Source organism: Stenotrophomonas sp. SKA14 (genome assembly GCF_000158575.1).
Lineage (GTDB): Bacteria > Pseudomonadota > Gammaproteobacteria > Xanthomonadales > Xanthomonadaceae > Stenotrophomonas > Stenotrophomonas forensis.
The window spans coordinates 3,634,324-3,682,828 of sequence record NZ_DS999412.1; the positions used below are offsets into that span (position 1 = coordinate 3,634,324).

Consider the following 48,505-nt stretch of genomic DNA (forward strand, 5'->3'; position numbering starts at 1 on the left):
GTGGCTGAAACAAGGTATCGCTACCCGCCGGCTGGTCATCAACGACGCGAAGGCGCTCGTGCATACGGTGGGCGACACGGCCTACCTGGTCAGCCCCGGGGTATTCCAACGCTACGCACAAGAACACCCCCAGGTCGGGACTCTCGCCAAGCAGGAGAACCAGCAGGATTGGCAATGGGTACAAAAGCGCTTCGAGCGCCTGCAACTGCATCGCAAAAAGCCCAGGGGCCTGAACATCTGGACGTGCGATGTCACAGGCCCCAGGAAGTCCCGCCGCCTGTATGGCTATCTATTGCACGATGTTCGGCTCCTGTTCGCAGAGCCACCACCGAACAATCCTTACTTGTCACTTCTCGCGTAACCGGCGGCTCAAGAGCCGTCCAAAAATGCGACGCGGCGGACCAATCCGCAACGGCGCGAATCAGAACGTCGATATCGCTTGACCTCAAGTTTTGAGGCTTTGTAATGCCGCCGAGGTCGGTTTGCGCGCGCGTTCTGCGACGAGACGAGAAGCCGACAACCAACGGGATTCGATCTCTGCCGCATCTGTCGCTCATGGTCTTGCGCTGCCAAGAAAGCAGCGTCAGGGGACAGCGTGCAGCGCGATCGCGCTCGCTTCATTCGCTTTACGACCTGACCACGGAACCTGTTCAGATGACGACTTCCAGCTCCGACCCTCGCGGCGTGCGCCTGCTTTGGATACTGATCTCCCTCAGCGCGATGGCGCTCGCAGGTTGTAAAGAGAACGCCGGAGCTGGCGCCGGAGGCCATCCACCGCCGCCGCAAGTCAGCGTCGCGCAGGTCGAGATCAAGCCCATCACGTAATGGGACGAATACAACGGACGCATCGAAGCCATCGAGAGCGTCGAGCTGCGCCCACGGGTGTCTGGCTACGTCGAGCGGGTCGCCTATCGCGAAGGAGACGAGGTCAAGAAGGGCGATGTGCTCTTCATGATCGATGCCCGAAGCTACCGCGCGGAACTGGCCCGGGCCCAGGCGCAATTGACCCGGGCGCGCAGCGAAGCCGGCCGCAGCAGAAGCGAGGCGCAACGTGCCAAGGTGCTGGTCGAGCAGCAGGCTGTCTCCACCGAGGCCTGGGAGCAGCGCCGCGCCGCTGACGAGTCCGCGCAGGCTGAGGTGCAGGCCGCGCAGGCTGCGGTGGAGACGGCGCAGTTGAACCTGGAGAGGACCCAAGTGCGCTCGCCCATCAACGGGCGCGCCAGCCGTGCCCGCTTTACCGCAGGCAACCTGGTGGCCGCCAGCGATGCAGCCAGTGTGCTAACCACCATCGTGTTCCAGGACAGGGTCTATACCTACTTTGAGGCCGATGAGAAGGCGTTCCTGCGCTACTCGCGCATGGCGCGCAAGGGAGAGCGCCCCAGCGAGCGAGGCGGCCAGCTGCCGGTCCAGATCGCCCTGGCGGACAAGGCGGACTTCTCTCACACCGGCACGGTGGACTTCCTCGACAACCAGGTGGACCGGGGCAGCGGCACGATCGCCGTGCGCGCGGTGCTGGACAACAAGGATCGCGTTTTCACGCCGGGCCTCTATACCCGCGTGCGACTGGTCGGCAGCGGCGAATTCTCGGCCGTGTTGATCGACGACAAGGCGGTGCTGACCGACCACGACCGTAACTACGTCTACATCGTAGACAAGGATGGACTGGCGCAGCGACGTGATGTGAAACTGGGTGGCAGTTCCCATTGGCTGCGCATCGTGCGAGGGGGGCTGGCGGCGGGCGACCGCGTGATCGTCAACGGCGCGCAGAAGGTGTTCTTGCCGGGCATGCCTGTGCAGGCCACGGCGGTGCCCATGGTGGCTGCTGCGGCGCCCGCGTCCGCCACCAAATGAAGCACCACGCCGGAGCGCGCCACCGATCGGACGTATCACACAACGAGCGGCGCGGCGCGCTTCCCCCTGGACTCCTTTCAAGGTATTAGCCCATGGACCTCTCCAAGTTCTTCATGGACAGGCCGATCTTCGCGGCTGTGCTGTCGATCGTCATCTTCGTCTCGGGCCTGCTCGCGATCCCGGCGCTGCCGATCAGCGAATATCCCAAGGTCGTGGTGCGCGCCGTGTATCCGGGCGCCAACCCCAAGGTGATTGCCGAGACCGTGGCGACACCCCTGGAGGAGCAGATCAACGGCGTCGAAGGCATGATGTACATCAAGTCTGTCGCCGGCTCCGACGGCGTGCTGGTGACCACGGTCACCTTCCGTTCTGGCATCAACGCCGATGACGCGACGGTGCGGGTACAAAACCGCGTCGCCCAGGCTCAGGCCCGGCTGCCCGCGATGTGGTGCGCCAGGGCATCACCGTCCAAAAGCAGTCCCCCGCCTTCCTGATGGTGGTGCACCTGACATCGCCCGATAAGCAGTACGACACGCTGTACCTTCGCAACTACGCCCGGCTGCACGTCAAGGACAGTTGCACATCGAGCCGCGCAAGACCGACAACGAGTAGTCCTGTCCCAAGCAGTCGGGCGTCCCGGCGTGCCGCCGTCGCGCTGTCGTGCTGCGCATTGAGCCTCGCTGCGCGAGTCTCGCCCCTGTCGGGCTTCCATCGCTGGCGCCTCCGGCCCGGCTCGCTGATCCGTGCCTGCGCGCTCCGCTTGCCGAAAACCGGCGTGCGTGGGTGGCGTGAGGGGGCGGTCTTGCTGTGTCCCTTCGCCGACGACCACGCCGCGCAGGAAGCCACATTCTATGGTGCGCCGGAATGGCAGCGCAGCCCGTCCAAGCTGCGCGAGCGCCTGACCGAGCGCGAAATCGACGCCGCGCACGCGCTGGTGCGCTTCGTCGGGCTGGACGCCTACCGGCAGGCAGGCGGCGGCATCCGCCGCGACCTGTTCGCGGAAGGCGATGCCGGAACCTACCTCACCGATACCGCAGTGCTGGAAACGCTCGTGCGCGACAAGCTGGCAACGCTGGCCGAGGACGTGCGCGCCGAGGGCTGGGCATGGGTGGAGGCCGTGCCGCATCTGGCCTACGAGGAACGGCAGGCGTTCCAGAACGCCCCGCGCCACCGCCGCGAGCCGACCACCCGCGAGGCCCGCCGCATCGCCTCGCTGGAAACCCGCCTCGAAAAGATCGACGCCGAACTGGAAGAAGCCTGCGACGCCGAGGACGAGGCCAAGGCCGAGAAGCTGGAACAGCGGCGCGATCAGGTGGTCGGAGAACTGCAAGACGCGGAGAATGCCTTGCAAGGCTACGCCCCCGAAGTGCGCGAGGTGGCCGGTGCCATCGTCACCATCGACCGCAACGGCGAGGCTGTTATTCATCGCGGCCTGCTGCGCGAAGCCGAGGCCAAGGCGCTGCGCACGCTGGAAAAGCTGCGGCGCGGCTTCGGCAGCACCGAAGGCGAAGCCGCCAACGAGGAGCACGAGGACGCCGACGACCCGCCCAAGGCCGCGAGCCTGTCCGACCAGCTGGCGCAGCGGTTGAGCGCCCACCGCACGGCGGCGCTGCAAATCGAAGTGGCCCGGCATCCGCACGTCGCGCTGGCCGCGCTGGTGCATGGCATGGTGCAGAAGGTTTTGCAGGACAGCTACCACGGCCACGACCTGCCGCTGGGCGTGAGCCTGAAAGTGCAAGACCGGCTGGAAGGCATGGCCCCGGACTGGCCGGAGTCGCCCGCCGCTGTGGCGCTGCGCGAACTGCAACAGGTAGCCGGGGAAGCCTTGCCGGAGGACAGCGCCGAACTGTTCGCCGCGCTGCTGGCGAAGTCGCAAGACGAACTGGTGCGGCTGCTGGCCGTGTGCGTGGCTTCCACGGTGGACGTGGTGACGCCCCGTGCCACGCCGCACCAGCCCGGCGCAGAACTGGCGCAGGCCGTGGGCCTCGACATGGCCGCATGGTGGAAGCCGACCGCAGAAGGCTACTTCAAGCACGTTTCCAAGGCCGTGATTCTGGATGCCGTGGGCGCGTTTGCACCGGAATTCGTCACCCGGCTGGCGAAGCTCAAGAAGGCCGACATTGCCAGCGAGGCCGAGCGGCTGGCCGATGGCACCGGCTGGATGCCCGCCATCTTCAAGGCCGAAGGCCCGCAGGAGGCCGCGCAGGAAGAAGGCCCGGAGCAGGACGCCCCGGAGGATACCGAGGCAATGGCGGATGAACCCGCCGAGGCACTGGCCGCTTGACCCGCGCCGAAGGCAAGCGCCCCGGCCTCGACCGGGGCGCTTCGCTTTGTGTGGTGGCGCATCGAGACGAAGGAATAATCGCGATCAGCACCGCGCCCAGGCCGTTCCGCCCTGGGCGCGGTGGACGCGAAATCCGGGTGCGACAGTGGCCGCGCCCGGTGTTCAAGGCCAATAGCCGAATTAAAACGCCGCCGCCTTCGCGCTGGCTCAGGCGGCGGCGTTGAAGGCATCGCTGTAGTGCGCGATGCCTTCCGGCACTGTCCCATGCAGGGCCAGCGCCATGAAATAGCCGGGCGGCACGCCCGGCAGTTGCAAGCCCGCATGGGCCTGGAAGCCAAAGCGCGTGTAGTACGTTGGATCTCCCAGCAGCACGCAGCCTGCGGCCTGCATAGCCCGCAGTTCAGACAGCGCCTGTTCCATCAGGCGCGAACCGATGCCTCGCCCCTGCCTTGGCGGCAGGACGGAGATCGGCCCCAACCCATACCAGCCCTCGGTCTTTCGCCTGTGCTCATGGGTGATCGTTACTGGCGACAGCGCGACGTGACCGACGACGCGCCCATGTTCTTCGGCCACGATGGAAAGCGTCAGTTCGTTGGCGGCACGCAAGGCGCGCACGATGAATTGCTCGGTGTGGCTGGTGTGTGGTGCATCAGCGAAGGCGGCGGTCGTGACCGCTTCGATGGCGGCAATGTCGTCGGCGGTTTCGTGTCGGAGCTGGATGGTCAGGGTGTGCCACATGAGATTCAGACGCCCATCGCCATGACCCAGCCCACCAGCCCGGCTAACAGCACCACGAGCGCCGGCGGCACGCGCCCCACCGTCAGCAGTCCGAACGAGAGCAGCGCCAGCCCAAAATCCGCCTTGCTGTGGATGGCACTCGTCCATACCGGGTCATAGAGGGCGGACACCAGAATACCGACCACGCCGGCGTTGATGCCGGCCATGGCCGTCTGGATGCCCGCGCGGTGGCGCAGCCCTTCCCAGAACGGCAGTGCACCGACCAGCATGAAAAAAGCGGGGAGGAAGATCGTGCCCAGGAGTGCCAGCCCGCCGATCCAGCCATGCAGCGGTCCGTGGGCGACCGCGCCGAGGTAGGCCGAGAAAGTGAACAGCGGCCCCGGCACGGCCTGCGCCGCACCGTAGCCGGCCAGGAAGTCGGCATTGCTCACGACGCCGCTGGGCACCACCGAGGCCTGCAGCAGCGGCAGCACAACGTGTCCACCGCCGAAGACCAGTGCACCGGAGCGGTACACCCCTTCCAGCAGGGCTATCGTGGACGAGTCCGTGGCTGCCGCCCACAGGGGCAGCCCGACGAGCGGTGCGGCAAACAGCAGCAGCGCCACGATGCCCAGCTTGCGCGAGACGGGGTAGCTGTGGGCGTGGCCGCCGCCGGGTTGCGCGATCTTCAATGTCCACCAGCCCAGCAGCCCTGCCACCGCGATGGCGGCAAGCTGTCCCGCGGCCGAGGGCAGGACCATGGTCAGCAGCGCCGCCAGAATGGCCAGCGCGGCGCGCGGCCGGTCCGGGCACAACGACTTGGCCATCCCCCAGACCGCTTGCGCCACGATGGCCACGGCGACGACCTTGAGCCCGTGCACCCAGCCGGACTGGGCCAGCCCCTGGTACTCGGCGATGCCAAAGGCGAACAGAATCAGCGCAATCGCCGATGGCAAGGTGAATCCGGCCCAGGCCGCCAGCAGCCCCAGCCAGCCCGCGCGGCCCAACCCCAGCGCCATACCGACCTGGCTGCTGGCCGGCCCCGGCAGGAACTGGCACAGGGCGACCAGATCGGAGTAGCTGCGGTCATCCAGCCAGCGGCGACGCTCGACGAACTCCGAGCGGAAATAGCCCAGATGCGCGATCGGCCCGCCGAAGGAGGTCAGCCCCAGCTTGAGGAAGGCGCCGAAGACTTCGACGGGTGAGCCGCGCGCGGCAGCGGCCTCATGCTGCAAGGTGTTGGTGGAATCTGTCATTTGTGCATCGCCTCCCCGGTGAACTCCCGGATGCGGTCCTTGGCCAGCGCCAAGCCTTCCTTGCCCTTGGGCGTGATCGTGTAGAGCTTGCGCACGGTGCGCCCTTCACGCTCCTGGCGGGAGACGAGGTAGCCGTCGCGCTCCATCTTGTGCAGCATCGGGTACAGCGTTCCGGGGGAGAGGCGGTAGCCGTGGTGGGCCAGCTCGTCGATCATCCATTGCCCGTAGATCTCCTGCTCGGCTGCGTGGTGCAGCACATGCAGGCGGATCAGCCCCGACAGCAGGTCGTGGTGCTCCATGGCACGTGGAGTAGGTTTCTCTTTCATATCGAATATCGATAACGAAATTCGATAATACCAGCCTCACTTCAGATTGCCTGCCGCTTGTGCGGGAGGTCTCAGACCCTGCGACCCTCCGCATCCACCACGGCTTCGCCGTCTTCCTTGCGGAACGCGCCGCGCTGCGGCTGCGGCAGGATGTCCAGCACGGCCTCTGAGGGCCGGCACAGGCGCGTGCCCAGCGGGGTCACCACGATGGGCCGGTTGATGAGGATGGGGTGCTGGAGCATGAAGCCAATCAACTGCTCGTCACCCCACTTCGGGTCATCGAGGCCCAATTCCGCATAGGGCGTACCCTTCTCACGCAGCACGGCGCGCATTGGCGCGCCCATGTCCGTGATCAGGCGTTGCAGCGTTTCGCGGTCAGGCGGTGTCTTCAGGTATTCGATAACGTTCGGCTCTTCGCCGCTGTTGCGGATCAGAGCCAGCACGTTGCGCGACGTGCCGCAGGTGGGGTTGTGGTAAATGGTGATGTTGCTCATGAGTCGTGTCTTGGTTATCCGCGGGCAGGGTTCGGGCCGCACTCATACCAGCCCTTGCTTTGGTTGACGATCCGAACGACCAGTAGCATGACTGGCACCTCGATCAGCACGCCGACCACGGTGGCCAGCGCGGCGCCGGACTGGAAGCCGAACAGGCTGATGGCGGCGGCTACGGCAAGCTCGAAGAAGTTGCTGGCGCCGATCAGCGCCGAAGGACAAGCGATGCTGTGCTGCTCGCCCGCCTTGCGGTTGAGCCAGTAGGCCAGGCCGGAGTTGAAGAACACCTGGATCAGGATCGGAACGGCCAGCATGGCGATGACCAGTGGCTGGCGGATGATGGCCTCGCCCTGGAAGGCGAACAGCAGCACCAGCGTGAGCAGCAGCGCCGCGATGGACAGCGGCCCGATGCGCTCCAGCGCCCGGTCGAAGGCGGCTTGGCCCTTGCTCAGCAGGGCGCGGCGCCAGAACTGGGCCAGGATGACGGGAATCACGATGTACAGGCCGACCGATACCAGCAGCGTGGCCCACGGCACCGTGATGGACGATAGGCCCAGCAGCAGGCCGACGATGGGCGCGAAGGCGAACACCATGATGGTGTCGTTCAGCGCGACCTGCGACAGCGTGAACACAGGATCGCCCCCGGTCAGCCGGCTCCAGACGAACACCATGGCTGTGCAAGGTGCGGCGGCCAGCAAGATCAGGCCCGCGACATAGCTGTCGAGCTGGTCGGCGGGGAGCCACTGCGCGAAGACCTGGCGGATGAAGATCCACGCCAGCAACGCCATCGAGAATGGTTTGACGGCCCAGTTGATGAACAGCGTCACGCCGATGCCGCGCCAGTGCTGCTTGACCTGGCCGAGAGCGCCGAAGTCCACCTTGAGCAGCATGGGAATGATCATCACCCAGATCAGCAGGCCCACGGGCAGGTTGACCTGAGCCACTTCCGTGCGGCCGATGGCCTGGAACACGCCCGGCGCGAACTGGCCGAGCGCGATACCGGCGACGATGCACAGCAGCACCCACACGCTCAGGTAGCGCTCGAAGACGCTCATGGTGGGGGCGGCCGGCACGCGGCCGGCCGTTTGGGTTCCAACACTCATCGCGCCAACCTCACTTCGTACCAATGCTGCGCAGCTCGTGCTGCAGCGACATGGCATCCAGGCGCTGAATCGGCAGCGACAGGAACAATTCGATGCGTCGGCGCAGCGTCAGCGCCGCATCCGTGAACGCCTTGCGCTTCTGCTCGTCGGTGCCTTCAACGGCTGCAGGATCAGGCACACCCCAATGCGCCGATATCGGGCGCCCCGGCCACACGGGGCAGACCTCGCCGGCGGCGTTGTCGCAGACCGTGAAGATGAAATCCAGCTCCGGCGCACCGGGCGCCGCGAACTCGTCCCAGTTCTTGCTGCGGTAGCCGGCGGTCGGCATGTGCAGCCGCTCCAGCGTGGCGAGCGCCAGTGGGTGGACTTCGCCCTTGGGGTGGCTGCCCGCCGAGTAGGCGCGAAAGCGCCCCTGGCCCAATTCATTGAGGATGCCTTCGGCCAGGATGGAGCGGGCCGAGTTACCCGTGCAGATGAACAGGGCGTTGTAGGTCTTGTCGGTGGTCATGGGTATCTCACATCAGCAGCAGGAGGAAGCCGGCTTCACCGCAACGCCCACCGGCTTGCCGCGCACCGGGGTACAGCACGCTGCGGCGGAAGTCGCTGCAGGCGCCGCTTCGTTAAAGACCGGAATGTTGCCCAGCGTGTGGAAGTGCTCCCAGGCCACGCCCTGCGGATCGGTGATCCAGTGCTTCTCGCTGCGCGCGTAGCAGCAGGTCGTGGTGCCCTCGTCCAGCAGCGTCATGTCGGCCGCCTCGGCGCGGGCCTTCAGCACCGCCAATTCCTCGGCATCGTCGGTCTGGATACCCAGGTGGTCGATGCCCGGCTTGTTGCCACGTGTGGAGATGGCGAAGTTGACCGGCGGGTCTTCGAGCATCCATTTGGCGTAGTCGCCTTCGACGCGCGCGGGCTGCGCGGCGAACAGTTGGGAATAGAAGCCGATGCTGCGGTTCAGGTCATCGACGTGCAGGTGGACGTGAAAGCGCTTCATGGGGGTGATCCTTTCAGCAGGAAGTACAGGCAGAGGAGGATTCGGTGACCTCGCACGCGCCGCCCTGGCAGCAGTGCTCGGTCAGATAGCCGAGCAGCCCATTCATCTGGGTGAAGTCGGCGCGGTAGATCAGGTTGCGGCCCTGCTGCTCGATGGTGACCAGGCCGGCATGGGCCAGTTCTTTCAGGTGGAAGGACAGGGAGTTGCGGGCCACGTCGAGCTGGTCGGCGAGGACGCTGGGTGTCAGCCCTTCGGGGCCGGCGACCACCAGGGCGCGGAACACGCGCAGCCGCTGGGTATGGGCCAGGGCGCCGAGGGCGGAAATGGCTTGGGTCTCGTTCATGATTCGATAATACAACATTTATTGAATCATTGGCAAAACGCTTCAATTGAATGGAGCCTGCGCGCTTGCGAGGCTTGACTTTCAAGACAGTTGCTCACGCCTTCGCGCCTGCGGCGCTGCGCGCTTCGCTTGCCTCCAGGGGAAAGCCCTGCGGGCTATCCCCGCCGCGCGATGCTTGGCGCCCCTCGATGCCGCCGAACCGGCTGCGCCGGATCGGCCCGGCCAGCGCCCCGCCGCGATGGACGGGACGCTGGCGAACACGCTGGCGCTTGCTGCGGCAGGTTGTGCAGGTGCGTGCCGTCCTCAACGCGGTTCAGGGACAACCCGCCCGGCATCGCTATGGAGCTTCCACGCCACGCCTCAAGACCGGCGCTGCAAGGCATGGCGGGGCGTTCTCGCCTGTCGTTGTGGGGTTGACCTGGCCCGCGTCAGCGGGCGAGTCGGAGAAGCCTTCGGGCGGGGTGCAGTGGTCAAGTTTTAGTGGACACCTGCATAGGTAGTTTTGGCGGTTGGCTGCGTTCATATGCAGCCGGCGCCTGATAGCAGTACCTTGATCTTGATCAATAAGACTCTCTGTACCCAGCTACGGGTACATATACCCGCGCAACGAACCAGCAGACCAACTTCCAACTCACCTCAGGGGCTCAGCGCACACAGCCAGGTCTGCGCGCGATCGAGGCGCCGAGCAGGCAGACGTTCGGCACTGACCGCTGAGGCTATCGACGATCGGTGACCGGATCACGACCGAGCAAAGGCCCCCGCGCGCGGTGTGGACGTAGCGATGGGATACACAAGCGCATGATGTCGGCGCCTGCCGCTAGGACTGGGCACGTGGCAGTCACGGAGAAAAAATGTCCCGCTCGCGTAGCAACGTGGCCGGCCGGGTAGATCCCAGAATCAGGCAAAGAGATACGCCAGTTGGCTGGACGGACCGCAGCGCCCTCGGACTACTGCCGCAGATGGGGCAATACCAAGTCAAACCTGGTGACAAGCTCACTGGAGGTCACGGCAACGGAGCCACCATGTGCCTCCGCAATCGATTTCACGATGGCAAGGCCAAGACCGGCGCCCGCCGTATTTCGTTGCCGTGCCGGATCAACTCGGTAGAAGCGGTTGAAGAGCTTTGGTAGATCGCGCTCAGGAATTCTCTCACCGGGATTGACCACACTGATCGTTGTCCACTGCTCGTCCTGCGAAAGCAAGACCGTGATGCTCTTGCCGCGAGGCGTGTGTCGAATTGCATTCGAGAGAAGATTGTTCAGCGCCCGGGTGAGCATTTCCCGATCCGCCGCTATGCTGCCGATCGCCCCTTTAACACCAAGCGTAATGCCGCTATCTTCTGCCAGCGCCTCGAAATAGTCGAACAGACTCCGCACCAATTCGGACAGATCAATGGTAGACAGACGCAAGTTGCGGGGATCATTTTCCGTTTGGGCAAGAAACAGCATGTCACCAATCATGCGTCCCATCCGATCAAACTCTTCCAAATTTGAATAGAGGATTTCTCTGTATTCCTCGTTGCTGCGCGGCTGGCCAAGCGCCACGTGAGTCTGCGTGACCAGGTTGGTGACGGGCGTGCGCAACTCGTGCGCGATGTCTGCGGAAAAGTGTGATAGCCGGGTGAAGCCTTCCTCGATTCTCGCCAACATATCGTTGAAGGCGAATACCAGTTCCGCCAGTTCGATCGGCACATCCCGAGGATCCAGCCTCACATCCAGCTTTGAAGAGCGAATCGCCCGAATCTCTTCATTGACCTTGCGAATCGGCAGGTGGCCCCACTGCACCGCCAGCCAAGCCACACCGAGCGCCAGGCACATGACCAAGCCGGTTGCCCACCAGAGCATGCGCTTGAACTCCGCCAGGAAGTCGAGATGAAAGCCGATGTCCATGGCAGCGACGATGCGGTAGCCGGGCGCCGCTGAATCGTCAGCAGGCAGTTGCAGCACCACACCTCGATATGACCTCTGATCCTCCTGCCACACGATCAAATCGTCAGCGGTGATGCGGTTGACCAACTTTTTGCTACTGGCAAGTTTAGACAGGTCAGGACCGGGCGTGGCATAGATGCTATTGCCAGCCCCATCGTAGACGCCGTACGTCATCCCATGATGTCCTGCGACTGCGTTGGCCAAGTGTTGCTTCAGTTCGTCGCTTGCGATGTCACTTGCAAGCTGGTGCAAGGGCTGAGCCAAAGCGGTTGTCACTGCCTCCAGTTCGTGGGCATCCTGTTGAGCAAAGTGGTGCTCCAACGACCGGAGAATGACCCAATTGAACACAAGAAACACCAAGGTCGTGGCGATACCAACGAGGGCCGTGACCCTCAATGCAAGCGACGCTGGACGGCTTTGCCGCGGCTTATGGCGCAGGGGCATCATCGGGCGCATCGAGCGTGTATCCCATTCCACGCACGGTGTGGATGAGCTTCGGATTGAACGCATCGTCTATCTTCGCGCGTAGACGGCGGATGGCTACATCGATGACGTTGCTGTCGCTGTCGAAATTCATGTCCCATACCTGCGACGCGATCAGAGACCGTGGAAGGACCTCCCCCTGGCGACGGGCCAGGAGCTCAAGCAACGCGAACTCCTTGCTGGTGAGATTGATGCGTTGGCCAGCGCGCGTTGCGCGCCGGCGCGCCAAGTCCAGCACCAAATCGGCAACCTGGATGCGATCAGGCTGGCTCGGAGCGCTTCCGCGTCGCAGCAGCGTCCGCACCCGCGCCAGCAACTCAGAGAACGCGAATGGCTTGACGAGGTAGTCGTCCGCTCCCAGTTCCAATCCCTTGACACGGTCGTCTACACCGCCACGCGCCGTCAGAAAGAGCACAGGGACCTGTTTACCGGCATCTCGAAGGGCACGCACGATGCGCCAGCCATCGACATCCGGCAGCATGACATCCAAGACCACCAGATCGTATGTCTCGCCCATGGCCAGGTGGTGTCCGTCCAATCCGTTGCGCGCCAGATCCACGACGAATCCCGCCTCCATGAGACCTTGGCGGACGTAATCCGCCGTCTTGTTCTCGTCTTCAACGACCAGCAGTTTCATCGCATGTCCCATGAAATCGCTACGGCGCGGAAAAATAGCCGCTCACGATGTACGCATTCATCCACTTTCAATCAGCAATTTACTGGTTGCCAGCTTCCACGAACATGACACGAACATTACATGAATGTAATTCAGGGGTCATTCGATGGAAAGTGCCCAACCCATAGCATGACCTGCATTGCGTCGAACTGTGCCGCTCAGGATGGGGTGGCGTTTAGAACGACTTCCGAGTCATCTATGGAGGATTTCAGGCCATGCCGCCTCGTTCACCCTTTTTTATCGTGCCCACACAGGGCCTTTCTCGTCGGCGTTTCGTCCAAGGGTTAGCCGCCGGCGGCGTTCTCGCTGGGCTGTCCACGCCGGCGTTCAAGGCATTTGCCCAGCAAGGCTCCGCGACGCGCGGTGCCGCCCCTGTGCTGAAGGGCACCGAGTTCGACTTGGTGATCGCCGAATCGCCCGTGAACTTCACGGGCAAGCCAGGCGTGGCTACGACCATCAACGGCTCGCTGCCGGCACCGACATTGCGTTGGCGCGAGGGTGACACCGTCACAATCCGTGTAACCAACAAGCTGCGTGAAGCCACATCCATTCACTGGCACGGGATCATCCTGCCGTATCAGATGGATGGCGTGCCGGGCATCAGCTTCAATGGCATCGCTCCCGGCGAGACCTTCACGTACCGCTTCAAGGTTCAGCAGAGCGGCTCCTACTGGTACCACTCGCACTCCGGCTTCCAGGAACTCACGGGCATGTACGGGGCGATCATCATCGACCCCGCTGGCGCCGAGACCATCCACGCCGACCGTGACCACGTGCTGCTGTTCTCGGATTGGACCGACGAAGACCCGATGCGGGTGTTCACCAAGCTCAAGTCCCAAAGCGACTATTACAACTACAACCAACCTACCGTCTTCGACTTCTTCCGGGACGCCTCGCGCGAAGGCACGGCCGCTGCGATCGACAAGCGCAAGATGTGGAACGAGATGCGGATGAATCCGACGGATCTCGCAGATCTGTCTGCCGCCACGCTGACCTATCTGGCCAACGGCGTCACCCCCGCCGGCAATTGGACGGCGCTGTTCCGACCGGGTGAGCGCGTGCGGCTGCGCATGGTCAACGGTGCGGGCAACACCTTCTACGACGTACGCATTCCAGGACTGAAACTCACGGTGGTGCACGTCGATGGTGTTGACGTGGAGCCGGTGACCGTCGATGAGTTCCGATTCGGTCCTGGCGAAACCGTCGATGTGATCGTCCAGCCACGGGATGACGCTTACACGATCTTCGCCCAGGCGATGGACCGGACAGGCTACGCGCGTGCCACGCTGGCCGTGCGTGAAGGTCTTCAAGCTCCCGTGCCTGCCCTCGATCCGGTCGAATGGCTGACCATGAACGACATGATGGGCGGCATGATGGGGGGCATGGACCATGGCGGGTCCGGCCAGGCCATGGAGATGACCGGGATGACCGGGATGACCGGGATGACGGGCATGACGGGCATGACCGGGATGACCGGGATGGGCTCGGGTTCGATGTCCGGGATGGATCATGGGGCGATGGCAGGCATGAATCACGGCGCCATGAACCACGGTGGCATGGCGATGGATCACAGCCAACACGCCGCGGCGGCGGGGGGACTGGCCGTGCCCAGCACTACTGCTCGCCACGCTCGCACCGAGTATGGTTCCAGCACGGACATGCGCGTTGACATGGCGCGCACCAACCTCGATGACCCCGGCATCGGACTGCGCAACAACGGTCGGCGCGTGTTGACCCTCGCGGATCTGCATACCCCGTCGGGGCCGTTGGACAAGAGAGGCCCTGGTCGGGAGGTCGAACTGCACCTCACGGGCAACATGGAACGCTACGCATGGTCCCTGGACGGACTGGAGTTCGGAAAGTCCACGCCGGTGCACTTCAAACACGGTGAGCGGCTGCGGGTCATTCTGCACAACGACACCATGATGACCCATCCCATGCACTTGCACGGCATGTGGAGCGAGCTGGAAAGCCCCGACGGTCGCTTCCTGGCGCGCCGCCACACCCTGCCGGTGCAACCGGCACAACGCATCAGTTTCCTGGTGACAGCCGACGCGCTCGGCCGCTGGGCTTGGCACTGCCACCTGATGTTCCACATGGATGCCGGCATGTTCCGCGAAGTCGTGGTGTCTTGAACCCAGCGCACAAGGAAGACCAAGAATGTCCAAAGCACTCCCCACTCGCGCACTGGCCACGACGCTCCTGGCCCTGGTAAGCGTCGCCGCCCAGGCACAAGCACAGAACGACCATGCAGCGCACGGCCAGACCGACGCTCAAACGGCCGCGCCATCCACTCAGACCGTGCCTCCTGCCGCCGATCCGCACGCGGGTCACGCGGCGCCGGCGAGCGGCTCCACCGCAGCCCCGGCCATGGATCACGGCAACATGCAGATGCAGGGCGGGTCGGCGCCTCCTGACGCCCGCGATCCGCATGGCTACTCCAATGGCCTGACATTGGGATCGGGCGACTACGCCGTACCCGGTGTGCCGCGGCTGATGCTGGCCGACGAACACAGGTTCTTCTCGTTGCGCGGCGAAACCCTGGAACGCCGCTTCACGCGCAAAGGGGACGATTCCACGGCCTACGACCTCCAGGCTTGGTATGGGACGACCTACAACAAGGCCGTCGTGAAGGCCGAAGGCGATATCGCCAAAGGAAAGCTCGAAGAATCGCGTACCGAGCTTCTCTGGGGGCACGCCGTCGCACCGTACTGGGACACCCAGCTCGGCGTTCGGGTGGATAACGGAGAAGGCCCGAGCCGTCAATGGTTGGCTTTCGGCATCCAGGGCCTCGCCCCCTACTGGTTCGAGCTGGAGGCGACGGGCTACGTGGGAAGTGGCGGACGTACGGCGCTGCGTGTCGAAGGCAGCTACGAGCTGCTGCTAACCCAGCGACTGATTCTGGAGCCTCGTGCCGAATTGCAGTTCTATGGCAAGGACGACCCGGAACGCGGTATCGGCAAGGGCTTGGCCGAAGCGTCTGCTGGCTTGCGCCTGCGCTATGAATTCAGTCGCCAGTTCGCCCCCTACATCGGCGTGGAACGGGCGGGCAGCTTCGGACGCACAGCGGACTATGTGCGTGCCGAAGGTGGCCGCGCGCAGCAGACGCGCTGGGTGGCTGGCGTGCGATTCTGGTTCTAGAACCTTGTGGGTTTGATCATCTGATGAGAGGCAATCTATGAACATGCACTACGACAGAAGCCAGGGCAAAGTGCCGAGACGCCAAGCATTGATCGCTGGCTTGTTGGTGATGGCACTCGCAGGACCGAGCCTGGCGCAGAGCCGACCGATCGCCAAGGTGTGGAAGGACCCGAGCTGCGGTTGCTGCAAGGACTGGGTCTCACACCTGCAAGGCGCAGGCTTCGATGTGCAGGTTCTTGACACCGGGAACACGGCAGCGCGCACGCGGCTGGGCATCCCGCAGAAGTACGGTTCGTGCCACACGGCGCAGATCGGCGGCTATGCCATCGAGGGTCATGTGCCTGCCTCGGACATTCAACGCTTGCTGCGCGAAGCCCCGCAGGCCATCGGCCTCGCGGCGCCGGGCATGCCGGTCGGTTCGCCCGGCATGGATGGTCCGGCCTATGGTGGACGCAAGGACGCCTACGACGTGCTGCTGATCGGGAAAAACGGTAGTAGCACGGTCTATCAGTCGCATCTCTGACCATCCATCAACTCTTTTCCGTGGAGATATGCCATGCAGCATCAGCACACACAGACCCCCAGCGATCGTCCCCGGTTCTGGCGATCGCGCTACGGCGTGGCGTTCCTCATCATCGCCGCTGTCGCCGCGTATTTCCTGCTCAAGGAGCACACGGCACATGTTGCCGGCTATCTCCCCTTCCTGCTGCTGGCGGCTTGTCCGCTGATGCACCTGTTCATGCACCGTGGTCACGGCCACGGCGGACACGATCATGCCGCGCGTCAGGGTGAGGAAGGTGCCGCACCCGCCAAGGAGCAGAAGCAATGAGTCGCGTGCTCGCACAGTGCGAGCACGCGACGCCGCGCTTGTCTCCTTGCGCGCCTGCGGCCTGCTGCGATCACCAGACACCAACGGTTAACGGCGGAGGGCACTTGTCACTATGAATTCACCCAGCAAGTCTTCAGGACATGAGCACGCAGGCATGGCGGCGGGTGCCACAACGTCCGGCCCGCATAAGCACCACCATCACGCCAGCCATGCCGGCAGTGACGACGCGGGCGGGTCCTCAAGCCACTCGCAGCCCGATGCCGCGACGCGCGATCCGGTGTGTGGCATGGCGGTCACGGCGGCGTCGGAGCACCGCTCCACGCACTTGGGGAACACGTACTTGTTTTGCAGCACCGGATGCAAGGCCAAATTCGACACCGATCCGGCGCGATATGCCAGCGGTGGCGCGGGCATAGGCACAGGCAGCGGCCATGCGCCGCATCACCATGCCAGCACCGCAGTTTCACCGGCCCCGGCGGCATCGCCAACCGCACCCGGAACGATCTACACCTGCCCGATGCACCCGGAGATCCGCCAGGATCATCCGGGAACCTGCCCCAAGTGCGGGATGACGCTGGAGCCCCTGCTGCCCGACCTCGACGACGACAACCCGGAGTTGCGTGACTTCTCGCGTCGCTTCTGGTGGACCTTGCCGTTGACGCTCGTGGTTCTGGCGCTGGCGATGCTGGGTGAGCGGCTGCACCTGATGGACATGGCCACGCAGAGCTGGGTCGAGTTGGTGCTGTCGTTGCCGATCGTGCTGTGGGCCGGCTGGCCCTTCTTCTCCCGCGGCTGGCTGTCCGTGGTCAACCGCAGCCCGAACATGTGGACGCTGATCGGCCTGGGAACAGGTGCGGCATTCATCTACAGCGTCGTGGCAACCGTTGCGCCAGAAGTGTTTCCGGCATCCTTCATGTCCATGGGACGGGTCGGCGTGTATTTCGAGGCCGCCGCCGTCATCATCTCGCTGACACTGCTCGGCCAGGTGCTGGAACTCAAGGCCCGCTCCCAGACTTCGGCAGCCATCAAGTCGCTGCTGGGGCTGGCACCCAAGACGGCGCGGCGCATCAATGCGGACGGCAGCGAGGAAGACGTGCCACTCAGCCATGTGCACGTCGGCGACCTGCTGCGCATCCGACCCGGCGAGAAGGTGCCGGTGGATGGCATCGTGCACGAGGGCAGCAGCTCGATTGACGAATCCATGCTGACCGGCGAACCGCTGCCCGTCAGCAAGCGCGTGGGCGACAAGGTCATCGGGGCCACACTCAACACCAGCGGCGCGCTGATCATGCGTTCGGAGCGGATCGGCTCGGACACCGTTCTATCGCAGATCGTCCAGATGGTCGCCCAGGCGCAGCGTTCCAAGGCACCGATGCAACGCATGGCCGATGTCGTTGCCGGCTACTTCGTGATGGCCGTCGTCGCCATTGCGGTAACGACGCTCCTTGTATGGGGATTCTTCGGGCCACAGCCCACCTGGGTCTATGGACTGATCAATGCGGTGGCCGTCCTGATCATCGCCTGCCCGTGCGCGCTGGGTCTGGCCACGCCGATGTCGATCATGGTCGCAACGGGCCGTGGCGCCACGCAGGGGGTGCTGTTCCGCGATGCCGCGGCGATCGAGAATCTTCGCAAGGTCGATACCCTCGTCATCGACAAGACAGGAACCCTGACCGAAGGCCGACCTGCTTTCGATCAGGTCGTCGCAGCGCCCGGCTTTACGAACGATGAGGTGCTGCGTCTTGCGGCCAGCCTGGACCAGGGCAGTGAACACCCCCTGGCCGACGCCATCGTGCAGGCCGCGCGTGCCCAGGGCCTCCAACTCGTGAAGCCTCAGACCTTTGAATCGGGAACGGGCATCGGCGTGCGCGGGAAAGTTGAGCACCGGAAACTGGCGTTGGGCAATACGGTGCTGATGGAGCAGTCTGGCGTGTCGGTTGAGCCGCTCGTACCCCAGGCAGAAGCCCTGCGCGGCGAAGGGGCCAGTGTCATGTATCTGGCTGTGGACGGGCAGCTCGCGGGCTTGCTCGCCGTATCCGATCCGGTCAAGGGCAGCACCCCCGAGGCCCTGGCCGCGCTGAAGGCTGCGGGCCTGCGGGTCATCATGGCCACCGGGGACGGGCAGACCACCGCCAAAGCCGTCGGTGCACGCCTGGGCATCGACGAGGTGCATGGTGAGGTCAAGCCGGCGGACAAGCTCATGTTGATCGAGCGGCTGCAGAATGAAGGTCGCATCGTCGCCATGGCCGGAGACGGTATCAACGACGCGCCGGCCTTGGCAAAGGCAAACGTGGGCATCGCCATGGGAACGGGAACCGACGTGGCGATGAACAGCGCGCAGGTCACGCTGGTCAAGGGCGACCTGCGTGGCATCGCTGTCGCTCGCACGCTCTCGGTGAGTACCGTGCGCAACATGAAGCAGAACCTCATGTTCGCCTTCCTCTACAACGCGCTGGGCATCCCCATCGCCGCCGGGGTTCTCTATCCCCTGACGGGCTGGCTGCTGTCGCCGCTGATCGCAGCATTGGCGATGAGCCTGAGTTCGGCGTCGGTCGTTGGCAACGCCTTGCGCCTCAGAGCGAGCCGACTGTGACCGGATTTTCTTTCTGAAACTACAGGAGCCTGCTATCGCCCAGCAAACCGTTTCTTTCGTTCCACGCCGTTGCAAAGGTGCAAGCCTTATCTCGGCATTTCGTTCTTAAACCACACCTCACACATCCAGGTAGAAACTTCTATGACCCGTTCACATTTCATCGCCAAGCTCGTCGCGCCGATCGCTGCTGGTCTGTTCGCCACCGCCGCATTCGCGCATCCTTCGCTGGTGTCTTCAACGCCGGCCGACAAGTCGCAGGTTTCTGCGCCAGCCACCATTGAGCTGAAGTTCTCCGAGACGCTGGTGCCGCAGTTCTCCGCCGCGAGCCTTGTCATGACTGGCATGCCGGGAATGGCGAGCCATGGCCCGATGAAGATCAACGCCAGCGTCGCGGCTGCCGGCGACGGCAAGACCATGGTCATCACGCCGGCACAGGCGCTCCAGCCCGGTGACTATCGCGTCGAATGGCGTGCCGTCTCCTCGGACACGCATCCGATCACGGGTAACGTCACCTTCAAGGTGAAGTAAGCCCATGGCCGGGGATTGGTTGACCATCGTCCTGCGCCTGGCGCTGTATCTGGACCTGGCGGCGGCGTTTGGCGTCGCCATGTTCGGTCTCTATGCTTTGGGCAACGACGAGCGATCCTCGACGATCTCGCGCCGCTATCGCGTCCTCATTGGCGCATCCGCTGCCATCGGCATTGCCCTGTCGATGTGGGGCATGACGGTCATGGCCAAGGCCATGTCCGGTGCCCAGAGCTACGCGGAGCTGTCAACGCACGTCTTCGACATGCTCATTACGGGCACGCACATGGGCATCGCCTGGTGCATTCGCATCCTCGCGCTGTTGGTGTGTGTGCTCGTCGCAATGTTGAAATTGAACGCTACCTTGCGATTTGCAGTGATGGCGCTCTCCACCGGCGTGGCGCTGGCGACCCTTGCGTGGGCAGGCCACGGCGCGATGGACGACGGCGTTCGCGGCTACATCCATCTTGCGTCGGATATCACGCACCTCTGGGCAGCGGGCGCTTGGGTGGGCGCATTGGTGGCGTTCTTGATGCTGGCATCCCACAAGCAGGATGTCGCGCAAGACCCGGTAGCGGTCCTCAGTCGGACGTCGAATGGCTTTGCTCGCATAGGTACAGCGATCGTGGCTGCACTCGTCGTGAGTGGAATTCTCAATTACCTGTTGATCGCCGGACCATCGTTTGATCCGCTCATCTCGACGCTGTATGGCCGGCTGCTGATGGTAAAGCTCTTGCTTTTCGCAGGCATGCTGGCGTTGGCTGCTGCCAATCGGTATCGGTTGAGCCCGAGCCTGGAGGCTGCTTTGAAGGCAGGCAATCGCGCACAGGCAGTCATCAAGCTTAGACAGAGTCTGTTCACGGAGGCGACCTTGGCCGTTTTGGTTCTGGCGAGCGTTGCATGGCTTGGCATCTTGTCTCCCACTGGAACCTAGTCCTTCATGGGCGGCAGATGACAGCACATGAATTGAATGTAATGCACGGGTAAGCGCTCTGTAGACCGCCTGCTTCTACATTTAACGACGCGGCGCAAGTTGTCGTCGTTTTTACAAAGGAGTCGATCATGAAATCGCAAATTGTCATTGCCGCCCTGTTGAGCGCTCTCTCCGTGCCAGCCTTCGCCGGTCATGCAGCAGCCCAAGCAGCCAAGGAAATGGTTCCCTTGGCTGACGGGGGAACGCTGTACATCTTCAAGGACGGAAAGATGGCACAGGAAAGCCGCTTCGGGCGCGCCGTCTATCTCAATGTCGGAGCTTCGGTGTCGACGAAGGATGGGCGCAACATCGCGATCACCAGCAATGAAGTCGCTCGCCTCGGGTCGCTGCTACAAAAAGAGCACGGCGGATGACGCCGCGGGTGTGCGGTGCTTTTCAAAGCTTCTGCACAGTGTGACAGAGACGCGCGCCCCGATTGGGCGCGCGCGCTTGGGACGCGTCACGAGCAACCACGAGCGCTCAAGGTGCCAGTTTTTGCGATGTCAAGCGCATCAACTTCCCTGAAATGGATCCAGCCTCCCCGTCCACCGTGATTCGTCCACGGGACATCTGGCGCGAATGAGAACTTGCGAGGAGCCCGATTTATGGAGTTGCGTCATCTACGATGCTTTGTCGTCTTGGCAGAGGAGTTGCATTTCACGCGGGCGGCCGAGAGGCTGCATATAGAGCAACCCCCCTTGTCTCGCGCGATCAAGGAATTGGAAGATGAGCTTGGGGTCACGCTGTTTGACCGCGACCGCAGGGGCACACGGCTGACCGTGGCGGGGGCGGCATTCTTGCAGGACACCCGCCGACTCTTCACTGTCCTGGAGCAAGCGCGTGAAAATGCCAGAGCCATTGCCGCGGGCCTGAGGGGCAGCCTGCGCATTGCAATTTCCGATGGTGCGATGGACCCACGACTATCGGCGTTCCTAGCTCGTTGCCGCGCGGAAGAGCCCGAGGTCGAGATACGTCTCTCCGAGGTACCGCTGACCGAGCAGATACGGGGCCTACGGTCTGGCGACTTCACGATCGGATTTGCACACGCGGCGGATGTTGGCGAAGGCATCGTGGCTGAACCGATCTGGCGAGACCCGATTGTGATCGCCGTGCCAGCGCGGCACTCGCTTCTTGCGCACAAGCAAGTTCCGCTGAACGAACTTCAGGGTCACCCACTGGTTCTGTGCGACAAACTGGCCTGCGAAGGCTACTGCCGAGAACTAAATCGGCTGCTACAGGTTCTGGAACACAGACTCAACGTTGTCGAAGAAGTGTCGTCGCTGGACATGATGCTAACGCTCGTCGGCGCAGGCTATGGGATTGGTTTCATGACGGCGACCAAGATTCCCATCAGCCAGAGGCCGGACGTGGTGATTCGCCCTCTGGCGCAGGACACGGCGGTAATCACAACCTATCTGCTTCGGCCAGAAAGCAGCAACTCATCGGTTTCGCTGGATCGCTTCATCGAACGTCTGCGAGGACCTCCGGATGACTAAAGCGTCAATGCCTATCTGAATCGTGCGCCGCGGCACGAAGATTGCGTTCGGCTGCGCTGACGAGTTCCGCAGCACTGAGCTTGAGTCCGGCGGCGATTCTTAAGATCAGAGCGAGAGTGGGCATGTGCTCCCCACGCTCTATTTTGCCCATGTGCGATCGCTCGATCCCTGCTTTCGCAGCCAGTTCTTCCTGAGCAACACCTTGCGTCAGGCGGGCGACACGAACGGCCGCTCCGAATGCCAACGCTGGCTCGGCGTCGAAAGTGGTAGTTCCTGGGGGACGGCCTCGTCGGACAGTTCGCTTCTCCATCCTTGGAAGCGTCGAACAGTCCAAACAATTTAACCACGTTAAGTTTAACTCAAACTAGCTATCATGAAGACTTTCCATCCTTGTCTTATCGCTTCTTGGGGCCTCTCATGCACGACGCCACCAGCCCACGCCCACAGCTCAGGCTCGCCATAGCGCCTGGTGTGGCCTCTTCGTACCTAGCTGCATTGCTTGCCCTGCAGCGCGCGGAGGAGCCCGAAGTTTCTATGGAATTTAATGAGGTTACGGCGAGCGATCTCATTACGGGCCTCTACAAACGGCGCTTCGACGTCGGCCTTTCTCTGAAGCAGGTGAGCGATTCTTCGCTGAAGAGTCTTTCTATTTGGTTCGAGGCGACAGCTCTTGCCACGCCGCTGCGATACCCACTGCTCCGGCAGCAGTCAATCAGAATAGACGAACTTAAGGAGCACTCCGTGTTTCGATGGAAGGCCGAATATTCTCCTTCGCTGGACCAGTACCTGTCCTCCATGTCATCAACGGAAAGGCCGAATGTCCAGCATGTCAGTTCTTTTGAGATGTTATTGCTCTGGGTCGCAGCTGGATATGGCGTAGGGATTTCCTCGCGATCACGCATCGAAACCGCTAGCCAGTGCGGAATCTGCACGCGCCCAATAGCCGATGGCCCCTACGAGGTCATTACGCACCTGCAGCGACTCTCGGGACAGACGAATCTTGTAGCTGATCGATTTGAGCTTAGAGCCTTGCGAGTTGCCGAGGCGCGTAAAGCATGACAACCACGTGCGGTGCCCGCCCTTGCCGGTGGATTTGCAGCGGGTGCCGGTTCGGGCCAAGGCGCCGTCCAGACGCATCAATTCATCCTGGAAACTGACCTTGATCAATTCAACTCCCTACAACTTCCAATAGTATGTCCGCATGATCGGCTTAAGGCGCCTTCTCGCAAGATGGAGCCGCTGGATTACCAGCGGCCTAGTCGTAACCTTGCTTTTCTCGCAGGTTGCGATGGCGATGTACGTCTGTCCCAAGCCAGACCCGAGGGCATCTGTGGAAACCACGCAAATGCGTGCCACGATCTCGATGCAGCAGGCTGACAAGTTGCCAATGTCGGATTGCACCGGCATGCCTGATTCCATGGACAGCGAAGCGCCACAGTTGTGCCACGCTCATTGCAGTGGCGATCGGGAGTCGGCGCTTTCATGGCAAGGGCTGGACATTCAGTTTCTCGCGGCGCACGTGATGTGGCTCGCCAACTCACTGCCCGGGTTGGTTCTCGACCGGGTAGCCCTCAGGCGGCACGTTACCTACATTCCTCCCGATCCCCGCGCAGGCTTTCCTCCGATCTACCTCACGTTTCAAGTCCTGCGGAATTGATTTACGCGTCCGTGCTCGCCGCGCACCGATGCGGCAGACCACGTGATCTCTTGAACACCAATTCCGAGGACAACCATGTTTACTCCCTTTTTTGGCGCCCCCGAGGGGCGCCCGTCGGCGTACGGCCGAGGCACAACGCCGGCCTCGATGCGATTGCATCGTCTGAAAGCTATCAGCATCGCGTTGGCGGGCAGTGCGCTTGTTTCGCCTGTAGCCTACGCCCTCGATTTTGCTGAGGCACGCCTTATCGCCGAGCAGCAGAGCCCGCGCATAAGCGCGCAGCAGTTGCAGGTCAACGTCGCCGAATCCGTGCAGAAGGCAGCAGGCTCGCTGCCCGACCCCAAGCTTTCGCTCGGCATCGAAAACTACCCCATCAGCGGCATGGATCGCTGGAGCATGACGCGCGAATCCATGACGATGCAGCGCCTGGCGCTCATGCAGGAAGTGCCTAATAGGGCCAAGCGCGACGCCCAGGTCGCCAGCGCACAGGCGCGTGTGGATCGAGAGCGCGCGGCGCTGGTTTTGCAGCGATTGCAGATCCGTCAGGAACTCAGCCTGGCGTGGATCGCCGCGCAGGCGGTGGAGCAACGGGAGATACTGCTGACGGAACTGCTCGCGGAGAACCAGCGCCTGCAAGACAGTCTCCCCGCTCGCGTCGCCGGCGGCACCGCCCAGGCTGGCGACTTGTTGGTCGCGCAACAGGAGGCGCTGACACTCACGGACCGCCGTGACGATCTACAGCGGGACCGGGTCAAGGCTAGGGCCGCGTTGCGGCGCTGGGTGGGCTCCAGGGCCGAGGAAGCACTGCAAGGCGATCCAGGCCCGCTCACTCGCCCCGTCGCGCAACTGCGCGCAGAACTGGCGAATCACGCGGAGCTTGAACTCTATCCGGCGATGCAAAGCATGGCCCGGGCCGAGTCCCGCGAAGCCCAATCAGAAACCCGCGGCGATTGGGCCTGGGAGATTGCCTATAGCCGGCGTGATCGCCGATGGGGCGACATGGTGTCATTCCAGGTGACATTCGATCTGCCATGGCAGAAGGATCGGCGCCAAGTGCCCATGATCGAGGCGAAACGGCACGAGTTGGAACGTCTGGACGCCGAACGCGAAGACGTGGCGCGGCGGCATTTGCAGGAGCTCGACGACAGCGCCGCCGAACTCCAAGCGTTGAACAGCCAGATCGACCGCCTGCAGACCGCCGGCTTGCAACTAGTACGGAACCGAGCGGCGCTTGCGTTGAGCAACTACCGATCCGCCAAGGGGGACCTGAGCGCTGTGCTCAGCGCACGCGCACAGGTGCTGGAGACGCGCATGCGTCTGATCGACCTCGGAGCGCAGCGCGACAGCCTCGTCGCCCGACTGAACAGCCTGATCGCGGACTGAGTGGAGACCCTCGCCATGAATACCTCTTCGAGAAACATCCTTGCCGGCTTGACGCTGGTTGCTGCCGGTATTGCCGTTGGATGGGCCGTCGCCCAATGGCGCGCCGGCCACCTCAGCGGCTCCCCCGCTGCCAACGTCACCGTTGCAAGCGCTCCGACCGAGCGCAAGGTGCTGTATTGGTACGACCCGATGGTGCCGACCCAGAAGTTCGACAAGCCCGGCAAGTCGCCCTACATGGACATGCCGTTGATGCCGAAGTACGCGGATGAAGACACGCAAGACAGCACGGGCCTCAGCGTGTCGGCGCAAGCGGTGCAAGCCCTAGGGCTGCGTACAGCCGAAGTCCTGCAAGGCAAGATCGGCGCAGATGTGAACGTCGTGGGCACCGTGCTGCTCAACGACCGCGACGTCAGCATCGTGCAGGCGCGGACCGCTGGCTTCGTCGAGCGTGTCTACGCGCGGGCTGCAGGCGACGTGATCGCAGCAGGGGCACCGCTGGCTGACCTTTTGCTGCCGGAGTGGATCGCCGCACAGCGCGAGTTTCTCTCGGTTCGCGCGATGGGTGACGCACCTTTGACCGCAGCTGCCCGCCAACGGCTGCTGCTGCTCGGCATGCCGCAAGCCCTGATCGCCCAAGTGGAGCGCACAGGCGAGCCCAAGGGGCTGTACACGGTCACAACACCTCAAGGCGGCCTGGTGGCCGAACTGATGGTGCGCCAGGGCATGACGGTTTCCGCCGGGGAAAGCCTGGCCCGGGTGAATGGCTTGGCCACGGTGTGGATCGAAGCGGCCGTCCCCGAAGCACAAAGCGGGCCATTGCAGGTCGGCCAAACGGCGCAGGTCCGGCTGGCGGCGTTTCCCGGTGAAGTGCTCCAGGCGCGCATCGTGAGCATCCTGCCCGAAGCCAACCGCGACACCCGTACGGTGAGAGTGCGGCTTGAAATGGCCAATCCCGACCAGCGCCTAAAAGCCGGCATGTCCGGCCAGATCGCGCTCAAAGGCAACGAACAGCCCGCGCTGCTTGTTCCCAGCGAGGCGGTCATCCGCACCGGCAAGCGCGCACTGGCCTATGTGGTCGATGGACCCGGCAAGTTCCATCCCGTGGAGGTCCAGGTGGGCGCGGAGGTAGGCGATCAGCTGGTGGTCAACGGCGGGCTCGCGGCGGGACAGCAGGTCGTGGCCTCGGCGCAGTTCCTGATCGACTCGGAAGCCAGCCTGCGGGGCGTGCTGCCTGCAGGTGCCGCGGCGTCCGCGTCTGCATCGGCGCACAACGGGCACGGCACCTCGTCGCCACCGGCCGCGGCAAACAACGCTTTCGTGGTGCGCGGCGTGATCGAGGAGATGTCGCCCACCGAACTGACGCTGGCGCACGAGGCCGTGCCGGCCCTCCAATGGCCGGCCATGACCATGGGCTTCGAGCTGAGCAGCCCGCACCTCGCCGCGGGTCTTTCGGTTCGGCAGCAGGTGCGATTCACCTTCTCTAAGCAAGGTGAAGACTACGTGATCACCGCCATTGAAAAGGTGCAGCCATGATCGCCAAACTGATTCGATGGTCGGTGGCCAATCGCTTCCTGGTGCTGCTGGCCACCGCCATGCTCACGGCATGGGGCGTGTGGGGCGTTCGCAGCACGCCCGTGGATGCGCTGCCGGACTTGTCAGACGTGCAGGTCATCATTCGCACCAACTACCCTGGACAGGCGCCGCAGATCGTCGAGAACCAGGTGACCTACCCGTTGGCCACCACCATGCTGTCGGTGCCAGGGGCCAAGACCGTGCGCGGCTTCTCGTTCTTTGGCGACTCGTTCGTCTATGTCTTGTTCGAGGACGGAACCGACCTGTACTGGGCCCGCTCACGGGTAATCGAATACCTGAACCAGGTCCAGGGCCGATTGCCCGCCACGGCGAAGCCGGCCCTGGGTCCGGACGCCACGGGCGTCGGCTGGATCTTCCAGTACGCGCTCGTGGATCGCACGGGCGAGAACGATCTGGCGCAACTGCGTGCGTTGCAGGACTGGTTCCTCAAGTTCGAACTCAAGAGCCTGCCCAACGTGGCCGAAGTAGCATCGGTGGGGGGCATGGTCAAGCAGTACCAGGTCGTGCTCGACCCGATCAAGCTGGCGTCCTATGGGCTCAGTCAGGCTCAAGTCCGCGATGCCCTGATGGGGGCCAACCAGGAGACCGGCGGCTCGGTCCTGGAATTGTCAGGCGCGGAGTACATGGTCCGCGCGAGCGGTTACCTCAAGACCCTGGACGAGTTCCGGGAGATCCCCTTGACGGCACGCGGCGGTGTGCCGGTGCGGCTGGGGGATGTGGCTACGCTCCAGATAGGCCCGGAGATGCGACGTGGCATTGCCGAACTCGACGGAGAAGGCGAGGTCGCCGGCGGCGTGGTGGTGCTGCGCTCCGGCAAGAATGCCCAGGAGACGATCGCTGCCGTCAAGGCCAAGCTGGCGGAGCTGCAGGGCAGCCTGCCGCCGGGCGTCGAGATCGTCACCACCTACGACCGCAGCGCGCTGATCGAGCGGGCCATTCGCAATCTCACGACCAAGCTGGGCGAAGAGTTTCTGGTGGTGGCGCTGGTCTGCGCACTGTTCCTTTGGCATCTTCGTTCTGCGCTGGTGGCCATCATCTCGCTACCTCTGGGCGTGATGACGGCGTTCCTGGTCATGCGCTACCAGGGCATCAACGCCAACATCATGTCGCTGGGAGGGATTGCCATTGCCGTGGGGGCGATGGTGGATGCAGCGGTGGTGATGATCGAGAACGCCCATAAGAAGCTGGAAGCTTGGCAGCACGCGCACCTGGATCAACGGCTGCAGGGCAAGGAACGGTGGGACGTGATCACACAGGCCGCGGAGGAAGTCGGTCCTGCGCTCTTCTTCTCGCTGCTCATCATCACGCTCTCGTTCATCCCGGTCTTCACCCTAGAAGCGCAGGAAGGCCGGCTGTTCGGCCCGCTGGCGTTCACCAAGACCTACGCGATGGCCGCGGCCGCAGGGCTGTCGGTGACGCTGATTCCCGTACTCATGGGCTACTGGATTCGCGGGCGTATCCCGGATGAGCAGAAGAACCCCATCACCCGCATCCTGATTGCAGCCTACCGGCCAGCCCTGGAGTGGGTACTGCGCCGGCCCAAGGCGACGCTGCTGATCGCCGTGCTGGCCTTGGCGACCACGGCCTGGCCCTTGGCGCGGCTTGGCGGTGAGTTTCTGCCGAGGTTGGACGAAGGGGACCTGCTCTACATGCCCTCGGCCCTGCCGGGACTCTCGGCGCAGCGCGCCACGGAGTTGCTGCAGCTGAGCAACCGCATGATCAAGACCGTACCTGAAGTGGACAAGGTGTTCGGCAAGGCAGGACGGGCCGAAACTGCGACCGATCCGGCGCCCCTGGAGATGTTCGAGACCACGGTGAAGCTCAAGCCCAGGGAACAATGGCGTCCAGGCATGACGCCCGAGAAGCTCGTGGAAGAGCTGGATCGTGCCGTGAAGATCCCGGGCCTGTCCAATATCTGGATTCCCCCTATCCGCAATCGCATCGACATGCTGGCTACCGGCATCAAGAGCCCGATCGGGGTGAAGGTGACCGGCAACGACCTGGGCGTGATCGATCGCATCGCTGCAGAGGTCGAGCAGGTCGCCAAGGGCATTCCCGGCGTGACGTCATCACTCGCGGAGCGCTTGACGGGCGGGCGCTACGTGGATGTTCAGATCGACCGCGTAGCCGCCGGTCGTTACGGCCTGAACATCGCCGATGTCCAGGCGGTCATCGCCGGCGCGGTGGGTGGCGAAAACGTCTCGGAAACGGTCGAGGGGCTTGCCCGCTTTCCGATCAATCTGCGCTACGCGCGAGAATGGCGTGATTCACCACAACGGCTGGCAGAACTCCCCATCTTCACGCCGATGGGTCAGCAGATCACGTTGGGGACCGTGGCACGCATCGCGATCACCGATGGGCCGCCCATGCTCAAGAGCGAGAACGCACGGCCCTCCGGTTGGGTCTATGTCGATGTGCGCGGCCGTGATCTAGCCTCGGTGGCCAACGAACTGCGCGATGCAATCGGGCAGCAGGTCAAGCTGGAGCCAGGTGTGAGCATCACCTACTCCGGGCAGTTCGAATACATGGAGCGGGCCAATGCACGCCTGAAGGTTGTAGTGCCTGCCACCCTGTTGATCATCTTCGTTCTGTTGTACCTGACCTTCGCGCGTGTGGACGAAGCGGGCTTGATCATGGCGACTTTGCCCTTCGCGCTCACGGGGGGCATCTGGTTCCTGTACCTGCTGAATTACAACCTGTCCATCGCCACCGGCGTGGGATTCATCGCGCTGGCAGGTGTGGCGGCGGAGTTCGGCGTAGTGATGCTCATTTATCTGAAGCAGGCCTTGGCGGAACGTTGCCCCGATAGACGCGAACCGACGCGAGAAGAACTGCTCGATGCGATCCGGGAAGGGGCGGTGCTGCGCGTGCGCCCAAAAGCGATGACCGTTGCGGTCATCCTGGCGGGCCTGGTACCCATTGTTTGGAGCAGCGGCACGGGCTCTGAAGTCATGAGCCGCATAGCAGCCCCGATGCTCGGCGGGATGGTGACCGCACCGTTGCTGTCGCTGTTCGTGATTCCGGCTGCCTACCTGCTGATGCGTAAGCCACGCTAACGTTGCAACGCGGCAGGGTCTCATAACCAAGGCCCTGCCGTTTCCGGTGCGGCCTATTGGCACCCCAAGTAAATAACCATTCGACACATGCGCTTTAGCCGGCGTAAGAACTGATCTTGATGCTATACGCTCGCTGCGCATCTCACTTCCGACGGCCAAAGCATCCTTCTTTGGCCGTAGGCCAGAGTCAGGCACATTCGAGCATCGCAGCGTCATTTATCAACCGTTGAATGCTCTGCCGAGCCTCCACTGGAATACCTTGCGCAGACGAAACAGGTCCGGGCCTATGTGGCTGCTGCTGGGTACCCATGATGACCCGCACGACCATGCCCAAATTTCCGGGTGTCACGATGTCGATGGCCGCGCGATCACCCAGATCCGGGTGTAGGCGGGTCAGCATCCGGTACAGGTCCCACGAATCCGCGTGCGGACACTGGTTCATAAGCACCTGGGCCAGTTTGTGCTTGAGCGGCACCAGTTGCCAGTCGGGCACACGTTGCCCGCGATTGCCTAAGCTGATGGACAGCAGTTTGCCCGCCTTCAGCTCGCGGTTTATCTGGTCCTTGGACTTCCCGGCAAGCTTGCCGAACAGCGGGACCGGCAAACTGCTCGGCGATTCGTAGATGGCGAGCATTTCCTCGCGCTCGCGCTGGATGGCGGATACTTCCGGCGCCGGCGCATGCGTCGGGGGCGGTGGCACCTGCGACAGCCGCTGGAAGGTGATTCCCGCGTCGTTTGGCGTCACGACAATGGGGGTGACCACCACGGGCGGAACCGAAGCCGCAGAAGTGCCTGCAACGATGGCGTCGGGGTTGTCCTCCCCTGCGATGGCTGGCACGCCCTCGATATGGATGGTGAGGTGGGCGCTGGCCGCTTCGACCTGGCCCTGTTCGAGCAGGTCGAGGCGATCTGCCCAGTCCTGCATCATCCGACGACGCGGCTCGACATACTTGGCGTGGTTGTAGGCCGAACTCACCTTGTTCGGATCAGAGTGCGAAAGCTGCGCGTCCACCCAAATCTTGGGATAGCCGATCTCGTTGAGCGCCGTCGAGATGGTTCCGCGGATGCCGTGCCCGGTCAGTTGATCCTCGTAACCCATTCGTTTCAAAGCGGCGTTGAGGGTGTTCTCGCTGATGCGCTTTTTGAGTTCGCTGCGGTGCGTGAGCAGATGGACCTGGGCCTGCCTCATCACACCCAACAGGTAGCGCACGATCTCGATGGCCTGGACGGAGAGCGGCACTATATAGGGCGGCACGTCCTGCGGGCGCTTGCCGGCCTTGCGCATCTCGTCCTGGAGTTGCTTGACGATCTGCGGCGGGATGATCCACAGGCCACGGTCGAGATCGAACTGGTCCGGGGTCGCCAGCCGCAGTTCGCCGGTACGCACGCCGGTCAGGAACAGCAGCCGGATGCCGAGCTGGGTCTGCCAACCACGAGGGTTGTAGAGCCTGAGCTTGCGCAGGAACTCGGGAAGCTGCGGAAGATGCAGGTAGGGGTTGTGGTTCACTGGGGGCTTGGGCTCGGCCACCACGTCCAGGTCAGAGGCGGGATTGGCTTCCAGCCCCTCCACAATGACGAGGGCATAGCGGAACAGTTGCCCCAGCCAGGTGCGGACCTTCTCGGCAGTGGTGAACGCCTTGCGCTCCTCGATCCTCGTCAGGACGCCCAGAAGCTGGGGCCGGCGAATGTCGTAGATCGACATCTGCTTCAGGCTGGGCAGCACGTCTTTGTTGAAGATCCGCAGGATCTGCGACAGCGTGCTGTTCCTGCCTTCCTTGATTTCCTTGCGGCGATGCTCGACCCACGCATCGAAGACCGCCTTGAAGGTGTAGTCGGCCGCCAGCTTGACCGCGTGTCGCTTCTGTTTGCGATCGGTATGGGGGTTGATGCCCTTGGCCAGGAGCGTGCGGGCTTCGTCGCGCAAGGCGCGCGCTTCGCGCAGTCCGATCTCGGGGTAGTTCCCGAGGGAGATGCGCTTTTGCTTACCGAGCCAGTAGTAGCGCAAGTGCCAGGACTTGCCGCCAGTGGGGGCAACCACCAAGCCGAGGCCATCGGTATCGGGGATGCTGTAGGTTTTTTCGGCAGCCTTGGCTTGCCGCACGGTCAGATCAGAGAGTGCCATCATCAAGCTCCTAAGTCTTGGACTTAGGCCCGATGCTGCTTGTCATCCCGATCCAACCCCAGCAACAACCCGGAACCGGCACCACCCGCATTCTTTGGCCTTGTTTTTGGCCTCAAAAACGCTGGCTGTCAGTGGATTTCCGTGGCTTTCGCTGGAATGAAAAAAGGAGCCGAAGCTCCTCTTTTCAACGACTTACAGACGTCAGTGGAAGTCTGTAGATCATAAATTGGAGCGGGAAACGAGACTCGAACTCGCGACCTCAACCTTGGCAAGGTTGCGCTCTACCAACTGAGCTATTCCCGCAGATTCTTCGACCTGCGTCGAAGGAGCACTATTGTGTCCAAATTCCTTCACGCCGTCAACAGTCTTCACACGCTGCGGTCACGGGCGTCCGCGCTGGGGTACGCTGCCCCGCCCAGTTGCCTTCGGCCATGTTCCTTCGCGGCAAGCCCCTGTTGATCGCCCTGCTGCTGCACCTGCTGGTGGCACTGCTGTACTGGACGCTGATTCCGCTGGGGATGAACGCCTATCGCGACCATTTCGGATTCACCTCCCATCGCGACATCGGCCTGGGCATCGCCCAGTTCCACCTGTTCTGGATGTTCCTTGCCGCCCAGCCATTGATCGCAGCGCTGCGGCCGCTGTTCGCGAAGCTGCTGATGCTGGCGATCCCGCTGGCGTTCGCGACCTGGACGCTGATGCACAACCACCCGCTGCGCCTGTTGTACTTCACCATCGGGCCCGGCCTGCTGGCGCTGGCCGCCATCGCGGCGAGCCTGCGCTGTTCGTCGCTCGGAACCTCACGCCCCACCACGGACATCGCCGATGCCTAGACGCTACGCCCGCCTGTTCTGGCTGTTGGTCTCGCTCACCTGGCTGGCGCTGATCGCCGCGCTGGTCAATGCCGGCTTCACCCCGGACTACTGGCTGCTGCATCACCTCGAAGGCATCGAGCCGCGCTACCCCACCAGCAGCGTCATCGTGTTCGCGCTGCTGGGAACGGTGGAGCTGGTGGTAGCCGCACTCATCGTGCGGCCCTGGAAACTGAAGCGGCTTTGGCTGCGCCTGCTGATCGCCTTCGCCCTGCTGCTGGCGTGGTCGGTACCGTGGATGCTGTCGGCCATGTACCAGCCACCGGTGCACGGCATGCATCTGCTGTGGTTGCTGCTGCTCGACGTGGGACTGCTGCTGGCACTGTGCGGGGTATCAGCAGTGAGTGCCTGGCGGGCGCTCAGGCACCGCGCGGGAGACGGCCCGGCCCCGCTGCAACGCTAGGGTTACTTCCGGAACTCGACCCGCACATGCTGGCCGAAGCGCGCCTTGGCCACGCCGTCGAACTCCAGTACGCACTCCACCACCTTGGCCACACCGCGCCCCGCGTCTTCGGGCAGGCGCGCCTGCGCGAACACCGGGCTGATGCGCACCACCCGTGCGGACGGCAGCGTGCTGGTGTTCTCGGCACCATCACTGTCCGGCACTACGGTGGCCTTCATGCCCACCTGCACCGCGTCGGCATAGGCGGCGCTCAGTTCTGCACGCACCTGCAGCGGCCGCGCCGGCAGCAGCGAGATCGCCGGCTTCCCCGCCTGCACGAAGGCGCCGAGACCCGGCACCTGGCCGACCACGGTGCCGGCCTCCGGTGCGCTCAGCGACATCTGCTGCAGTTTCAACTTGGCGTGCTCCAGCTTGTGCTGGGCCATGTCGACCTGCGCGCCGGCCACGTCGACGTCGGCACGCACGCCAGCCAGCTGCTGCTTGGCCGCGTCGGCCTGCTGATTGGACGACACGCCTTCGCTGGCGCCGGTGGACAGGCGGGTGGCATTACGCTCCAGTTCGCGCAGCTGCGCCTGGCTGCCCTTCAGCCGGTCATTGGCCAGCGCGAGATCGGCGGTGGCCATCGCCACCTCCTGCTGCAGCAGCGCACCGTCCAGCGACAGCAGCAGGCGGTGGCCATCGCCACCTCCTGCTGCAGCAGCGCACCGTCCAGCGACAGCAGCAGCTGCCCCTTCTTCACCGTGGCGCCCTCCTTCACTGGCGCGGCGGTGATCGATCCATCCACCGGCGGCGCCAATGCGATCAGCCCGCCCTCGACATCGATGATGCCGCGCGCCACCGCGACCTTGCCGGCGGTGGCAGTGCTTGCTTTACCTGCAGGTGCCTGGGCGGGCGCGTCTTTGGAACAGGCACCCAGCAGCAATGCCGCGGACAGGGCCAGGCTGAGGGGGAGCAGGTGCGACGTCTTGGTCATGGGGCGGACTCTACAGTTTCGTTCTGGCGGCGGTCATCACGGACCATGCCGTCTTCCATGGCGATCACCCGATCGGCATGCCGGATCAGGCGCGGATCGTGGCTCACACACAGCACGGTGGCGCCATGCGCGCGTGCATAGCGATGCAGGATGTCGATCACGCGCTGGCCGTTCTCGGCGTCCAGCGCACTGGTGGGTTCATCGGCGAAGATCAGCGTCGGTGATTTGGCGAAGGCGCGGGCGACCGCCACGCGCTGTTTCTCGCCGCCGGACAGCTGCGCCGGGCGCATGTGGCTGCGATGGCTCAGGCCGACTTCTTCCAGCGCCCTGCGTGCCAGCGGCTCGCTTTCGCGATTGCTCATGCCACGGTAGCCCAGCGGCAGCTGCACCTGCTCAAGCGCGGTCAGTGCAGGGAACAGGTTGAAGCCCTGGAACACGAAGCCAACATGGTGCAGGCGGAAACGCTCCACTTCGCTGCGGGCCATGTGGCCCACGTCCTGGCCCAGCGCATGCACGCGGCCGCCATCGGGTGAAGACAGGCCGGACAGCAGCGACAACAGCGTGCTCTTGCCGCAGCCCGACGGCCCCGACACCAGGGTCAGCTCGCCGGGGTAGATGTCCAGCGACAGGCCGCGCAGCACGGGCACCTGCACATCGCCGGACATGAAGCCCTTTTCCAGTGCGTCGGCCTGCAGGGTCGGGGCGACGGCGGGTGTGGAAGTCATCGGCCGGTCCTCAACGCAGCAGCAACGATGGATCGGAGCGGACCACGCTGCGGACCGCCATGATGCTGGACAGCATGGCCATCACCGCCACCAGCGCCACGCAGCCGATGATGACCATCGGCGTCAGCTGCACCGGCACGCGCTGCGTCTGTGCGATCAACAGCACGACGGTGCTGAACGCCGCCGCCAGCAGCATGCCGACGCCGCCGATCAGCAGCGCCTGCTCGAACACCACCCGCGCCAGCGCGTAGCGGCCGGCGCCAAGCGCATTGAGCGTGGCGTATTCGCGAACCGAGCCGGCCACCACCGAAGCAAACGACTGGTTGGTGATCACCGCGCCGACGAAGCAGACGATGACCGCCATGAACAACACCGCGATGCCGGCGCCGGTATCGAACAGCCAATACTGCTGCGAGCGGCTGGCAAACTCGGGCGCCGTCCAGAACTCGACCGGCGTGGCCTGGCCCATCGACGCGGCCAGACGATCGCGCACGCGGTCGGCCAGCTCCGGCGAACGCAGGCCCGCCACGAAATAGGTACTGCCTTCGTGCGGGTCGGTACCGGCGATGGCACGCGCGGTATCCAGCGACGCCAGCACGTTGACACCGCCAAGGCCGCGCAGCCCCGGTTGTGCGGCGACCACGCGCACTGCCTTGCCGTTGATCCAGGCACGGTTGTTCTGCAGGTCAACGCCCAGCGTATCCAGATCGGCGCTGTCGACGATCACCGCGCCCGGCTCGCGCAGCTGCGCGCGCAGGTCGGCCGGCAGGATGCGCGCGAACATCATCGCGTCATCCTGGGTGGAGATGCCGGACAGGTACACCGAGACATTGCCGGTGCCCTGCGCGCTGGAGCGCCATTCGCCATCGACCCATTCGTAGGGTTCGACACGGGTCACATCCGGGTCCATGCGCAGGTGGCTTTCCACGTCCGCACTGATCGCGTGGCCATAGTTGACGCTCTGGGTGCCGGGGAAACCGGCCCAGATGTCGGCCGAGGATGCCTTCACGTAGATCGCGGCGGTACCGAAGATGCCCAGCACCAGCGCTGCCTGCACGATCAACAGCACACCGGCGAAGCACATCGCCAGCACCACCGGAAGGAACCGGCGCCACTCGTAGGCCAGGGTCTTGCGGGCCAGTGCGATCATTGCGACTCGCCCTCAGCCTCGACCGGCAGCGGCGCGCCGCCCAGGGCGCGGTACAGCGAGGCGAATGCAAGCACGCGCGCGCCCTGCGCGCCGATCAGATCGGCCTGCGAAGACAACGCAGCGCGCTGCGAGTCGAGGCCCTCGAATTCGCTGGACAGGCCCAACTGCACCTGCCGTGCCTGGCGCTTGACCTGTTGCAGGGCGACATCATTGGCCACACGCAACGACTGCTGGCTGCTGTCCTGCCGTGCCAGGCTGCCCAGCGCGCCCTCCACTTCGCTCACCCCTTCCAGCACCGCCTTGCGGTAGCCGAGCAGCGCAGCATCCAGCTGCTTCTCATCGGCATGGAAGCGTGCACGACGCTGACCCCAATCCCACAACGGAATATCGATGTACGGGCCGATCGAGGGACTGGAATCGGAATTGGAGCGGGCGTTCTGGGTGAGGTTGTAGGCGTACAGGATCGAACCGCCGAGGCTGACCCGCGGATACATCGCCGCACGTGCGGAGCCCTTGCTCGCCGCAGCCTGCATCACTTCCGATTCGGCCAGCAGGATCTGCGGGCGGTGGCGAAGCAGATCGGCCGGCACCTGCTGCAGCGAGAATGCGCCCAGCTTCGGCGGCGTGCGATAGGCGCGCCACGCCGGGTCCGGGCCATCGCGGCCCAGCAGCAGGGCCAACGCGCGGGCGGCATTGCCCGCATTCTCGCTGGCCTGCGCCGTGGCTGCCCGGGTGGCTGCCTGGCGGGCCCGCAGCCGGTCAAGTTCACCCGGTTCATCCAGGCGCAGGCGCTGGCGAACCAGCGCCAACTGTTCGCCGCGATCGTCCACTGCCTGCTGCCGGGCCAGCAGGTCCTGCTGGGCCTGCGCCACGGTCAGATCCAGGTAGCTGCGCACCACGTCGGCGATCACCGCAACCTGCGCGGCACTGCGCAGCGCCTCGGCATTGCCGGCCGAGGCCTGCGCGCTCAACTGCGCGCTCTCGGCCGCGCCGAACAGGCCCAGGTCCCAGATTGCTTCGATGCCCGCATGGAAATAGGTGTCGACAGCGGCGGCGTCCTGCACCTGCTTGGCACTGGCCGAGATCTCCGGCAGGAAGCGCGAGTCCGACGTGCCGGCGACGATCCGCACAGCCTGCAGGCGCAGCGTGGCCTGCCGCAGGTCGAGGTTGCCGGCAATGGCCTGATCCACCAGGCCATCCAGCGCCGGGTCGGCCAGCACCTTCCACCATTGCCTGGCGTCCACCGCCACGCCCTGCCCCTGTGGCACCTGGGTCCAGGCGCTGGGCGTGCGGTCGGGCAGGTCCGGCACCGGCACCGACATGCAACCCGCCAGGGCCAGGCTGGCCAGCAGTGCGCCGGGGCGCAGCACCGCCTGCAGGGAGAATCCGCGCCCGGTCCTGGGCACTGCCACTGGAGTGATACGCCTGACCACCAGCCCGCCAACGTGTAGAAGGAGCATGAAGGCTACCGTGCGATTGTGGAGCGAACATGGAGAAATGGTCCGAAAAACGTCACAACACGCGTGCGGTTCAGGCAACGCTGGCGTTGGCCTTTCGCCAGCCTTTCACCCCATGCGACGCGCAGAACGCTGGTGCAGATTCCAAGCCATTGAACTCTGCTGCAACCCACGCCCGAGCCTTTCACCCGCGATCGTCCCCACGACCGCGCGTCCTGCCATTCCGATTGCGACACTGATGTCGGGATCGTCCCGCAGGCGCACTGATACCACGCCTTCCATGAAGATGCCGTGGCGTGACTGTAGCGGCTGCAGCGGCCGGTATCATGACAAACGAAAAACGCCCCCTTGCGGGAGCGTTCTTCTTGAATCTGGAGCGGGAAACGAGACTCGAACTCGCGACCTCAACCTTGGCAAGGTTGCGCTCTACCAACTGAGCTATTCCCGCTTGGGAGGCGAAATTCTACCTGTTCCAGGAATGGCGTCAAGCGGTTTTTTCAGGCGTATGCGAGGCACCTGGCAGTGCGTATCCACGCCTGGCGTGGATGCAGCATTTCCAGTAGATCCACGCCATGCGTGGATGTCGCGCCCGATCAACCGTTGCCCAGCTTCTTCTGCCGCGAACGCTCGCGCGCAGCGCGCTCGTCTTCGCGCAGGCTCGGCCAGGCGGCGTGCAGGTACTGCAGGCCCGACCACAGGGTCAGCACGGCGGCAATCGCCAGGGTCCAATCGCCGATGTGGAACACCGGCCAGCCCATCCAGATGTCCTGCACCGGTACGTTCGGCGCCACCGAATACAGCAGGCACAGCAGCGCGACCATCTGCGCGGTGGTCTTGACCTTGCCGATCATCGCCACGCGCACCTTGGCACGCTGGCCCAGTTCAGCCATCCACTCGCGCAGCGCCGACACCGCGATCTCACGGCCGACGATCACCGCCGCCCAGAACGCCATCCACGGCGTCGGATGACCCTGCACGATCAGGAACAGCGCCACCGCCACCATCAGCTTGTCCGCGACCGGGTCCAGGAAAGCGCCGAACGCCGACTCCAGCTGGTAGCGGCGTGCGATCCAGCCGTCGAGCCAGTCGGTGATCGCGGCCAGGCCGAAGATCGCCGCCGAAGCGAAGTTGGTCCAGGTGTAGGGCAGGTAGAACACCAGCACCAGCACCGGGATCATCACGATCCGCAACAACGTCAGCCAGGTGGGGAGGGTCAACTTCATGGCGTGCGTGCTTCTCTCTCTACTCGGCCGCATCGGGCGTGGCCAACCCGTGCAGGTTAGCGTAGATACGTGCCGCGAGGGCGTCATTGATGCCTTCCACCTTGGCGATTTCCGCTTCGCCAGCGGCTTTCAGGCCGACAAGACCACCGAAATGCTTGAGCAGGCTGGCACGGCGGCGCGGCCCGATACCGGGGATGTCCTCCAGCTTGCTGGTCATCCGCGCTTTCTGCCGGCGGCCACGGTGGCCGGTGATGGCGAAGCGGTGCGCCTCGTCGCGCACCTGCTGGATGAACTGCAGCGCAGGATTGGCCGCGCCCGGGCGCAGTTCGCGGCCGTCGGGCATCACCAGCGCTTCATGGCCGGCGCGGCGCTCCACGCCCTTGGCTACACCCACCAGCAGCACGCCTTCCACGCCCAGGTCGGCCAGCGCCGCCTGCGCCTGTGCCAACTGGCCGGCGCCACCGTCAATCAGCAGCACGTCCGGTAGCACGCCCTGCTCTTCCACGGCACGGCGGAAGCGGCGGTCGATGGCCTGGCGCATGGCGGCATAGTCATCGCCCGGCTCGATACCGCTGATGTTGAAGCGGCGATACTGCGCGCGCACCGGGCCGGCGGCGTCGAACACCACGCATGAGGCCACGGTGGCCTCGCCGAGGGTATGGCTGATGTCGAAGCACTCCACCCGCTTGACCGGCTCGGCCAGGCCCAGCATGTCGCGCAGCGCATCGCTGCGTGCGTGCTGCGCGTTGCGGCTGTTGAGTTCGGTGGCCAGGGTCAGCTGCGCGTTGCGGCTGGCCAGTTCCACATAACCGGCACGCTCGCCACGCACGTTCCACTTCAGCTGCACCTTGCGTTCGGCCGAGGCCGACAGCGCGGCGACAAGCAGGTCGGCATCGGGAATCTCGCGGTCCAGCAGGATCTCGCGCGGCGGCTCGAATTCGATGTAGTACTGCGAGACGAACGCAGCGAGGACTTCTTCCGGGCTTTCCTCGCCATTGGTGCGCGGGAAGAACGGGCGGGTACCCAGGTTGCGGCCATCACGGAATGCCAGCAGCAGCACGCAGGCCTGCGAGCCCTGCATGGCCACCGCCAGCACGTCCAGGTCAGCGGCGCGGCCATCGACGTACTGACGGGTCTGCATGCTGCGCAGCGAGGAAATCAGATCGCGCAGGCGCGCGGCCTGCTCGAACTCCAACGCCTCGCTGGCCGCCTGCATCTGCTCGCCCAGCTCGCGGGTCAGCTCATCGCTCTTGCCTTCCAGGAACAGCGCGGCACGACGCACCGACTCGGCATATTCGGCTGGCGCCACCAGTTCGACGCAGGGCGCGCTGCAACGGCCGATCTGGTACTGCAGGCACGGCCGCGAACGATTGCGGAACACGCTGTCCTCGCAGCTGCGCAGCTTGAACAGCTTGTGCATCAGGTTCAGCGTCTCGCGCACTGCGGTGACGCCCGGATAGGGCCCGAAATAGCGGCCGGGAATGGCACGTGGGCCGCGATGCAGCGCGATGCGCGGCCAGTCCTCGCGGGTCAGCAGCACATGGGGATAGGTCTTGTCGTCGCGCAGCGAGACGTTGTAGCGCGGCGACAACGACTTGATCAGTTGGTTTTCCAGCAGCAGCGCCTCGGCTTCCGAGCGCGTGACAGTGACGTCCATGCGCGCGATCTGCGAGATCATCGACATGATCCGCGCGTTCTTCGGGCTGCCGTTGAAATAGCTGCCGACGCGGTTGCGCAGTGCACGCGCCTTGCCACGTACAGCAACGTGTCGTCGCCGCGTACATGCGGTACCCGCCGGCGCGGTGCTGAGATGGGCCGCAAAGCTTGCCGTCAAAGGCGGGGCGGGAACGTCGGTCATTCGCTGATCGGCACTTCGCTGAGCACGCCACTCTCAGGGTCCAGGCGCAGTACGGCGTGGGCGTCGGTCTCGGCGATCCACACCGCACCGGCGCCTACCGCCAGCCCGGCCGGGCCCTGCAGGCGACGCGGCAGCGGCTGGGTGGTGAGTTCGCCGCCGCCCAGGCGAAGCGTGCGCAGGCGGCCGTTGCCGGAATCGGCGATCCACAGCAGCGGAGCGTCCGGACTCAGCGCGATCGCCTGCGGGAACTGCAGGCGGGCCTGCGCGCGCGGGCCATCCTCATTGCCGAAGCGCCAGGGCCCCTGACCGACCAGCGTCTGCACCAGATCGCCGCGCAGCTGCAGCGCACGGATCGAGGAACCCAGCGCGTCGGCCACGTACAGCACCTGCTGCACTACGGCCAACGCGGTGGGCTGGGCGAAGGCGGCCAGGTGGCCACTGCCGTCGCGCTCGTCGATGGCACCGCTGCCGGCGCGCCACTGCAGGCTGCGCTGGCCCAGGTGATAGCTCCAGATGCGGTTGTCGCCGGCCATGGCGATATGCAGCTGGTTGTCGGCGATGGCCAGGCCGATCGGATGGTCCAGCGATACCTGCCGCGCCTGCGCAACCGGCCCCTCCACCGGCGCCCCGGGGCGGCCGTTGCCGCACAGCGTGTCGACGATGCCGGTGAGCAGGTTGATGCGTCGCACCGCGTGGTTGCCGGTGTCGGCCACGTACAGCGCGTCGCGTTCAAGGACCAGCGCCTGCGGGCGATGGAACGCCGCCTCGGCAAGGTTGCCATCCATGAAATCGGCGGTGCCCAGCCCGAACTGGCGCAGGATGCGGCCGCCATGGCTGCATTCGAGGATGCGGTGATGGCCGCTGTCGGCGATGTACAGGCGCTCGGTGCTGACGGCCAGCCCCAACGGAAAACGCAGGGCCTGGCGCGGCTCCGGATGCAGCTCGCTGCCTCCCCGCGGCGGCGCCGAAGGAGCGCCCTGGCACAGCGCGTTCAAGGCACGCTCAAGCTCACCGGGCGCGCCCTGCCCGACCAGCCGTTGCTGCTCGCGGCCCTGCGCGTCCAGCAGCACCATCGTTGGCCAGGCGTTGATGCCGAAGCGACGCCAGCCATCCCAGTCGGCGTCCAGCAGCACCGGCATCGTCAGGCCCTGTCGGCGCAGCAGCTTCAATGCGGCACCCGGGTCGCGCTCGAAATCAAAGCGCGGCACCTGCAGTACCAGCGGCTGCAACTTGCCCGGGTGGCGTGACAGCCACTGGCCGAATTCGGCCAGGCGCTGGGCGCTCCAGGCGGAGGCGGCGTTGACGAACAACAGCGCCACCGGCCGACCGCGCAGTTCGGTCAGGGTGCAGGGGGTGGCGTTGAGCCAGGTGGCGAACTCGGGCAGGTCCGGGACGGGCTGGACGTTCATGGTCCGATTATGCCGGAGTCGGCGTCATGCAACAGTCGTGCCACGGCACGTTCTGCAGCAGTGTCGACCAGCGTCCAGACCTGTTCGAAGTGATCGTTGCCGCCGGTGTAGGGATCCGGGATCGCCGCCCGACCCTCTCCGCCCGACCACGGCAGGTACAGCGCCAGCTGCTCGCGCTGGGCGGGTGCAGCCAGGCGACCGGCATCACGCAGATTGGCTTCGTCGGCGCACAGGATCCAGTCGAAGCGGTCGAAATCCGCAGCCTGCAGCTGACGCGCGCGCAGGCCACCAATGTCCACGCCGTGCCTGGCCGCGCAGGCGATCGCGCGCCGGTCCGGTGGCTCACCGACGTGCCAGTCACCGGTACCGGCCGAATCGACCTGCACCCGCCCGGCCAGCGGCGAGGCCTCCAGGCGTGCGCGCAGCGCACCTTCGGCCATCGGCGAACGGCAGATGTTGCCGAGGCAGACGACCAGCAGTTTCATCGCGCGGCCATCGCCTGCAGCAGCACTTCGGCGCGCTCGAGGTCCTCGGGGGTATCGATGCCCGGCGGGAACGGTTCCGGCGAGATCGCCACGCTGATTGGATAACCCGCCTCCAGCACCCGCAGCTGTTCCAGCGATTCGACCTGCTCCAGCTGGCCCGGCGGCATCGCCGCGAACTGCTGCAGGAAGCCGGCGCGATAGCCATAGATGCCGATATGGCGCAGCCAGGCATGGCCGTCCGGCAGGGTGTCGCGGCTGCGGGCGAAGCCATCGCGGTGCCAGGCGATCGGCGCACGGCTGAAGTACATCGCCTCGTTGCGCACGTTGCGCACCAGCTTGACCACGTTCGGGTCGAACAGGGTATGCGCGTCCTCGACGGTGGTGGCCAGGGTCGACATCGGCGCATTGCCGCCGACCAGCGCGTCGGCCACTGCGCGGATGCCGGCCGCCGGCGCGAAGGGTTCATCGCCCTGCAGGTTCACCACCACGGTGTCATCGGCCCAGCCGGCAATGCGCGCGCACTCGGCCAGGCGGTCGGTGCCGGACGCGTGCGACGTTGCGGTCATCGCCACCTTCACTTCGGCCAGCCCGGACAGCGTGTCGGCGATGCGCTGGTCGTCGGTGGCGACCCAGACCTCACCAGCGCCCGCCTGCAGCGCGCGGCGCGCCACGTGCAGGACCAGCGGCTCACCGCCCAGCAGGCGCAGCGGCTTGCCTGGCAGCCGCGAGGCGGCGTAGCGGGCCGGGATGGCGACGACGAATTCGGTCATGCGGGCGGTACTCGGCAGGCTCGTTGCAACAGGAATGCGGCCGGCGGCAGGTGAATGCAAGCGCCGCCGCGCCACTCAGTTCGGTCTCAGCTTGTCCAGGCGATCGGTCAGCGCCACCCAGAACGCAGCAGGCAGCTCGGCGCGCAGCGGGACGGCGTAATGCCAGTCGTTGCCGAACTGACGGCACTTCACCGCGTCCTTCTCGGTCATCAGCACCGGCAGCTGGCTGCCGAAGGACAGGTCCTGCGGCTGATACGCCTGATGGTCGGCGAAGGCATGCGGCACCACGCCGATGCCACGCGCGCGCAACATGTCGAAGAAGCGCTGCGGATGGGCGATGCCGGCCACCGCGTGCACACGCTGGCCCTTGAAATACGACAGCGGGCGCGCACGGCCACCGGCCAGCGGCTGCGCACTGTCGATGTGCAGGGCCATCGGCCACTGGCCGAATCCACAGGCCTGGGCTGCTGCGTCCTCATCAGCCTGGCCGAGGTTGACCACACGGAAGTCGCACTCGGTAGCGCGGCTGACCGGCTCACGCAGCGGCCCGGCCGGAATCATCCGGCCATTGCCGTAGCGGCGCTGGGCATCGACCACTTCAATTTCGATGTCGCGTGCCAACCGGTAGTGCTGCAGGCCATCGTCGCAGACGATCACATCGCAGCCGGCCTCGATCAGCGCCTTGCCAGCGGCAACGCGGTCACGGTCCACGCGCACCGGCACGCCGGTCTTCCACGCGATCAGCACCGGTTCGTCACCGCCCTTGGCGGTCGGCGTGTCGGCCTGCACCCACAGCGGCTTGTCGGTATCCTCGCGGCCATAGCCACGGCTGGCCACGCCCGGCTTCCAGCCGGCGGCGCGCAGGCGCTCGACCAGGGCGATGGTCAACGGCGTCTTGCCGGTCCCACCCGCGGTGATGTTGCCGACCACGATGACCGGCACCGGCAGCGTGTAGTGCTTGCGCCAGCCGCGCCGATAGGCACGCCGGCGCAGCGCGGTGACACCGGCGTACAGCGGCGCCAGCAGGCGCATCGCCCAGGGAACCGGGCTGCCGTCATACCAGTACGGCGGGGTCTGGGTACCCTTGCCAGCCATCAGTCCTGCCTTTCGCGGAACTGCATGCTGTGCAGATGCTGGTACAGGCCACCCATGCTCAGCAGCTCCTTGTGGGTGCCACGTTCAACGATGCGACCGTGGTCCATCACCAGCACCTGGTCGGCATGCTCGATGGTCGACAGGCGGTGCGCGATGACCAGCGTGGTGCGCTCGGGCATCAGGCGCTGCAATGCGTCCTGCACCAGCCGCTCGGATTCGTTGTCGAGCGCAGCAGTGGCTTCATCGAGGATCAGGATCGGAGCATCGCGCAGGATCGCGCGCGCGATCGCCAGGCGCTGGCGCTGGCCGCCGGACAGCAGCGCTCCGTTCTCGCCGACCGGTGTCTGCAGCTGTTGCGGCATGCGCGCGATGAATTCCCACGCATTGGCCGCTTCGGCGGCCGCACGGATCTGATCATCGGTTGCCTCCATGCCATAGGCGATGTTGGCGCCGATGGTGTCGTCGAACAGCATGACCTTCTGCCCGACCATCGCCACCTGGCGGCGAAGATCGGCCAGCGGATAGTCGTCCAGCGCCACGCCGTCGAGGGTGATGCGCCCGCCACTGGGTTCGTAGAAGCGCGGCACCAGCCGGATCAGGCTGGTCTTGCCGCTGCCGGATCGGCCAACGATGGCGGTCACCGTGCCCGGCTTGGCAACGAAGCTGATGTCATCCAGCGCGATGCCACTGTCGGCGCGGTAGCGCAGCATGACATGCTCGAACGCCAGTTCGCCCTGCACGCGCTGCACCGTGTTGCGGCCTTCGTCGCGCTCGACCGGCATGTCGAGGATGCCGAACAGGCGCTCGGCAGCGGACACGCCACGCGAGATCGAGGACTGCACGCTGGTCAGGCGGCGCAGCGAGGGAATGATCGCGGTCATCGAGATCATCAGCCCCATGAACTGGCCGGCATTCAGACGGCCAGCAAGCGCTTCGCGGGTCGACACCCAGACGATCACCGCCAGCGCCAGCGCGGCCAGGAACTGGACCACGCTGGACGCACCGGCACGGGTGATTTCCACCTTCATGTTCAGCGCCAGCATGCGGTTGGCCAGGCGCGAGTAACGCGACATCTCATGCTGCTGGGTGCCGTGCACCTTTACTTCCTGCTGCGCGGCCAGCGACTGCTCGGCGGTCTGCGCCATCGTGCCCATGCCGTCCTGGATGCCACGGCTGATGCGCCGGTAGCGCTTGCCCACGTAGGACACGATCACACCGATCATCGGCACCACCACCAGCATCGCCACGGTGACCTTGACGCTCATCTGCAGCATCACCGCCAGCATCGCGATGATGGTCAGGGTATCGGCGACCACGGTCTTGAGTGCATCGGCGCTGGCCTGGGTGACCTGCTCGGTATCGAAATTCAGGCGGCTGACCATCACCGGGGTCGATTCGGTATCGAAGTGCGAGGACGGCAGGTGCAGGTACTTGGCCAGTACCTGCTCACGCAGGTCGCGCACCACGCTGCGGCCGGTCTTGGCCAGTGCGTAGTCGCTGACCCAGGTGGCGGCACTGCGCATCAGGAACAGGCCGAGGATGGTCAACGGCAGGATCACCGCCATCTTTGGCTCGGGATTGACGAAGCCGCGGTTGACCAGCGGCTCCATCAGCTTGGTGAAGAAGTAGCCGGCCACCGACTCCACCGCCATCGCGATGACAGCGGCGACCATCAGGACCCAGTAGGCACGGGTATATCCCAGCAGACGTTTGTAGATCGGCCACACCGGCGCGTGTTTGGAACTCATGGACGCACCTCGGGTGCTGTTGCAATGGCAATACGGCGGAAGCCGAGCTGGCCCAGCGCGTCCTGCGCGGTCACCACGGCCTGGTACGGAGTGCGTGCGTCGGCGCGCAACAGCACGGTCTGCTCGCGATCGCTGCCCGCCACGGCGGCAATGGTCTGCTTGACCGACTCGACGTCGCTGCGCAGCACTTCCTGGTCATTGATGAAATAGCGGCCTTCGGCGTTGATCAGCACGCTGAGCGAGCGTGGCGGCTCGTTGGTCTGCTGCTGGCTGGCGGTCGGCAGCTGCACCTGCAGCGTCGAACGCGCGTCGAACGTGGTGGTGACCACGAAGAAGATGATCAGCACCAGGATGACGTCGATCAGCGGCACCAGGTCGATATGCGGCTCATCCTGTGACCGGTCGTTGCCGATACGCATCGATCAGGCCTTCGCCGTGGCAGCGTTGGACGAACGCACCGCTGCGGCCGGGTTCATCACCCCGGGGCGGCCGTCGAGCGTATCCAGCAATGCGCTTGCTTCCTGCTCCATCTCCACCACGTAACCGTGGATGCGGCCCTTGAAGTAGCGATGGAACATCAACGCCGGAATCGCCACGATCATGCCGGTGGCGGTGCAGACCAGGGCCTTGCCGATGCCGCCGGCCAGCTGGTTCACGTCACCCACGCCGTGGTCGAGGATGCCCAGGAACATCTGGATCATGCCGATCACCGTGCCGAGCAGGCCCAGCAACGGGCCCGCCGAGGCGATGGTGCCCAGTGCATTGAGGAAGCGCTCCATGCGGTGCACCAGGTGGCGGCCGGTGTCCTCGATGCGCTCGCGGATCTGGTCACGCGGGCGATTGCGCGCTTCCAGCGCGGCGGCCAGCAGCGCGCCCAGCGGCGAATTGGCACGCAGGGTCTGCAGATGGGCCGGATCGAGCTTGCCGCGTGCGGCCCAGTTGCGCACTTCCTGGCCGAGGCCGGGCGGCAGCACTTCCGTCCGCCGCAGGGACCAGAAACGCTCCAGGATGATCGCCAAAGCCAGTACGCCCAACAGCAGCAGCGGCACCATCGGCCAGCCACCGGCCTTGACCAGTTCCCACACGTTTCAACCCTCCGGCCCAACGGCCGCTTGTTCGATCGACGATAGGATAGCAGCCGACCGCGCCCGCCCAGCGGCATCCCACCAACGGGAGGCGTGGACACGCTGTTCACGCAGCTGCAGCCCTTGCGCGCCAAGCCATACGCGGATCGCCCCGGCGTCGGCGGTCGCCAGCACCTCGGCTCCCTGCGCCTGCCAGCGCTGGACAACCTCCCGGCGCGGGTGGCCGAAGCGGTTCTGGTGCCCGGCCGAAACCAGCGCCAGCCGCGGTGCCACCGCCGCCACCCACGCCGCGCTGGAGCTGCCGCCACTGCCATGATGCGGCACCAGCACCACGTCGGCCTTCAGCGCCGCTGGCGTCGCCTGCAGCAGTCGCTGTTCCGTCGACCGGCCGATGTCACCGGGCAGCAGGACAACGCCATGACGGCTGGCGATGCGCAGCACGCAGCTGTCTTCATTGCCGGCCTGCCGGCTGCCGGGCGCCGGGTGCAATACCTGGAAATCAACACCGTCCCACTGCCAGCGCGTTCCCTGCTGGCACGGCAGGGCCCCGGCAAGCGCGCTGCCGGGCGGGGCCAGCACCTGCAGCCCGGGTAGTTGCCGCCGCAGGCTGGGCAGGCTGCCGATGTGATCCAGATGGTCATGGCTGAGCATCACTGCTGGGGAGGCCCTTGGCCCAACGCGCGCAGGGCCGGGACCAGGATCCGTTCATTGCCGTCGCCACCGCTCGGCGGCCCGACGTCATACCAGAGCGCGTGCTGCGCCGTGCGCACCAGCACCGCCGTGCCCTGGCCGACATCGTGCACCAGCAGTTCCAGCTCGCCCTCTGCGGGTACCTCGCGCGCCGGCCACAGCAATGGCAGGCACAGCAACAGACCGCTGAGTGCACCGCCTGCCCCGCGCGGCAGCATCCACCAGAACACCCCCAGCAACGCCGCCGGCACCGCCCAGGTGGACGCCTCGGCCAGCCACCACATCGCCCGCGGGTGCAGCGCCAGCGGCTGCAGGGCCTGCCAGCTGAGCTCGAACAACCCGGCGGCGGCACGCCACGCCCATCCGCCCGCGTCGTCGTGCAGGGCGTGAAGAGCGGTCCCCAGCAGCGACAGCGGCACCACCAGCAGCGTCCACCACGGGATGATCGGCAGATTGACCAGCGGCCCCAGCCGCGCGGTACCGCCGAACAAGGCCACGCACAGGGGCAGCAGGCCCAGGCTCGCCACCCCCTGCGCCGCCAGGAAGCCGCGCACGCCACCGCCGAAGCCTTCCGCCCCGGTGCGCGGCAGGCACCACAACAGCCAAAGCACGCCGCCAAAGCTCAACCAGAACCCTGCCGACAGGACCGACATCGGCGCCGGCAGCACCATCACCATCGCAGCCAATGCCAACCCCTGCCCCGCAGCAACCGGGCGGCGTCCGGCCCGGGCCAATGCAACCAGGC

Annotated in this window: 41 protein-coding genes, 2 tRNA genes and 5 pseudogenes (1 of these 48 cut by a window edge); 20 read left to right on the forward strand and 28 right to left on the reverse strand. The window is 64.9% G+C overall.

The genetic code is table 11. The features are described from left to right. From mobH to SSKA14_RS16435, 4 genes and pseudogenes are all read left to right on the forward strand, one after another. On the forward strand, positions 1–361 hold the 3' end of the coding sequence (gene mobH, locus SSKA14_RS16420) for a MobH family relaxase (RefSeq protein ID WP_003109768.1). Its footprint begins 1,487 nt before the window's first position; 361 of the gene's 1,848 nt are visible here — the last part of the coding sequence; the start codon falls outside the window, past its left edge; the stop codon is at positions 359–361. Between the two features lie 293 nt (positions 362–654). Continuing rightward, positions 655–1,851, forward strand: a pseudogene (locus SSKA14_RS16425) (efflux RND transporter periplasmic adaptor subunit). Positions 1,852–1,943: 92 nt separating this feature from the next. After that, positions 1,944–2,389: pseudogene (locus tag SSKA14_RS16430) on the forward strand (efflux RND transporter permease subunit); the annotation flags it as partial. Positions 2,390–2,671: 282 nt separating this feature from the next. Continuing rightward, positions 2,672–4,135 (forward strand): annotated as a pseudogene (locus SSKA14_RS16435) (chromosome partitioning protein ParB); the annotation flags it as partial. Positions 4,136–4,342: 207 nt separating this feature from the next. On the opposite strand, the gene SSKA14_RS16440 reads toward SSKA14_RS16435, so the two are convergent. The 10 genes from SSKA14_RS16440 to SSKA14_RS16485 form a co-directional block, all read right to left on the reverse strand. After that, the gene (locus SSKA14_RS16440) at positions 4,343–4,873 is read right to left on the reverse strand and encodes an N-acetyltransferase (protein WP_003107230.1); all 531 of its coding nucleotides are present in this window, start codon (positions 4,871–4,873) and stop codon (positions 4,343–4,345) included. A gap of 5 nt (positions 4,874–4,878) precedes the next feature. Next, positions 4,879–6,108: a chromate efflux transporter gene (chrA, locus tag SSKA14_RS16445; RefSeq protein WP_003107233.1), complete on the reverse strand. Its 1,230-nt coding sequence runs from the start codon at positions 6,106–6,108 to the stop codon at positions 4,879–4,881. Next, positions 6,105–6,407: a PadR family transcriptional regulator gene (locus SSKA14_RS16450; RefSeq protein WP_003107234.1), complete on the reverse strand. Its 303-nt coding sequence runs from the start codon at positions 6,405–6,407 to the stop codon at positions 6,105–6,107. The genes chrA and SSKA14_RS16450 overlap by 4 nt, the downstream gene beginning before the upstream one ends. A gap of 98 nt (positions 6,408–6,505) precedes the next feature. After that, positions 6,506–6,928, reverse strand: a complete 423-nt coding sequence (gene arsC / locus SSKA14_RS16455; RefSeq protein WP_003107236.1) for an arsenate reductase (glutaredoxin) — start codon at positions 6,926–6,928, stop codon at positions 6,506–6,508. 14 nt (positions 6,929–6,942) lie between these two features. Continuing rightward, positions 6,943–8,028 (reverse strand): ACR3 family arsenite efflux transporter, encoded by a 1,086-nt coding sequence (arsB, locus tag SSKA14_RS16460; protein WP_003109696.1) that lies wholly within the window; start codon positions 8,026–8,028, stop codon positions 6,943–6,945. 10 nt (positions 8,029–8,038) lie between these two features. Then, positions 8,039–8,536 carry an arsenate reductase ArsC gene (locus SSKA14_RS16465; RefSeq protein ID WP_003109695.1) on the reverse strand — a complete coding sequence of 166 codons (498 nt, stop codon included), beginning with the start codon at positions 8,534–8,536 and terminating at the stop codon, positions 8,039–8,041. Positions 8,537–8,548: 12 nt separating this feature from the next. Next, positions 8,549–9,019 (reverse strand): ArsI/CadI family heavy metal resistance metalloenzyme, encoded by a 471-nt coding sequence (locus tag SSKA14_RS16470; RefSeq protein WP_003107243.1) that lies wholly within the window; start codon positions 9,017–9,019, stop codon positions 8,549–8,551. A gap of 13 nt (positions 9,020–9,032) precedes the next feature. Next, a complete protein-coding gene (locus SSKA14_RS16475) occupies positions 9,033–9,362 on the reverse strand; it encodes a helix-turn-helix domain-containing protein (RefSeq protein WP_003116799.1) in 330 nt (109 codons plus the stop codon). Positions 9,363–10,309: 947 nt separating this feature from the next. Continuing rightward, complete coding sequence (locus SSKA14_RS16480; RefSeq protein WP_003097498.1) at positions 10,310–11,746, reverse strand: Cu(+)/Ag(+) sensor histidine kinase; 1,437 nt, start codon at positions 11,744–11,746, stop codon at positions 10,310–10,312. Next, positions 11,718–12,410 (reverse strand): heavy metal response regulator transcription factor, encoded by a 693-nt coding sequence (locus tag SSKA14_RS16485; RefSeq protein ID WP_003097513.1) that lies wholly within the window; start codon positions 12,408–12,410, stop codon positions 11,718–11,720. Before SSKA14_RS16485 ends, SSKA14_RS16480 begins: the two co-directional genes overlap by 29 nt. Before the next feature lie 254 nt (positions 12,411–12,664). Here SSKA14_RS16485 and SSKA14_RS16490 point away from each other — a divergent pair, with 254 nt between their 5' ends. The 9 genes from SSKA14_RS16490 to SSKA14_RS16535 all read left to right on the forward strand — a co-directional run bounded on the left by SSKA14_RS16490 (position 12,665) and on the right by SSKA14_RS16535 (position 22,006). Then, entirely contained in the window at positions 12,665–14,584 is a 1,920-nt protein-coding gene (locus SSKA14_RS16490; RefSeq protein ID WP_023657320.1) for a copper resistance system multicopper oxidase, read from the forward strand. A 25-nt stretch (positions 14,585–14,609) separates the two neighbouring features. Beyond that, positions 14,610–15,590, forward strand: a complete 981-nt coding sequence (locus tag SSKA14_RS16495) for a copper resistance protein B (RefSeq protein ID WP_023086160.1) — start codon at positions 14,610–14,612, stop codon at positions 15,588–15,590. A gap of 37 nt (positions 15,591–15,627) precedes the next feature. Continuing rightward, the gene (locus tag SSKA14_RS16500; RefSeq protein ID WP_006226241.1) at positions 15,628–16,113 is read left to right on the forward strand and encodes a DUF411 domain-containing protein; all 486 of its coding nucleotides are present in this window, start codon (positions 15,628–15,630) and stop codon (positions 16,111–16,113) included. A 33-nt stretch (positions 16,114–16,146) separates the two neighbouring features. Continuing rightward, positions 16,147–16,419, forward strand: a complete 273-nt coding sequence (locus tag SSKA14_RS16505) for a DUF2933 domain-containing protein (protein ID WP_008063316.1) — start codon at positions 16,147–16,149, stop codon at positions 16,417–16,419. Positions 16,420–16,705: 286 nt separating this feature from the next. Further along, complete coding sequence (locus SSKA14_RS16515; RefSeq protein WP_230548529.1) at positions 16,706–19,012, forward strand: heavy metal translocating P-type ATPase; 2,307 nt, start codon at positions 16,706–16,708, stop codon at positions 19,010–19,012. A gap of 141 nt (positions 19,013–19,153) precedes the next feature. Next, positions 19,154–19,540: a copper homeostasis periplasmic binding protein CopC gene (gene copC, locus SSKA14_RS16520; protein ID WP_003090319.1), complete on the forward strand. Its 387-nt coding sequence runs from the start codon at positions 19,154–19,156 to the stop codon at positions 19,538–19,540. A gap of 4 nt (positions 19,541–19,544) precedes the next feature. Next, positions 19,545–20,471: a copper homeostasis membrane protein CopD gene (copD, locus tag SSKA14_RS16525; RefSeq protein ID WP_003097522.1), complete on the forward strand. Its 927-nt coding sequence runs from the start codon at positions 19,545–19,547 to the stop codon at positions 20,469–20,471. A gap of 128 nt (positions 20,472–20,599) precedes the next feature. After that, on the forward strand, positions 20,600–20,884 hold the full coding sequence (locus SSKA14_RS16530) for a CopK family periplasmic copper-binding protein (protein ID WP_003090336.1): 285 nt from the start codon (positions 20,600–20,602) through the stop codon (positions 20,882–20,884). 231 nt (positions 20,885–21,115) lie between these two features. Further along, positions 21,116–22,006, forward strand: a complete 891-nt coding sequence (locus SSKA14_RS16535; protein WP_003097524.1) for a LysR family transcriptional regulator — start codon at positions 21,116–21,118, stop codon at positions 22,004–22,006. A 4-nt stretch (positions 22,007–22,010) separates the two neighbouring features. Here the strand turns inward: SSKA14_RS16535 and SSKA14_RS23550 are convergent, their stop codons facing one another. After that, positions 22,011–22,316 carry a helix-turn-helix transcriptional regulator gene (locus SSKA14_RS23550; RefSeq protein WP_003097526.1) on the reverse strand — a complete coding sequence of 102 codons (306 nt, stop codon included), beginning with the start codon at positions 22,314–22,316 and terminating at the stop codon, positions 22,011–22,013. Positions 22,317–22,423: 107 nt separating this feature from the next. Between SSKA14_RS23550 and SSKA14_RS16545 the strand changes: the two genes are divergently transcribed. The 5 genes from SSKA14_RS16545 to SSKA14_RS16565 all read left to right on the forward strand — a co-directional run bounded on the left by SSKA14_RS16545 (position 22,424) and on the right by SSKA14_RS16565 (position 29,695). Beyond that, positions 22,424–23,065 (forward strand): LysR substrate-binding domain-containing protein, encoded by a 642-nt coding sequence (locus SSKA14_RS16545; RefSeq protein ID WP_023657317.1) that lies wholly within the window; start codon positions 22,424–22,426, stop codon positions 23,063–23,065. A 286-nt stretch (positions 23,066–23,351) separates the two neighbouring features. Further along, positions 23,352–23,663, forward strand: a complete 312-nt coding sequence (locus SSKA14_RS16550; RefSeq protein ID WP_003109691.1) for a hypothetical protein — start codon at positions 23,352–23,354, stop codon at positions 23,661–23,663. A gap of 75 nt (positions 23,664–23,738) precedes the next feature. Then, positions 23,739–25,046 carry a TolC family protein gene (locus SSKA14_RS16555; protein ID WP_003109690.1) on the forward strand — a complete coding sequence of 436 codons (1,308 nt, stop codon included), beginning with the start codon at positions 23,739–23,741 and terminating at the stop codon, positions 25,044–25,046. Positions 25,047–25,061: 15 nt separating this feature from the next. Next, the gene (locus tag SSKA14_RS16560) at positions 25,062–26,579 is read left to right on the forward strand and encodes an efflux RND transporter periplasmic adaptor subunit (protein WP_003109689.1); all 1,518 of its coding nucleotides are present in this window, start codon (positions 25,062–25,064) and stop codon (positions 26,577–26,579) included. Continuing rightward, complete coding sequence (locus SSKA14_RS16565) at positions 26,576–29,695, forward strand: efflux RND transporter permease subunit (RefSeq protein WP_003109688.1); 3,120 nt, start codon at positions 26,576–26,578, stop codon at positions 29,693–29,695. The genes SSKA14_RS16560 and SSKA14_RS16565 overlap by 4 nt, the downstream gene beginning before the upstream one ends. Positions 29,696–29,882: 187 nt before the next feature. On the opposite strand, the gene SSKA14_RS16570 is transcribed toward SSKA14_RS16565, so the two are convergent. Beyond that, complete coding sequence (locus SSKA14_RS16570; RefSeq protein WP_003109687.1) at positions 29,883–31,817, reverse strand: integrase arm-type DNA-binding domain-containing protein; 1,935 nt, start codon at positions 31,815–31,817, stop codon at positions 29,883–29,885. Between the two features lie 227 nt (positions 31,818–32,044). After that, positions 32,045–32,120: transfer RNA gene (locus SSKA14_RS16575), tRNA-Gly, on the reverse strand. Between the two features lie 128 nt (positions 32,121–32,248). Here SSKA14_RS16575 and SSKA14_RS16580 point away from each other — a divergent pair. Beyond that, entirely contained in the window at positions 32,249–32,650 is a 402-nt protein-coding gene (locus tag SSKA14_RS16580) for a hypothetical protein (RefSeq protein ID WP_008264702.1), read from the forward strand. Next, the gene (locus SSKA14_RS16585; RefSeq protein WP_008268047.1) at positions 32,643–33,092 is read left to right on the forward strand and encodes a hypothetical protein; all 450 of its coding nucleotides are present in this window, start codon (positions 32,643–32,645) and stop codon (positions 33,090–33,092) included. Before SSKA14_RS16580 ends, SSKA14_RS16585 begins: the two co-directional genes overlap by 8 nt. Positions 33,093–33,094: 2 nt before the next feature. Here SSKA14_RS16585 and SSKA14_RS24345 read toward each other — a convergent pair. The 15 genes and pseudogenes from SSKA14_RS24345 to SSKA14_RS24200 form a co-directional block, all read right to left on the reverse strand. Further along, positions 33,095–34,065, reverse strand: a pseudogene (locus tag SSKA14_RS24345) (HlyD family efflux transporter periplasmic adaptor subunit). Further along, positions 34,062–34,790: an ABC transporter ATP-binding protein gene (locus tag SSKA14_RS16595; protein ID WP_008266365.1), complete on the reverse strand. Its 729-nt coding sequence runs from the start codon at positions 34,788–34,790 to the stop codon at positions 34,062–34,064. The pseudogene SSKA14_RS24345 and the gene SSKA14_RS16595 overlap by 4 nt, the downstream one beginning before the upstream one ends. A gap of 10 nt (positions 34,791–34,800) precedes the next feature. Then, positions 34,801–35,940, reverse strand: a complete 1,140-nt coding sequence (locus SSKA14_RS16600) for an ABC transporter permease (protein ID WP_006430187.1) — start codon at positions 35,938–35,940, stop codon at positions 34,801–34,803. Next, a complete protein-coding gene (locus SSKA14_RS16605) occupies positions 35,937–37,400 on the reverse strand; it encodes a TolC family protein (protein WP_040008177.1) in 1,464 nt (487 codons plus the stop codon). The genes SSKA14_RS16600 and SSKA14_RS16605 overlap by 4 nt, the downstream gene beginning before the upstream one ends. 369 nt (positions 37,401–37,769) lie before the next feature. Further along, a tRNA-Gly gene (locus SSKA14_RS16610) sits at positions 37,770–37,845 on the reverse strand. Between the two features lie 145 nt (positions 37,846–37,990). After that, a complete protein-coding gene (pgsA, locus tag SSKA14_RS16615) occupies positions 37,991–38,620 on the reverse strand; it encodes a CDP-diacylglycerol--glycerol-3-phosphate 3-phosphatidyltransferase (RefSeq protein WP_040008180.1) in 630 nt (209 codons plus the stop codon). A gap of 19 nt (positions 38,621–38,639) precedes the next feature. Then, a complete protein-coding gene (uvrC, locus tag SSKA14_RS16620; RefSeq protein ID WP_008264486.1) occupies positions 38,640–40,478 on the reverse strand; it encodes an excinuclease ABC subunit UvrC in 1,839 nt (612 codons plus the stop codon). Further along, positions 40,475–41,887 (reverse strand): hypothetical protein, encoded by a 1,413-nt coding sequence (locus tag SSKA14_RS16625; protein ID WP_008267876.1) that lies wholly within the window; start codon positions 41,885–41,887, stop codon positions 40,475–40,477. The genes uvrC and SSKA14_RS16625 overlap by 4 nt, the downstream gene beginning before the upstream one ends. Then, positions 41,884–42,372 (reverse strand): low molecular weight protein-tyrosine-phosphatase, encoded by a 489-nt coding sequence (locus SSKA14_RS16630; RefSeq protein ID WP_008265141.1) that lies wholly within the window; start codon positions 42,370–42,372, stop codon positions 41,884–41,886. The genes SSKA14_RS16625 and SSKA14_RS16630 overlap by 4 nt, the downstream gene beginning before the upstream one ends. Further along, on the reverse strand, positions 42,369–43,142 hold the full coding sequence (gene kdsB, locus SSKA14_RS16635; protein ID WP_040008183.1) for a 3-deoxy-manno-octulosonate cytidylyltransferase: 774 nt from the start codon (positions 43,140–43,142) through the stop codon (positions 42,369–42,371). The genes SSKA14_RS16630 and kdsB overlap by 4 nt, the downstream gene beginning before the upstream one ends. A 75-nt stretch (positions 43,143–43,217) precedes the next feature. Beyond that, positions 43,218–44,237 (reverse strand): tetraacyldisaccharide 4'-kinase, encoded by a 1,020-nt coding sequence (gene lpxK / locus SSKA14_RS16640; protein ID WP_008266701.1) that lies wholly within the window; start codon positions 44,235–44,237, stop codon positions 43,218–43,220. Beyond that, complete coding sequence (gene msbA / locus SSKA14_RS16645; RefSeq protein ID WP_008265862.1) at positions 44,237–45,985, reverse strand: lipid A export permease/ATP-binding protein MsbA; 1,749 nt, start codon at positions 45,983–45,985, stop codon at positions 44,237–44,239. The genes lpxK and msbA overlap by 1 nt, the downstream gene beginning before the upstream one ends. Beyond that, on the reverse strand, positions 45,982–46,404 hold the full coding sequence (locus SSKA14_RS16650) for a biopolymer transporter ExbD (RefSeq protein ID WP_004152323.1): 423 nt from the start codon (positions 46,402–46,404) through the stop codon (positions 45,982–45,984). Before SSKA14_RS16650 ends, msbA begins: the two co-directional genes overlap by 4 nt. Positions 46,405–46,407: 3 nt before the next feature. Further along, on the reverse strand, positions 46,408–47,070 hold the full coding sequence (locus SSKA14_RS16655; RefSeq protein WP_006429918.1) for a MotA/TolQ/ExbB proton channel family protein: 663 nt from the start codon (positions 47,068–47,070) through the stop codon (positions 46,408–46,410). 3 nt (positions 47,071–47,073) lie between these two features. Beyond that, positions 47,074–48,505 (reverse strand): annotated as a pseudogene (locus SSKA14_RS24200) (DNA internalization-related competence protein ComEC/Rec2); the annotation flags it as partial.

What these genes read in the sequence shown, in the direction of transcription:
- SSKA14_RS16440 (WP_003107230.1), bottom strand. Translation starts at nt 4,873, where the DNA reads ATGTGGCACACCCTGACCATCCAGCTCCGACACGAAACCGCCGACGAC.
- chrA (WP_003107233.1), bottom strand. Translation starts at nt 6,108, where the DNA reads ATGACAGATTCCACCAACACCTTGCAGCATGAGGCCGCTGCCGCGCGC.
- SSKA14_RS16450 (WP_003107234.1), bottom strand. Translation starts at nt 6,407, where the DNA reads ATGGAGCACCACGACCTGCTGTCGGGGCTGATCCGCCTGCATGTGCTG.
- arsC (WP_003107236.1), bottom strand. Translation starts at nt 6,928, where the DNA reads ATGAGCAACATCACCATTTACCACAACCCCACCTGCGGCACGTCGCGC.
- arsB (WP_003109696.1), bottom strand. Translation starts at nt 8,028, where the DNA reads ATGAGTGTTGGAACCCAAACGGCCGGCCGCGTGCCGGCCGCCCCCACC.
- SSKA14_RS16465 (WP_003109695.1), bottom strand. Translation starts at nt 8,536, where the DNA reads ATGACCACCGACAAGACCTACAACGCCCTGTTCATCTGCACGGGTAAC.
- SSKA14_RS16470 (WP_003107243.1), bottom strand. Translation starts at nt 9,019, where the DNA reads ATGAAGCGCTTTCACGTCCACCTGCACGTCGATGACCTGAACCGCAGC.
- SSKA14_RS16475 (WP_003116799.1), bottom strand. Translation starts at nt 9,362, where the DNA reads ATGAACGAGACCCAAGCCATTTCCGCCCTCGGCGCCCTGGCCCATACC.
- SSKA14_RS16480 (WP_003097498.1), bottom strand. Translation starts at nt 11,746, where the DNA reads ATGCGCCCGATGATGCCCCTGCGCCATAAGCCGCGGCAAAGCCGTCCA.
- SSKA14_RS16485 (WP_003097513.1), bottom strand. Translation starts at nt 12,410, where the DNA reads ATGAAACTGCTGGTCGTTGAAGACGAGAACAAGACGGCGGATTACGTC.
- SSKA14_RS16490 (WP_023657320.1), top strand. Translation starts at nt 12,665, where the DNA reads ATGCCGCCTCGTTCACCCTTTTTTATCGTGCCCACACAGGGCCTTTCT.
- SSKA14_RS16495 (WP_023086160.1), top strand. Translation starts at nt 14,610, where the DNA reads ATGTCCAAAGCACTCCCCACTCGCGCACTGGCCACGACGCTCCTGGCC.
- SSKA14_RS16500 (WP_006226241.1), top strand. Translation starts at nt 15,628, where the DNA reads ATGAACATGCACTACGACAGAAGCCAGGGCAAAGTGCCGAGACGCCAA.
- SSKA14_RS16505 (WP_008063316.1), top strand. Translation starts at nt 16,147, where the DNA reads ATGCAGCATCAGCACACACAGACCCCCAGCGATCGTCCCCGGTTCTGG.
- SSKA14_RS16515 (WP_230548529.1), top strand. Translation starts at nt 16,706, where the DNA reads ATGGCGGTCACGGCGGCGTCGGAGCACCGCTCCACGCACTTGGGGAAC.
- copC (WP_003090319.1), top strand. Translation starts at nt 19,154, where the DNA reads ATGACCCGTTCACATTTCATCGCCAAGCTCGTCGCGCCGATCGCTGCT.
- copD (WP_003097522.1), top strand. Translation starts at nt 19,545, where the DNA reads ATGGCCGGGGATTGGTTGACCATCGTCCTGCGCCTGGCGCTGTATCTG.
- SSKA14_RS16530 (WP_003090336.1), top strand. Translation starts at nt 20,600, where the DNA reads ATGAAATCGCAAATTGTCATTGCCGCCCTGTTGAGCGCTCTCTCCGTG.
- SSKA14_RS16535 (WP_003097524.1), top strand. Translation starts at nt 21,116, where the DNA reads ATGGAGTTGCGTCATCTACGATGCTTTGTCGTCTTGGCAGAGGAGTTG.
- SSKA14_RS23550 (WP_003097526.1), bottom strand. Translation starts at nt 22,316, where the DNA reads ATGGAGAAGCGAACTGTCCGACGAGGCCGTCCCCCAGGAACTACCACT.
- SSKA14_RS16545 (WP_023657317.1), top strand. Translation starts at nt 22,424, where the DNA reads ATGCACGACGCCACCAGCCCACGCCCACAGCTCAGGCTCGCCATAGCG.
- SSKA14_RS16550 (WP_003109691.1), top strand. Translation starts at nt 23,352, where the DNA reads ATGCGTGCCACGATCTCGATGCAGCAGGCTGACAAGTTGCCAATGTCG.
- SSKA14_RS16555 (WP_003109690.1), top strand. Translation starts at nt 23,739, where the DNA reads ATGTTTACTCCCTTTTTTGGCGCCCCCGAGGGGCGCCCGTCGGCGTAC.
- SSKA14_RS16560 (WP_003109689.1), top strand. Translation starts at nt 25,062, where the DNA reads ATGAATACCTCTTCGAGAAACATCCTTGCCGGCTTGACGCTGGTTGCT.
- SSKA14_RS16565 (WP_003109688.1), top strand. Translation starts at nt 26,576, where the DNA reads ATGATCGCCAAACTGATTCGATGGTCGGTGGCCAATCGCTTCCTGGTG.
- SSKA14_RS16570 (WP_003109687.1), bottom strand. Translation starts at nt 31,817, where the DNA reads ATGGCACTCTCTGATCTGACCGTGCGGCAAGCCAAGGCTGCCGAAAAA.
- SSKA14_RS16580 (WP_008264702.1), top strand. Translation starts at nt 32,249, where the DNA reads ATGTTCCTTCGCGGCAAGCCCCTGTTGATCGCCCTGCTGCTGCACCTG.
- SSKA14_RS16585 (WP_008268047.1), top strand. Translation starts at nt 32,643, where the DNA reads ATGCCTAGACGCTACGCCCGCCTGTTCTGGCTGTTGGTCTCGCTCACC.
- SSKA14_RS16595 (WP_008266365.1), bottom strand. Translation starts at nt 34,790, where the DNA reads ATGACTTCCACACCCGCCGTCGCCCCGACCCTGCAGGCCGACGCACTG.
- SSKA14_RS16600 (WP_006430187.1), bottom strand. Translation starts at nt 35,940, where the DNA reads ATGATCGCACTGGCCCGCAAGACCCTGGCCTACGAGTGGCGCCGGTTC.
- SSKA14_RS16605 (WP_040008177.1), bottom strand. Translation starts at nt 37,400, where the DNA reads ATGCTCCTTCTACACGTTGGCGGGCTGGTGGTCAGGCGTATCACTCCA.
- pgsA (WP_040008180.1), bottom strand. Translation starts at nt 38,620, where the DNA reads ATGAAGTTGACCCTCCCCACCTGGCTGACGTTGTTGCGGATCGTGATG.
- uvrC (WP_008264486.1), bottom strand. Translation starts at nt 40,478, where the DNA reads ATGACCGACGTTCCCGCCCCGCCTTTGACGGCAAGCTTTGCGGCCCAT.
- SSKA14_RS16625 (WP_008267876.1), bottom strand. Translation starts at nt 41,887, where the DNA reads ATGAACGTCCAGCCCGTCCCGGACCTGCCCGAGTTCGCCACCTGGCTC.
- SSKA14_RS16630 (WP_008265141.1), bottom strand. Translation starts at nt 42,372, where the DNA reads ATGAAACTGCTGGTCGTCTGCCTCGGCAACATCTGCCGTTCGCCGATG.
- kdsB (WP_040008183.1), bottom strand. Translation starts at nt 43,142, where the DNA reads ATGACCGAATTCGTCGTCGCCATCCCGGCCCGCTACGCCGCCTCGCGG.
- lpxK (WP_008266701.1), bottom strand. Translation starts at nt 44,237, where the DNA reads ATGGCTGGCAAGGGTACCCAGACCCCGCCGTACTGGTATGACGGCAGC.
- msbA (WP_008265862.1), bottom strand. Translation starts at nt 45,985, where the DNA reads ATGAGTTCCAAACACGCGCCGGTGTGGCCGATCTACAAACGTCTGCTG.
- SSKA14_RS16650 (WP_004152323.1), bottom strand. Translation starts at nt 46,404, where the DNA reads ATGCGTATCGGCAACGACCGGTCACAGGATGAGCCGCATATCGACCTG.